Origin of the sequence: Pseudomonas sp. NBRC 111139, from assembly GCF_001753955.1 — a bacterium.
Taxonomy (GTDB): Bacteria; Pseudomonadota; Gammaproteobacteria; order Pseudomonadales; family Pseudomonadaceae; genus Aquipseudomonas; species Aquipseudomonas alloputida.
Genome location: NZ_BCBP01000017.1, coordinates 1 through 57,481, shown reverse-complemented (window position 1 = coordinate 57,481; position 57,481 = coordinate 1). Strand labels below are relative to the sequence as shown.

The following is a 57,481-nucleotide window of genomic DNA, read 5'->3' as shown; positions in this document are numbered from 1 at the left end:
ACGGGTGGAAAAGTTCAGGCTCAGACGCATCTTGTCTTGCGTGTCGTAGAGGTCGTAACCCTCCCCCAGTGCGGCGGGAAAGCCAAGCCGCCGAGGATAAGCCTCTTTCTTGAGTGGCACTGCGGGAACCACAACGAAGCGTGTCTGCATGATCATCCCCTTCGGCAGTGCTTAAGTATTAGTACTGCTACGTGAAAGCATCAAGATGACTCATGCAATATTTTGGTTCAGCCGCCTATTCTCGCGGTGATGAGTAAGCAGAATCCCAGCAGGCAAATGATCCCGATGCCATAGAACAACGTTCTCCAGGGCTGCAAACCGCGCAGGTAGGCCAGCGTGTGCAGGACCCTGGCAACCGTGAACACAACACTCAGCCACAGCACCGGTAGCGTGGCGGCTTCCAGCGCAACAGCCAGCCCGCCGAGGGCAAAGAACAGGGGAATGTTCTCCAGGTCGTTGGCCCATACCTTGGCAGCCCGTATCACCTGCGGGCGTTCTGCGGCCTGGGCGACGCGCCCGAACACGGCAGCGTCCTCCGGGTTGGTGAACGCGACGAAGCGCAAGCGGTGATAGCCCTGATAGCAGGAAACCAGGAACATCTTGAGGAACAGCACCACCACACACAGCGCATAGGCCTGCAAGGCACTGCTCATGGCTGGCGCCCCTCGGCAACGCCTCTGATCACCAGGTACAGCAACGGCCCCAGCGAAACGAACACGACGGTCAGCAGCAGGTAAGGCAGCACCGCGATCCCGGCGCTGCCGCGCATGCGGTTGTCTCTCACCATCCAGCAACCGGCCAGCCCGGCCATCAGGTACAGGTCGATGACCACCTGGGCCGTGTCCGGCTGCGCCAGCAGTGCCAGCCCGAATGCCAGCAGCGATTGCTCGGCAATCAGCATGGTCCAGCCGGTATACAGCGAAAACAGCACCAGTATTGCGAGCGCGCAGATACGCAAGCCCATATAGCTCTCCTTGATAGGGTTTGCCGGCACAGTAGTGATAGGGTTGCTTGCACTCAATGACCCGTGAGGTCATGGACATTGCACTCAAGGACGATCAGGGCAACGCATGAATCAGCATCTGTTCCATCGCAGCACCCCTGCCCCGCACATCTCAGCGGGCCAGCATCTTCGCGAACTGCGCCGTCAGGCCAACCTCAGCCAGCTGGAGCTGGCGCTGCTGACGGGGCTGTCGCAGCGTCATCTGAGCTGTGTGGAAACAGGACGCGCCAAGGCCAGCCCAGGCACGTTGCATGCCCTCCTCTCGGCCCTGGATGCGCCGCTGGAGCGGTGCAACGAAGTGTTCGTTGCTGCAGGATACGCGCCCCGCTACGCCGCCACGCCACTCGATGCGCCTGAACTGGCCTTGGTGAATACTGCCATCGAGCATATTCTGCAGGTGAACAACCCCGCTCCGGCGATCGTCATCGACAGCCACTGGGACGTCATCGCCGCCAACGCCAGTACCGGGCTGCTGCTGGCGATGGCCGGTGTCAGCGCACAGCCGGCAACCGGCCTCAACCTGCTGCAGACATTGCTGTGCCCCGGTGGCCTGGGTGATCACTTGGTCAACGCGCCGGAAATCCGCGCTGCAGCCTGGCAACGTGCCTCCAGGGAGGCCGCAGGCAATCCGGCACTGGCAGCGCGCTTGCGCGACTTGCCGGCACCGGCAAGCCCGTGCCAGATGACGACAGCCACCCCTCTGCTGCTGACCCGCGTGAACACCCCGTATGGTGAGCTGCGGTTCCTGTCCACGTTCACCACCTTTGGCATGCCGCAGGATGTCACCGTGCAGTCACTGCGCATCGAACACCTGATCCCCGCCGACCCACAGACCCGGCAAAGAATGCAGGCAGCGTTCGAGCAATGGTCGGCCGTTACAGCGTGAACGTCAGGGCCTGGCCAAGGAACCTGGCGCTGACCTGGTGGCCTGTTTCATGCAGGTCGAACGGCTGGCACATGGCCCCGGTGGTCACGATATCCCCGGCCTTCAAGGTCTGGCCACGCTCGGCAGCGTGCGCGTACAGGTGAGCCAGCGACACCAGCGGGTCGGTGGCCGCATCGCCAGACAAGCCACCGGCGCGCCATTGACCATCCACATGCACCTCGGTGGTTTCGGCCAGGTCGGCGAGCAACGGCACATTGATACCGGCGCCCAGGCTATTGCCGACCACCAATGCTTCAAACCCCACGTTGTCAGCCACAAAACTTGGCCAGCCGACAGCCTTGCGGTCGACAAAGCGCGAACGCACCACTTCAAAGGTGACGCACGTGGCGCGAATATCCTCACTCACCGGTACGCGCCCGGCTTGCGGAGGAATATCCCGCTCCAGCACGAAGGCAATTTCGCATTCGATGGTCACCGGCGTAAGCGCTGGCAGCGGGATATGTGCGCCATCGGCATGGCAACGCCCCGCTTCCAGTTGGCCAATCAAGGGCCGCGACAACTTGCCTGCACGCATGCCAGCTGGGCTGCCAACGCCCAGCTTCCACCCGGCGCGCTGGCCTGCGGCAGCGGCAAACAACTGGTCCTGGCTGTCATAGCCTTGTTTCAATGTCTCGGGCTTGAGGCTGGCGGGCAGTTCCGTCAGCAGGTCACCGCTGCGCCAGTGTTGCAGTAGCAAGGCTGCAGTGCGTTGGTGTACGAAAAGCGAACGGTTCATCAAGACCTCATTGAGATAGGCGATGGCAGGCAACAGATGCTATGACCTGAAATTGATAATGATAAATATATTGTCATGATGCCAATCATCACAAATTGTTATTGAACTGCCTGATGAAACCCGCCTGCAGGTACATGCTCAGCGATCAGTGGAAACCGGCTGCTTCAACAACAACACATAAGCCATCGCAGCAACCGCGGCCACGGCGGCACTGATCAGGAATGCCGAAGCGAAGGACCCGGTCTGCTGAATGCTGAACCCGGTCACGATGGGCGCCACAGAGCCTGCCAGGTAGCCGCCGAAGTTCTGGATCGAGCCAAACGAGGCCACGCGCTGGCTATCGACCACGGTGTTGGCGATCATCCATGCGGTAGAGCTGGCCATGTTCACGCTGAACAGTGCGCAACACAGCAGCGCCACACTGAGCAGAAAGCCGCTACCGAACGACAGGGGAACGGTGAATGCGGCCGCCGCGAGCAACGCAGTCACGACAACCCGCTTGCGGCTACCCAGCACACTGGCACCGTTCTTCACCAGGCGGTCGCAGATGCGGCCCGCAACAATGGTGCCCAACGCGCCGAACACATAGGCCAATGAAACCACCCAGGCGGTCTGGTACAGGCTCAAGCCATGCTCGCGCTCGAAGTAGCCTGGCAGCCAGGTCAGGTGCAGCCACAGCATGTAGATCACCCCCATGAAGCCCAATACTGCGCCCCAGGTGCTCTTGTGGCGGAACAGTTCGGCCCACGCCGCCAGTTGTGCCTGCACACTGGGCCTGGCGCTTGGCACCGCCTGTTTATGCGCCTGGGCCGCCAGCAGTTGCTCACGCGCCTCGGCAGGCAGTTCAGCCAGGTACCGCGCCTTGCTTTTGTAGAAGGCGAACCAGCAGGCGGCAACCAGAATGCCGAACACTCCGGTGACGATGAACATGCCGCGCCAGCCCCAGGTGACCATCAGCAGCGTCAGCAACGGCGGCGCCAGACACGGCCCGATGCAGGTCGATGACAGCACGATGCCGGTCGGCGTCCCCCGCTTCTCGGCCTCGAACCACTCCGCCAGCGCCTTGGCCGCCGACGGGAACATCGGCGCCTCGCCAATCCCCAGCACCACCCTGAGCCCGATGAATGCAGAAAAACTGTTGATCAGGCCAGAAGCCGTCTGTGCCACCGACCAGCCCAGCAGGGCCGCCCCCAGCGAAATCTTGCTGCCCAGGCGGTCGATGATCATGCCCAAGGGCAGTTGCGAAAAGGCATACGCCAGGGAAAACGCCGACAGCAGAATGCCCATCTGTGACGGCGTGATGCCCATGTCGCGCTGGATGGACGTATTGGCAATCGACAACGCACTGCGGTCGACGTAGTTGATGATGCCGATCACCAGCAACAGGCTGACGGTGATGACCTGGTACTTTCTGAACGGGTTCGAGCTGGCGACCGCTTCAGGTTCGCGGGCAAGCCCGGGTTGCGCATATTTGGTATTCATGGGCGTTCACTTTTGTTGTTATTGGTTGAACAGCAGGTAACGGCTTACATGGACGCTTCAAGCAGCCACTGGTAGTCCTCGGCAGATGCCTCACGTGGGTTGGTGCGGTGGCTGTGATCGGCCAACGCGCCCTGGACGATGCGTGGGAACAGGTCCGGGTTGACATCCAGTTCGCCAAGGCCGGTCGGCAGGCCCAGCGTACGGGTCATGTCGCGAATGGCATCTTCGATCTGGCTGTCATCGGCCAGCCCCATCGCCTGGGCGATGCGTTGCATCTTGTGTTCACTCACCACCGTTTCGGCCGTGCGGTTGAAGCGGATGACGGCAGGCAGGAAGATCGCATTGAGGGTGCCGTGGTGCAGGCGCGGGTTGATCCCGCCCAGCGCGTGGCTAAGGCTGTGCACGCAGCCCAGGCCTTTCTGGAAGGCCAGCGCACCTTGCAGCGATGCGCTCATCATGTTGATGCGCCCGTCCAGGTTGCCCGGCTCGCGGGTGGCTCGTTCGATGAAGCGCCAGGCCCGCCACAGGCCGTCCAGGGCAATGCCGTCGGCAGGCGGGTTGAAGGCAGGTGCCATGAAAGTTTCCAGGCAGTGGGCAATCGCGTCCATGCCGGTGGCAGCCGTGAGGTGTGCCGGCAACCCGAGGGTCAGTGCCGGGTCACAGATGGCGGCCTTGGGCACCACATGGGGCGAGATCACCCCCACCTTGCGCCCGTCATCGAGTATCAGGATGGCACCGCGACCGACTTCGCTCCCCGTGCCGGCGGTGGTCGGCACGGCAATCACCGGCGCAGTTGCCGGGGTGATCCGGGCCAGGCCGCCCTCGATCACCGCAAAGCCCTTCAACGGGCCGTCGTGCCGGGCACACACAGCCACCCCCTTGGCCAGGTCAATTGCCGAGCCACCGCCAATGGCGATGATGCCATCACAGCCATATGCCTTGAACATGGCCACGGCCTCACGCACGGCATGCTCGTTGGGATTGGGTGGCGTACCGTCGTAGATCGGCAGTTGTGCGGTGTCGCTGGCGAAGGTGTTCAACGCCGTATCGACGATACCGGCGGCACGCACGCCACGGTCGGTCACGATCAAAGGCCTGGTTATACCAATGCGCTCACATTCGGCGGGCAGGCAGGCAATGGCACCGATATCGAATTGGATCTGGGTGATGTAGTTGATCAGGGACATAAGGCTTGGCAGGCTCCTGGCTTTATTGTTCTGGGCGTTTCAGCCGCACTGGATGCGACACTGTGCAGCGCCAGTATAGGAATGCGCGGCTGGCCATGGTATTGAGAACAATCCATATCGGTATAACCAGGACGAATACCAGATGACCCCATCGCTCAATTCGATCATGTCCCGCCTGCACGCCCGCCACCTGCGCTTGTTGATCGAGTTGGACGAGCACCGCTCGCTGCTCGGTGCAGCAAGCAGCGTCGGGCTTACCCAGCCTGGTGCCAGCAAGGCCTTGCAGGAAATCGAAACCACCTTCGGCACTGTGCTGTTCAACCGCACCAACCGAGGCCTGGAGCCCACGGCCGCCGGACACTGCGCCATCCGCTACGCACGCCTGTTACAGACCGATATCGCCAACCTGCGGCACGATCTGGATGCAATCCTGCGTGGGGTCGGCGGCCGGCTGGCTGTGGGGGCGATCATGGGCGCGGTGCCGTTGCTGATGAAGGCGGTGTCACAGCTGGCCAGCATCCAGCCACAGATGTCGTTCGAAATCATCGAAGACACCAGCCAGTCGCTGCTGACGCAGATCGAGAGCGGCCGCCTGGACATCGCCCTGTGCCGCACCAGTGTCAGCAATACGCCGCAGCTGTTCGCCAGCACCTTTGTCCAGGATGAGACACTGGCGGTCATCGCCAACATCGACCACCCGCTCAAGCATGCGCCAAGCCTGAGCCTTGCCGACCTGGCCGAGAGCCGCTGGATCGTCTACCGGGCCAACATGCCCATGCGCGTGCAACTGGAGCGCGAATTTCACGATGCCGGGCTGCGCTTCCCGCTGCACCTGGTTGAAACCACTTCGATCCTGGCGACCTTGTCGCTGTTGCAAAACCGTCCTGACTTCGTTGCGCTGGTGTCGATCGACGTGGCCCAGCAATGTGCAATGAATCAACAGGTCAGCATACTGCCCTTGAGCATGGGCTCGGTCAGCGACCCCTACGAGTTGGTGACCCGTAAAGGCAGCCAGGCAACACCGGCCATGGACACGCTCACCGAACTGCTGCTGTTGCAGGGCCGACAGCGCTGCGACAGTTAATGCGGTTTCATGGCAGGCCACTGGGAAATCCGGGCTGAAAGGCTGAGGGTCAAGACAGTAATGAGGCAGCCCGCCAGCCCTGAGTAATCAGCCTTGCAGCTACACCGGCAGTTCGGTGGTGAGCTTGATTTTTTCCATCGGGACTTCGGTCTTCACGTTCTGGACCACGCTCAGGCTGGTCAGGTGCGCCACCTGGAAGCGTCGATAGGCCTCCAGGTCTGCTGCCACCACCCGTAGCATCAAATCACAATCGCCCGCCATCACATGGCACTCCACCACTTCGGGCAACTGGCGCACAGCCTCGACAAATTCGTCCGTGGTTTCCTGGTCCTGACGCTTGAGCCATACCCTCACAAACAGGGTCAGGCCTAGCGAGACCTTGGCCGGGTCCAGCAGCGCCACATAACGCTCGATCACCCCAGCCTCCTCCAACAGGCGTACCCGGCGCAGGCACGGCGAGGCAGACAAGCCTACCTGTTTGGCCAGCTCCTGGTTCTGCAACCTGCCGTCGCGCTGCAGCGCCCGGAGGATACGTCGGTCGATGGCATCTAGCTTGATTGGCATTGATAAACCTTTTTTTCGATATTATCGGTAGCAACTGCCAAATGCTCTGCGCATCAGCGCAACTACGCAAGCCAATTTCAGTCGTTCATTGGAATAATTTTCCTCCATTGGAGGTGACCATGAATGCCCTTGAACCTGTACTGAACGACCCACCCGCCACCACGCCGCACAGCGAACTGCGCCGTGGCGCCGTTGCCGCCCTACCGGTATTGCTTGGGTTCATCCCCTTTGCCCTGGTACTCGGTGCGCAAGCGTCCCAGCACCAATTGACAGCAGGCGCAGTGGCACTGATGACTGGCCTCAACTTCGGTGGCGGGTCGGAGTTGGCCGCAATCGAGCTGTGGACCTCACCGCCGGCAATCCTTGTGATTGTTGCCATGACCCTGCTGATCAACAGCCGCCACCTGCTGATGGGCGCGACGCTGGCGCCTTGCTTGAGCCACCTGCCGTTGCCCAAGGCATTAGGAGCGCTGTTCTTCATGTGTGACGAGAGTTGGGCCATGGGCCTGGCCGATGCACGCCAGCGTGGTGGCTTCAGCCTGTGCTATTTCATGGGCGTGTCGCTATCCCTTTGGATCACCTGGGTCACCTTCACCAGCCTTGGCACACAGATCGGGCCATTGCTCGGGGACCTGCGCAGCTATGGCTTCGACATGGCCTTCGCCGCGGTCTTTCTGGTACTGCTCAAAGGCCTGTGGAAAGGTGTACACGCTGCCCTGCCATGGTTGTTCAGCCTGTTCACCGCAGCGCTGTTCTACCTGCTGATCCCCGGTGGCTGGTACGTGCTCGCGGGCACTGTAGCCGGCCTGGTGACCGCCTATTTGTGGGCCAAGCCATGATTGACGTTGCTACGCTGGTCACCATCGTGGGCATGGCCGTGGTCACCTACCTGACCCGTGCGCTGGGTTTTTTACTGCTGCGCAACCGCACCCTGGGCCCGCAACTGACCCAGGTGCTGAACGCCGCGCCCGGCTGCGTGCTGATTGCCGTGATCGCGCCCAAGTTCGTTTCCGGGCACCCGGCCGACCTGATTGCTCTGGGGCTTACCGTGTACGCCGCTGCGCGGTTTTCCCTGTTGCCGGTAGTGGTATTTGCCATTGTCGTGACGGGGTTGCTGCGCGTGCTGTTGCCGGCATGACCTGCCGCTACACCTGCACGCCATTGACCCAAATCAAGCCCTCGCGCCGGGTTCGCGCGACGATGGCTGCACGCAAGGAATGACTCAAGTACCGACAGGTGCACAGTGCGCAAGGTTTACCGCTTGATCGCTGTGCGCGCCTTGACCAAGGAGCCCCACATGAACCCGCTGAAACACATACTGGTTGCCACCGACCTTTCCCCACATGCTCGCAACGCCGCTGAGCGCGCGGCCTACCTGAGCGATGCGCAACAGGCCTCGCTGGACCTGCTCTACGTTGCCAACCCGGCACCCTTCGAGCGCCTCAAACAGTTGGTGACGCCTGATGACGATCTGTTGAAACGCGTACTGGATAGCGCAGGCGAGAAAACCCACGCACTGGCAGCGCTGCTGTTCCAGCGTTACGGTATCTCCGCTGGCGTGCAGGTCGCCAGCGGCTCGGTGATCACGGAGATCAACCGGGTGGTGCAGGACAAGCACAGCGACCTGCTGGTGTGTGGGGCCAGGGGCCAGAGCGTGGCGCGGCGCCTGCTGCTGGGTTCGACCGTGCAGAAACTGCTCAACCGCATGCCCTGCCCTTTGCTGGTGGTCAAGCCGGCCCCTCGTGATGCCTACCGTACCGTGCTGGTGCCAGTCGACTTTTCGTCCGTTTCACTGCGCACCCTCGAATTGGCCAAGGCCATTGCCCCGCAAGCAGAGATCATTCTGCTGCATGTGTACGAAGCCCCGTTCGAAGCCAGCGTGCGCTTCGCCCACCTCGACCACGACACCCTCACCCACTACCGCAATGTCATCCGCAAGGATGCACAAGTACAGCTCGCGGCGCTGAGTGAGGCTGCCGGCCTGGCCGATGCACGGCAGATCCTCGTGCACGGCGACCCTGGCTGGCGCATTGCCGAGCAGGAACAGGAGCTGGAGTGCGACCTGATCGTGGTCGGCAAGCAGGGGGCAAGCGCGCTGGAGGAACTGCTGGTGGGCAGCGTCACCAAGCATGTATTGAACGAATCGCAGTGTGATGTGCTGGTAACACCCTAGGCTGCATGAATGTTCTGCACTGCCGCCTGTTGCGCCTATCTGGGTCAAACCACCATGGCTGGCCTTGCCTGCTGACGTGCGGGCTTGGGAAGAGCTCCTCCCGCCCACAGCATTCGCGAGTGGGGCGTCATTGCTGAGAGCAGCGGCTCTACGCAAGACGTTTCATCGATTGCACTGATGATTACTATCGAGCGGCCTGCCTGTCGGCCAGGCAAGGCCGCCTCTACAATCCCCTACAAATCCCCCCGCTCCTGCGCCTGCTACAGGCGAGATCCCTCATGGAACCTAACCCATGCCAAGCAACAGCCAGGCCCCTCGCGGCCTTCCCGAACATAGCCAACAAAGCGTGACCCAGCAATGGCTGGCAATCCTCTCGGTAGCCGTGGGTGCTTTCGCCCTGGTCACCAGTGAGTTCCTCCCGGTGGGGGTGCTGAACGATGTGGCCAGCGACCTTGGCATCAGTGCAGGCCTTGCCGGCCTGATGGTGACCCTGCCAGGGATCATGGCTGCGTTAGCCGCCCCGTTGATTTCCGTAGGCGTCGGCGCGCTGGACCGGCGCTACCTGCTGATCGGCCTGACGCTGATCATGATCATCGCCAACGCCATCGTGGCCTACGCCGGCGACTTCAACCTGCTGTTGGTCGGCCGTGTGCTACTGGGTATCAGTATCGGCGGCTTCTGGGCGACAGCCATCGCCCTCAGCGGCCGCCTGGCACCTGACGGGATGGGCGTAGCCAAAGCCAACTCCATCATCATGGCGGGCGTAACCCTGGCGACGGTCGTGGGCGTGCCTGTCGGCACCTGGCTGAGTGGCCTGATGGGCTGGCGCATGACGTTCCTGGTCACTGCACTGGTAGGCGTACCGGTGCTGCTGGCACAGGTGTTCCTGCTGCCGCGGCTGATGCCGGAAAAGGCCATCCGCATCCGCGACCTGCCGGCGTTGTTCATCAACCCGCAAGCACGGGTCGGTTTGATCGCCGTGTTGCTGATCGGCCTGGCGCACTTTGCGGCGTATACCTACGTCGCACCGTTCTTCAAACAGAATGCCGGCTTTGACGGGCCTACGATCGGTTCATTGTTGCTGCTGTATGGCGTGGCCGGCTTCATGGGCAACATCTTCGCCGGCTTTGCGGCCAACCGCAGCGTGCGGCATACCCTGATGCTGGTCGCGCTCATGATCGCAGTCAGCACCGCCCTGTTCCCGCACTTCGCCACCGGCATGACGGGCGCCGCCATGCTGATCGCGCTGTGGGGCTTTGCCTTCGGTGCGTTCCCGGCCTGTGCCAATATCTGGATGTTTGTCGTGGCGCCCAAGGATGTCGAACGTGGCATGCCGCTGTTCGTGGCCCTGTTCCAGGTGATCATTGCCGTGGGCTCGTTCTTAGGCGGGCAAGTCGTAGACCATATGGGCACTGCGGTACTGCTGAGCCTGGCCACGGCGCTGGTGGGCTGTGGCTTTGTGACCGTGCTGGTGCTGGGGCGCAACGTCAGTAACGATCTGGCGGCGCAGCCAGGCTAAGCAGCCGCCCAGGGCGGCTGCGCAAAGCTTGAGGCCGTGAAACCGAGGCGCCTGCTTCGCGGACAAGCCCGCAGGTACCGTACGGCCCCAGGCGCTTGCATTAGCTGCAATCGCCCCGCTCGGGCTGGCGTGGTTGCCTGGCGCACATCACCTGAACCTCGGCGCCACGGGCCCTGGCCAGCAGCTCCTCGGTGTCATCGCCACCGGGCAAGGCAAGCAACAGGTCAGGGCGGCTGTCATTGAGCATGAACAGGTTGCGCAAGCGTTCGGCCTGCTTGCCGTGCAGCTGCCAGTTTGGCGGGTAACGCACCAGATCGGCGCCATGCTCGCGCGCCCAGCTTTCGATTTCCCCTCCAAGAAACTGGCTGCCACCGTGGATCAACACCCGGATCGGCCGCTGGCGCTGGACGTCGTCCAGGGCCTGGCGGCAGCGTCGGGTGTCGGCGTAGTTGCGTCCTGCACAAATCAGTACTCGCATGGTCTGCTCTCCTTGCATCGCTCAGAACCACTGGCCGAAACGGCGGATATAGAGGGTCTTCATGGCCTGGGCGACCACGCAGTAGCTCAGCAGGGTGGCGGCCAGCCAAGGGAAGTACTCCCACGGCAGCGGCACCAGGCCAACCATCGCGCCCACCGGGGAGAACGGGATGTAGATACCCAATGCCATGACCAGCCCCGTTGCCAATACCACCGGCAATGCAGCGGTGCTCTGGAAGAACGGTACCTTGCGAGTGCGCAGCATGTGCACTACCAGCGTCTGTGACAGCAAGCCCTCGATGAACCAGCCAGACTGGAACAACGCCTGCATTTCGACGCTGTTGGCGGCGAACACGTACCACATCAGGGCGAACGTGGTGATGTCGAAGATCGACGACGTAGGACCTATCCACAACATGAAGCGGCCGATGTTGCGGGCATCCCATTTGCGTGGCTTGCTGAGGAACGCCTTGTCCATGCGGTCCCAGGGCAGCGACAGCTGGGAAAAGTCATACATCAGGTTTTGCAGCAACAAGTGGATCGCCAGCATCGGCAGGAACGGAATGAACGCACTGGCCACCAGGACCGAGAACACGTTGCCGAAATTGGAACTGGCGGTCATGCACAGGTACTTCATGATGTTGCCGAAGGTTTCGCGGCCTTTGAGCACGCCCTCCTCGAGCACCATCAGGCTCTTTTCCAGCAAAATGATGTCGGCCGATTCCTTGGCGATGTCGGTGCCGCTGTCCACCGAGATACCGACGTCAGCATCGCGCAGGGCGGCGGCATCGTTGATGCCGTCGCCAAGGAAGCCCACGGTGTGACCATTGGCCTGCAGGGCCTTGAGCACCCGTGATTTCTGCAACGGGGTGAGCTTGGCGAAGACGGTGCGCTCCTCCACCTGAAGCTTCAGGGTGGTGTCGTCCATGCCCTCGATGTCCTGGCCGAGCAACGGCTGGCCTGGCGCCAGGCCCACTTCACGGCAGACCTTGGACGTGACCACCGGGTTGTCGCCGGTCAGTACCTTTACCTGCACGCCCATGTCGCGCAAGGCGGCGATGGCCGGGCCGGCCGTTTCCTTGGGCGGGTCGAGGAAGGTCAGCAAGCCCTGGATGACCAGATCGCGCTCATCTTCGGTGTGATACTGCGCCTTGCCTTCGGCCGCCGGGATCTCCCGGGTGGCAACCACCAGCACGCGGAAGCCGTCCTGGTTGAAGGCATCGACACTGGCCAGAAGCTGCTGGCGGCGGCACGGATCGAGGGCAACCACCTTGTCGCCTTCCTGCACATGGGTGGCGATGGCGAGCATTTCCTCGACCGCCCCTTTGCTTACCAGCAGGTGATCGCCCAAGGCATTCTTCACCACCACTGACAGGCGGCGGCGGATGAAGTCGAACGGCAGTTCGTCGACCTTTGCGTAGGCGTAAGGCGCCTGGAACTGGCGGTCCTGGCCGGCGAAATGCAGCACGGCCTGGTCCATCAGGTTGCGGATGCCGCTTTGGTGATGGCTGTTGAGCCAGGCCAGCTCAAGGATGTGCTTGTCGGTTTGGCCGTCGAAGCGCACATGGCGCTCGAGGATGATCCGATCCTGGGTGAGCGTGCCGGTCTTGTCGGTGCACAGCACGTCCATGGAGCCCAGGTTCTGGATGGCGTTCAGGCGTTTGACCACCACCTTGCGCCGGGCCATGGCCACGGCGCCCTTGGCCAGGTTGGCGCTGACGATCATCGGCAGCATTTCCGGGGTCAGCCCCACTGCCACGGCAAGCGCGAAGAGGAAGGCATCACCCCAGTCGCCTTTCACCACACCGTTGATCATGAACACCACCGGCACCATCACCAGCATGAAGCGGATCAGCAGGCTGCTGACGCTGTTCACGCCGCGGTCAAAAGCGGTCTGGCTGCGCGAGCCGGCAATGGCCTTGGCCAGCGAGCCAAAATAGGTGCGTCGGCCGGTGGCGACCACCACGGCGCGGGCGCGGCCACTGACCACATTGGTACCCATGAAGCAGATGTTCGGCAACTCGAGCAGGTTGTCCTGATGTACGCCATGCTCGGCGGCGGACTTCTGCGCGACATTACCCAAGGTGTCGTACTTTTCGACCGGCAACGCCTCGCCGGTGAGCACGGCCTGGCTGATAAACAGGTCACGCGCTTCGAGCAGGCGGATATCGGCGGGAATCATGTCACCTGCAGAAAGCTGCACGATGTCGCCGGCCACCAGTTCGTCCATGGGCACTTCGCGCAGGCGCGGGGCTTGCCCGATCTGCTCGCGGCGCAACACCGTGGCAGTACTGCGCACCATTGCCTTGAGCGCGTCGGCAGCCTTGTTCGAGCGGTACTCCTGCCAGAAGCGCAGCAGGCTGCTGAGGCTGACCATGGTCATGATGATGATGACCTTGGTCAGGTCGGCGTCGTCTGCTTCGCCTGCACTGACCGGCAGCCAGTAGTCGGTGACGAAGCTGATCCCGGCCAGGGTCAGCAGTACATAGATGAACGGGTTGTTCAGGGCCTTGAGCAGCTGCACCAGGGCGTGGGGTTGCGGGTCGTGGGCAACCTGGTTGGCCCCATCGCGCGCCAGGCGCTTGGCGGCTTCGTGCTCGGTCAGGCCCTGTTCGCTGGCATCGAGGTTGGCGAGTGTGACCGCCAGGCCATTGCGCGCTTCACGGGCGGCGCGGGTGGACAGGCGGGTTTCGCGTTCGGCCTTGGCCGATGAGGTGTTACGGTGTTTGACAGTCATGTTGCTGTGCTCCTGCCGCTGCGGCGGCACGACACACAGACGTTTCACTCAGGCGGTGAACGAAGGCATGTCGGGTCGCTGAATAATGCTGGTTCTTTCCGACAGTTGTCTGTCCGCTGCCGAGAGTCGGAAGTTGTGTCGGCAGCGAACTTTCTACTCGCGCAATCCATGGTTTGATTCCTTTTCATAAACACAGGGCAATAGTTATCCCGCGAACTTTTAAGGTAAAAAGTTCGAGCACAAAGATACCGTTCAATATCTTTTATTCAGTGAGAAGTGCGGGGGCTCAAGCGTGCATGAACACGCACCAGCACCCCGCAACTACTTGGGGGGTGCTGGTGGTGGTCAAGGTAGCCGTGCAGACGCTGCGGCCAGGCGCCGGCCTGTTGCGGCGCAAGGCACGCAGGCTGGCGATGTGAAACGAATGACGTGAGGTTCATGAGCTTGCCTCCAACCGGCCAACACCGGCGGCGGCAAGTCACGGCGGAGCATCAGGCTCTGGCGCGGCTTGCCCGACCAGGGTGTCGGGACCGGTGTTCCGGTTCAAGTGCCTGACCCGGCCATTCGGCAGAGGTCAGGCAGCGACGAGATACTGTGTCCATTGAATTCTTCAGTGAAGGGAAAAAAGGCCCCGCGCTCGGGGCGGTCGAACTTTATTCAAGCGTAGTATCGAAGTCAACCCGCAAGGGGAACTTTAAATAAGTTTAACCTTATCTTAATGTTCCACGCAGGCGCAGCGCCTCAAACCTTGAACCGCCCCACCAACGCCGTCATCTCCCCCACCAGCCCCGACAACGCCTTGCTCGCCTCGCTGGTCTGCTGCGCACCCGCCGCGGAATGATTCGACAGTTCGCGGATGTTAAGCAAGTTGCGGTCTACTTCCCGCGCCACCTGAGCCTGCTCTTCGGCCGCACTGGCAATGACCAGATTGCGCTCGTTGATTTCGCCGATCGCACTGTAGATGCCCTCCAGCACTTGCCCCGAGGCCAGGGTCACGTCCAGTGTCGACTGGGCGCGGTTGGTGCTGGCCTGCATGGATGCCACCGCAGCTTCGGTCCCCGCCTGCACGCTGCCGATCATCTGCTCGATTTCCTGGGTCGATTGTTGCGTGCGATAGGCCAGTGTGCGCACCTCATCCGCCACCACCGCAAAGCCGCGCCCGGCCTCACCGGCACGGGCCGCCTCGATGGCAGCATTGAGCGCCAGCAGGTTGGTCTGCTCGGACACCGAGCGGATCACTTCCAGCACCTTGCCGATGTCCCGCACCTGCCCCACCAACTGCTGCAGGTGCGCACTGCTGGTCTGGATCTCGCGGGTCATGGCTTCGGTGCCGTCGATGTTTTCGCTGACTTGCCGGCGGCTTTGCGCGGCCAGCTGGTTGGATTCACTGGTGGTTTGCGAGGTGGTGATCGCGTTGCGCGCCACCTCCTCCACTGCCGTGGTCATTTCGGTCACGGCAGTCGCGGCCTGCTCCAGCTCCTGCCCCTGCTGACGCAGGTTGTTGGCGCTTTCCTCGGTGACCGCGTTCAACGCCGAGGCGGCGGCGTCCAGCTGCCGGGCACAGTTGTTGATCTGCCCAAGGGTGTCGCGCTGGCTCTGCTGCATGCGCTGGAGCTCATGGAACAGTTGGCCGATTTCGTTGTTACCCTGCCCTTGCACCGGCACACTCAGGTCACCACTGGCAATGCGCTGGAAATGCCCACCGGCTTCACGCAGGGGGTGCAACACACGCTGGGCAATGAACGCCCAGCACAGCACCGCCAGCACCACGGTCATGCCCAGCAGGCACAGGCTCAGCAATTGCGCCCGGGCCAGACGCCGGTCGGACTCGAGCATGATTTGCTGGCCACGTTCGCTCAGTGTGGTCACCAGCTGCTGGCGCAGGGTTTGCAAACGCCCCATGGCATTACCGGCATCGCTGTTGACCTTGAAGTACTGCTCCAGCGAACGCTGGCGGGTCGCTTCACGCTGCCCCGCCACCGCCTTGGCGTATTCGGCAAAGGTAGCCTGCAGCTCGGTTGCCAGCACGCGAAGGGCGGGTTCACGGGCGTTTTCGACAAATTCGTCGACCAGCGTCTGGCTCTTGTTGTTCAGCTCCACCGACAGCGCCATGCGCTTGCCTGCACTCTCGTCATGGCCACCCAACTGCTCGATAAAGCCCGAAGACACGTTGGCGCTGGAGCGAATCGCCATCAGCAACGCATTGTTCAACCGGTCCGACTGGTGCGCAGTCTGGTCCAGTTCAGTGATCTGCTGGTCGCTACCCACGGCAGCCCACCAGGCACTGGCCGTCGAAAACAGCAGGGTCAGGCTGAACAGCGACAACACCCAGAACATTCCGGTGCGAATTTTCAGGTTGGCAAGCATGCGGGCAGTACTCCTTGTTGGCACCACTTCTGATCGAAGATTCGAGGGTGGGTGTGCTGCTATCGGAGGTGCTGGCGCAGGCTTGAGGCGCCGTGATGCGGTTATGTGCGGTAACCGAACGGAATGCGTTGAGACCCAGAGGCTTCGCGACCCTTGGGGGCGGAACCCTCTTGCACAAGTCCTGAGGCCAGCGCGATCACTGTGGGAGCGGGCTTGCCCGCGAACACGGGCGAAGCCCGTGCCATCCCCTGTCGCGACAGAAGGCCGTGCCTACAGCCACCGCGCCTTGCCAATCGCTTTCGCGGCGTCTGCCAGGCGTTGGGTCGCCTGCCGGATCTCATCCGCATCCAGCGAAGCAAACCCCAGGCGCAAGGCATTCTCGGCATGGCCAAACGGTGAAAACTGTCGCCCACTGCGCACCACCAAGTCCCGTTCCAGCGCTTTGTCGACCAACTGATCCACGTTGATCTCATCGGCAAACCTCACCCACAGCGCCAGGCCACCTTCTGGCGCCTGCACGCTGATCTGTTCGCCGAACGCATCGCGCAAACACCCCAACAAAGTCTCGCGCCGGCGCCGGTACTCGCGGTTGACCCGGCGCAGGTGCTTCTTCAGTTCGCCATCATTGATCAGGTCCGCCAACATCTGCTGCATGACTGCATCGCCCTGCCCCAGGGTCAACATCGCCCTGCGTTCCAGCACGGTTGTCACTTCCACCGGTGCCACGATATAGCTGCAACGGAACGTGCTGCCCAAAGGCTTGGACAGTGAGCCAATGTAAATCACGTGCCGCTGCTGGCGGTCGCTGGCCAACGGCAGATAAGGCCGCCCGGCAAAGTGGTATTCGTAGTCGTAATCTTCTTCGACCACGCAAAAGGCATGCTGGCGCGCCAGCTCCAGCAGCTGTTGCCTGCGCCCGGCTGGCAGGCTGACCGTGGTCGGGAACTGGTGATGGGGTGTTATGTACATCATCCGCACCTTGTGCTGCCGGCACAGGGCATCTAGCTGATCGACCCGGCAGCCCTCATGGTCCAGCTCCACGGTCACCAGGCGGGCACCCAGCTGACGGAAGATCTCCCAGGCAGGGGGGTAACTCAGGCGCTCGACCAGCACAACGTCACCCGGCTTGAGCAACACACTGGCCACCAGGGACAGCGACATCTGCACCCCCTGGGTCAGGCAGATATGCTCGGCGCCCACGTTCAGGCTACGATTGTGCCGCAGCATGTCGGCCAGGGCGCTGCGCAGGTAGCGGCTGCTGCACTCGCTGCCGTGGCGCACGCTATTGCTGCTGAAGCTGCTGCGCAAGGCATTGCGGTAATAGCGGTGCAGTACAGCCTGCGGTAGCAGGCGGTGGTCACAGGCGCCGTTGTCGAAGAACAAGGCCCCTGGCCGGCCTTGTTGGGCTACAGCCTGTTGGTTCGCCTTGAAGTAGGCAACGGCAGGTTCCTCTGGCAGCGCCAGGGCAAAAGGCCGCACGGCACCGCAAACGGCCGCTGTGCCAGGCGCCAGCTGTTGGCTGACAAAGGTGCCCCGGCGTTGCACGCTTTGCAGCCAGCCTTTGGTTTCGGCTTCCTCATAAGCAAGGATCACGGTCTTGCGATTGACGTTCAGCAGTTGCGCCATCTCCCGCGTGCCCGGCAACGGCGTGCCAGGGCGCAGGCGACCCTCGCTGATTGCGGCCACCAACCCTTCGACGATCTGCCGGTACGAAGCTTGTGCCCCATCGAGTTTGAGCAGTGGCTGCCATTTACGAAGCTGGACCATATGAAATATCCAAAACTGGAGGTTCTGCTGGTCCTGGACTATAGCAACAATCGAACCTCCATTTGCCCCGAGGTGCTCATGCAAAGCCGCCACGTCATTGAAATTTCGCCCTCGGGCAAAACCTTCGAAGCCAGCCAGGAGCTGCTGCTCGACGCCATGCTCGCCAGCGGCCTGCCGGTACCCTTCTCCTGCCGCCGCGGCGCCTGCGGCTCGTGCAAGGTCAAGGTGGTGTCGGGGCAGCATCAGGACAAGCAGCGGGATGCGGACACGCCGCCGCCTTCCTACCCCTTGGCCGCCGACGAGATGTTGCTGTGCCAGAGCCACGCCTGCAGCGACATGCGCCTGGAAATACCCGGCTGGTCACTGGACGCACCCGCACTGGAAACCCAGGCACAGGTGGTTGGCAAGCGCGCGCTGAGCGCAGATATCGTCGAGCTGGTGTTGCAACCTGCTCAGCCGCTGGAGGTGCGGGCGGGCCAGTACATGCGGTTTCAGTTGGACAACGGCGACAGCCGCTGTTTCTCCATTGCCAACCTGCCTGCCCAGGCACAAGGGCAACTGGTGTTTCACATCCGCAAGGTCAGCGGCGGCCTGTTCACTGAAGGTTTGCTGCCCACCCTGCAAGCAGGTGCAACGGTAAAGCTCGAGGGCCCGCTGGGCGCCTGTACCTGGCAGCACGATGATCAACGCCCGCTGATCCTTTTCGCCACTGGCACAGGTTACGCCGGCATCAAGCCGCTATTGCTGACGGCCTTGGCCGGCAATGCCGACGTCACGCTGTATTGGGGCGGCTCTTCGCCGGCGGATTTCTATGACCGCGAATTCCTCGACGTGTCCAGCCGTGTGCACCCGCACTTTCGCTGGCAACCGGTGCTCTCGGCCCAGGCACGTATACAGCAGGTGGCGCTCAGCCAGACGCATCGCTGGGGCGAAACCCAGGTCTATGCCTGTGGCAATGCCACGATGATCAGCCAGGCCCGCGAGCAATGCCTTGCAGCAGGGGTACAGCCCCATCGTTTTGTGGCCGAGGCCTTTGTCGCCAGCGGTGCACTGACAACGCAGGCTTCCTCAACCAACCCGCTGCACCCTGAGCTGGAAAAGGTCGGCCCACGTTATTCGCTGGACGGCATGCTCGCAGCCCGCGAACAGTCGGTACGGGCCGTGGCCGCCATTGCCAGCCAACTGCAGGTCGGCATGACCACCGCCCAGGCACTGGAGATGGCCGCGCATACCCTGCAGGCGATGGGCGCCTCACACACCTGGCACCCCACCTACATCCGTTTTGGTGACGATACCGTGCGTACGCCACGGCAAGGCATTGACCTTCAACGTGTGCTACGTACCACGGACATCGTCGTGGTCGACGTTGGGCCGGTATGGGATGGCTATGAAGGTGACTATGGCGATACCTTCGTGTTTGGCCAGCACGCTTTGCACCACGCCTGCGTGAAGGCACTGCATGAAGTGTTCGACGAGACCCGTCAGGCCTGGGGCCGCGGGTTGACCGGACGTGAACTGTATGACTTCGCCGAGCGCAGTGCCCAGGCCAAAGGTTGGCAGCTGGAGCGCAACCTGGCCGGGCATCGCATCGCCGACTTCCCGCATGTGTTGTATAGCCAGGACAAGCTGGCCGAGGTGGAGATTGTCCCAAGCGAGGTGGTGTGGGTGCTGGAGATACAGCTGTGCCACCCTACCGAACCTGTTGGGGCATTCTTCGAAGACATCCTGATTGGCGAACGCAAGCCGGGCGCTGCCAGGGCAGCTTGATACCGCATCAGCCCTTGAACCCGTAACAGGTTAAAGTGGGCAGCAGAAGGACACCCGACAAGGACGATTACCATGCAAGTACGCACGCTCACCCCTGACGACCTCCCCCAGGCCTGCGCCTTGTGCATGGATGCCTTCATGCAGGCAGTCGCGCCCACGCTGTCGGCGCAAGGTATCGAGACCTTTACCCAGGTGTCAGCACCCCAGGCGTTTGCCGAGCGTATGCAAGGTGGCAACCTTATGCTGGCGTGTTTTGTCGAAGGTGCTATCGCGGGGCTGATCGAGCTCAAGGAAGGCCGCCACGTTGCGATGCTGTTCATTGCACCAGGCCTGCAACGCCAGGGTATAGGCAAGCGCCTGATGAACGCAGCACTGGAGCATGCCAGCGCTGAGGTGGTGACGGTAAAGGCATCACTGTCTTCTGTACCCGCCTATCAACGCTACGGCTTCACCCTGGCAGGCGACGTGGGTGAGTTTGCCGGGCTGGTGTATCAGCCGATGGAAAAGCGCCTGCCGACCCAGCCAGCGTAGGAGCAACCTGGAGTCGCGACAGGGCCGCAAAGCGGCCCTGGCAATACTCTGTCTCAGCGCGTAGCTGGCAGAAATCCGCTCGCGAGGCACCCGCCGACCCCGAACCGACCAAGGGTGTGGCGGCTTGTCAACCCGCCATCAACCGTTGCCGCTTCAGGCGCCGAGCGAACACAGCACGCTTTGCAGCTTGTCTCGGGTGGTATTCGTGCACGCCTGCATGGGCTCGCGCAGCTCGTCTGCAATCAGGCTTTGCAGCTGCAATGCCGCCTTGACCACGGCCGGGTTGGGCTCGGCAAAGGCCACTTTGATCCAGGGCAGCAACTGGTAGAACGTACCACGCGCGGCGGCCCAATCACCGCTGTCAACCTGCTGCACCATGCGTACGTAAAGGTCGGCGCGCACATGTGCGGAGGCTGAAATGGCCCCTGCCCCACCCAGGCACAGGTTATTGAAGATCTGCAGGTCTTCACCGGCCAGCACCTGGGCGTGGCCGTCCTCGATCAGGGCCATGGTCGTCTCGCTGTCACCACCACAGTCTTTCACCGCTGCAATGCGTGGATGGCGCACGATACGGCGCAGGGTTTCACGTTCGATGCGTACGCCAGTGCGGTAGGGAATGTCGTAGACGATCACTGGCACGCTGGCGGCATCGGCCACGGTGGCGAAGAAGGCTTCGATGCCAGCCTGCGAAGGGCGGATGTAGCAAGGTGCGGGAACCAGCAGTCCGCCAATGTCACGTTGCTGGATTTCAGCCTGGAAGGCCAGCAACTCACGCAGGTTGTAACCTGACAGGCCCATCACCACCCTGCCAGGCTCCACCCAGGCCAGCACGGCATCCAGCACTGCCAGTTGCTCGGCCTTGGACAACGCCGCTGCCTCACCCGTGGTACCGCACACCACAAAACCGGCCACACCGTCTTCGAGCAGCTTCTTCACCAGCTTTTCCAGGCCTGGGAAGTCGATTTCATTGGCGCGCATTGGCGTGACGAGGGCGATCCAGATACCACGGAAATTCGACATGCAAAAACTCCTGATGTTGACCGAAAGTCAGCGTCAGCAGGGCGAAGAGTGGAAGTGGTGGCAGGGATACCTGGCGCCTTCTGTCTCGTCAGCCCACCTGACGAGACAGCGCGCCTCGGTCAGATGAGCGGCTGTTTCTTGGATTTCTTGGCAACGGCAACGCACGCGTCTGCCTGAGCGATGAAGCCCGAAGCGGAAATGGCGTGGTTGGATGTGGACATGCTGGCAAGCCCGTTGCGTAGGTATGGCTGGATAATGGCGGGAAAAGTCGCCACAGGCAAGCCCGCAGTCGCACGCTTCAAATCAGGCCTTGCTTCACCGCTATAGCAATGCAGTGGGTTTCAGGCGCCAGCCACACGAACCTGCTTCGGCGGCGTCTACCTACAGGCGAATGCTGTGATGTGCTGTATGGTTACCGGTTAAGCAAAAACCGTTTTCCGGAGACAAGCATGCTGCGTATCTTTGAACGTCGGCTCGACCCCTTCCCACCCGACGAGGTACCACCGCCGCCCGTTGGCCTGTTGCGCTTCATGTGGGCTTGTACCCGCGGCGCCCGTGGCTACATTCTGGCGCTGGCACTGCTCAGTGCCGGGGTGTCGATATACGAAGCCTGGCTGTTCGCGTTCCTCGGCCAGGTGGTCGACCTGCTCGCGTCCTGGCAGGCAGGCGGTACTGTTGGCCCCGAGGAAAGCCGTGTGCTGTGGGGTATCGGCATCGTCCTGCTGGTCAGCATCGGGCTGGTGGCGCTGCGCACCATGGTTCAGCACCAGGTGCTGGCGATCAACCTGCCGCTGCGGCTGCGTTGGGACTTTCACCGCCTGATGTTGCGCCAAAGCTTGTCGTTCTTTTCTGACGAGTTTTCTGGCCGGGTCACAACCAAGGTGATGCAGACGGCACTGGCAGTGCGCGATGTGCTGTTCACCCTTATCGAAATCCTGCCGGGGATTGGCGTGTATTTCATCGCGATCATTGCCCTGGCCGGCGGCTTTGCCCTGAAACTGATGCTGCCCTTCATTGCCTGGGTCGTGCTGTTCGGCTTGGCCATGCTGTATTTCGTACCCCGGCTGGGCAAGGTCGGGCAGGAGCAGGCCAATGCCCGGTCGTCGATGACCGGGCGGGTTTCTGACGCTTACACCAACATCACCACGGTGAAACTGTTTTCGCACTCCAACCGCGAAGCGCACTTTGCGCGCGCAGCCATGGAAGACTTCAAGCAGACCGGTTTTCGCCAGATGCGCCTGGTGAGCCAGTTCGAAATCGTCAACCAGGCGCTGGTGGCGGGCTTGATCTTTGGTGCCGGTGGCTATGCACTGTGGCTGTGGCACCAGGGCCAGGTCGGCACCGGGGCCGTGGCGGCAATCACCGCCATGGCCTTGCGCGTCAACGGCATGTCGCACTGGATCATGTGGGAAATTACCTCGCTGTTCGAAAACATCGGCACCGTGCAGGACGGTATGGCCACCCTCACCCGCGGCCCCAAGGTACAGGATGCGCCGGGTGCTGCAGAGCTGGTCACCACGGGTGGCGCGGTGAGTTTCGACAAGGTCAGCTTCAACTACAACGGCGAGCGCCAGGTGCTCAATGAGCTGACGCTGCACATTCGTCCAGGCGAAAAAGTCGGCCTGGTCGGCCGCTCCGGCGCCGGTAAATCCACCTTGATCAACCTGCTGCTGCGCTTCTACGACGTGGATAAGGGGGAAATACGCATCGACGGGCAGAACGTCGCCAAGGTCACGCAAGACAGCCTGCGCAGCGCCATCGGCATGGTCACTCAGGACACCTCGCTGTTGCACCGTTCGATTCGCGACAACATTGCCTATGGCCGCCCCGATGCTACCGAAGCACAGATCCGTGCTGCTGCGGCCAATGCCCAGGCCGACGGTTTCATCAGCCAGCTCAGTGACCGCCAGGGCAACAGCGGTTATGACACCCTGGTGGGTGAACGCGGTATCAAGCTGTCTGGCGGCCAACGCCAGCGCATTGCAATTGCCCGGGTGATGCTGAAGAACGCACCGATCCTGCTGCTTGACGAAGCCACCAGCGCGCTAGACTCGGAGGTGGAAGTGGCCATTCAGGAGAGCCTGGATGAGATGATGCAGGGCAAGACCGTTATCGCCATCGCCCACCGGTTGTCGACGATCGCCGCCATGGACCGGCTGATCGTGATGGATGAAGGGCACATCATCGAGCAAGGCACCCATGCCGAACTGTTGGCAAAACAGGGTACCTATGCACGGTTGTGGCAGCACCAGAGTGGCGGGTTCCTGGGTGAGGATCGGGGCGTGGCCGAGGCTGTGGAGTAATCAGAGGCCGGGGGCAGCCAGCGCATACCCAGGCTTCGAAAGCCTGCCCAGTCAATGCATTGCGCCCCTGACGATGTTCATAGTCGCTGCTCATCCGATAGCGCCGCCTGCACCCCATTGGCTGGCTGTTGCAATAAGCCTCGGGGCAAGCGGAAGCCTTTGAACGGTTGCTGGGTAATAGGATTGAAGGCTTTTTCAGCGTTAAGCCGATAGCGCATCACGCCATCTCCGGTCCGGAAGCTCAGGTCCACGCTGGTCGCCGTCCGGCCATTGAGCGCGCCGCGGCTGAGCAAGCGGAACATCGACCACGGGCCACGGTACTCCAGGCTGCTGCTGTTGCCATTTTGCCTTAGCAAGGTGAGATTGCTACGGACCTGCTGCCCCAGGGTATTGGGCCAGACAATACCCGTGATATGGCTTGGGCCATGGGTGTAGGCAATCAACTGGCCATCCAGGTCCAGCAGGCTGGTACGCTGGTTCGCACTGAGCCCCAAGGGCTCGATGCTGAACTGCACACTCAGCTGGCCACGCTGATCGAAGAAGGTTTCGCGGATGCGCTCCGCCAGCTCGAGCTGCTCGATCACGTCGGCACGAATCAGGGATTGCCCGTGCTGAGCGGACTGCAAAGCCTCAAGGTTGTCCTTCAGGAAAACCTTGAGATACCGATCATTAAACTGCTGCAGGCGCCCTTTCGGCCCGAAGAACGCCTCGAAGTCATCCAAAGAAGCATCGGGTGCCTTCACCACAAAGGGGTAGCGGCCTGCCAGGCGTTGCTGGAAAAAACTGTACACGTCAGCATCCCAACGTCGCTCCAGTTCGCGCAGTGCTTCGACGTTCAGCACCTGGGCAGTCTGGTCGGCGAGCTTTCTGATCTGGTGGCTGATAGGCTCCGGTAAACCTGTGGCAACACGTTGCAGGGTGCCGATCGGGTCCTGCCCTGTCATCGCAAAGCGCTGATGCACGGCTTGCAACGCGGCCTTGCCGCGGTCCGGGCTGTCCTGTACGGCCTTGGCGTAGTCCAGCACGGCCGCAACAGCGCCGAGGGTTTCATCGTAGTAGCTCGGCTTTTCTCCTGTCGCCTGCAGCATGGCGCCCAGGCCTGCAAACGCCCGCTGGATAGCCAACGCTTGTTGCTCGGGTTTTCCGGTTGCTACCCGCAGCGTACTCAGCTCACCCGGTGATTCAACAACTGCTGGAGACGCAAGCGAGGTGTTATCCCTGACCGTATCCAGCAGCCGTTGCAACGGTGCTGCGGGGCCGGTCAACTGCTCCAGGATCGCGACACCATGGTCCAGATCACGGAAGTCAGCCACCGTAAACGCGTTCAGGGCGCGCCGCCAGCTGTCAATGTAATCGGCGCTGTAGAGGTTATACAGCCGCTCGGTCAATGCATCGCGGTCGACGTCCGAATAGTCGAGTTGACTGCGCTCCCCCAATGCCCATTGATCAACCATCGCCATTTCAGCGAAGCGTTGGCTGTGCGGCTCGAAGTAATCCCTGAAGCCCTTGGCGGTGAGCATGCCGGCCAGCCTTACATCCTCCCCCCCTTGCCTTGACCCGGAAGACGGCTGGTACACCACATCGAACGCAGGCCCTACCTGGTGGCGCAGGTCCAGCCCGGCGTGCACCTGCTCGTACGATTGTTGTTTCAGCCCAGCGTAGACCCGCTGTGGCAACGGCAATTTGCGCAACGCCTGCTGCACTTCGCTGACCCGCTGGCGGTACTGCGGCAAATCGGTATCGGCATAGGCCAAGGCGTACTTCAGATGCTGCATGAGGTCACGCTGCAACTGACCCTGGCCAGGAAAGGCCCGTTGCCACTGACGGGCCATCCAGTCCTCGACCCATTCTGGCCGGCGGCTATTGCGGTCCTCGATCATCCGGTAAACCCTGAGCGCGGCCATTTGTTGCTCACTGCCAGGGGGTGCAGCGTTCATGGCATCGATCACACCACTGGCCAAGGCCGGCAAGAAACGTTTCGACAACAAGCTGAGGTACGCCTCATCAACCAAGGGACCAATGTTGCGCCCTTGATACAAGCCAAAATCGGCAACCACCGGCCAGGCCGCACGATAGTCGCCAAACACCGCCACCGCATCGCGAATCTGGTCCAGTGGCGCCAGCAGGTTGCGCCCGGTCGGATCAAGACGCATATCGACTTCGTGACCGCCGTACTCCTGGCTTTTGGCGAGCACACTGGCAGCCTTGGCGCCATTGATCTCGGCGTAACGCTGCCAGCTGGCAATGGCGATACTGAACGCCAGGATGCCCACACCAGAGCCCACCCACAACAAGTGGCGCTTGCTGCGCGCTACCCGAACATTGTCGCCCGCCAGCCCGGCTTCCTGGTAAATAACCCGCCTGAATGCTTGCTGGATGAAATAGACCAACGCCTTCCCCTGTGCTTTACCTTCACGCAGGGGTAGCTTCGTCGTGTAGGGCTGAGCCGCTTCACGGACAAAGGCATTGCGCATGTCGCCTTGCTGTACCACTGACGACCAGTACACACCACGCACCAAGGGTGGCGTGGTGAACCGGTCACTCGCCAGGGTTTCGCGCAAGAATGCCTGCAGTATGGGGCGCAACCCAATCAGCTGTGCATGCAGTGAGAACAGGCGTCCGCACGGTGCTGTCTTGCCCAGTACATCCAGCCGATCGATGACCTGCTCATGCAATTGGGTGAGAAGCCGCTCGTAGTGCTCGTCATACTCATCCAGCCAGGCGTCGAACGCGTCAACCGCATCCAGCTTGAAGGTGAACCCCAACAGGCTTTCACGCTTGGCGGCCGGAAGCTGGCTGTAGAACTGGTCGAAGCCGTCCAGCAGATCGAATTTGGTCAGTACCACGTACAGCGGCAGGCGCGCGCCCAATTGACTGCTCACTTCGTACAGGCGTGTGCGCAACCCATGGGCCAGCGCGACGCGCTGCTCGGGCTTGCCATGCAGCAGCGCCGGCAGGTCGACCACCAGCAACACACCATTGAGCGCCCGCTGGCTTCGCTTACGCTGCAGCCAGCCCAACAGGTGCTCCCATAACCGGGCCTGGATGCCGGGCGGCGCGGAGGCATTGGTGGGGTCGTTGGCCGCCGAGCCCACCGGTGGTTTTTGACTGATGAAAACGCCGGGCGGGTCGATGATCACGGCATCGTCGCTGACCCACCAGCCTACCGGATAGGCCAGTGCTTCAGCCTGTCGGCCCCGTGCCTGGGCCTGGTCGATACGCGTCAGGGTAAAGCGTTGATCGGTGCGGTCGATGAAGCTGCTTTTACCGGCCTGTTCGTCGCCCAACACCAGGTACCAAGGCAGCCGGTACAACGCGCGTCGCCCACCGGCATTGTCGAGATACCGCTCAAGCCCCTGGCTCAAGGCCCGCTCTTGCGCCTGCACGAACGGTAGCGCGACATCCTGTTCGGCGGCCAGTGCCTGCCGGCGCTCCGCTTGCAGGCGGCGAAAGCGCGTGCGCAGCACCCCAAGCCAGCACAGAAGCGGCACCAGCACGAGCACCAGGCTTGCCACGCTGCGATGAGCCACACTTGCCAGCGGCTGCTGCTCCCGCCACGTCCATTGCGGGCCAAGCCACCAGATAGCGACCAGCATCAGCAAGGCGCCAAGCCCTAGCAGCAGCGGCAGCGCCAGGCCAATGCGCGTTACCCACGGCCAGCCCCAACGTTTGAGTTGCGTCCATATTTGATTCATCGAGGCTCCTGATCCTTGTCTTGAACTGCCAGCACTGGGGATGCCGCATACTGCTGAAGCCGCTGAAACACCTCGGGCTCCCACGCACTGGCGGTGGTTTGCTGCATGGTTCGGGCAACGTTGGCGCACAGGTCCTGGGCCAGCCAGGACACACCCCGCGCGGCCAGCAGATCAGCTGCAATCACGGTGGTGTGGCAGCGCTCACGGGGAGCACGAAAGCCCGCTTGCAGCCCTTGCAGCCGAAGGAGCAGCGGTTCTACGCCACCGGTTTCCAGCTGGCTGACCAACTCCTCGCGCAAGCCGCTGAACTCCTGGGGGGTTGCACCTTGGCCAGACGGCCCTTGCGTGCCCTTGAGCCAGGCCAGGCACTGGTCGTCGACAAATACCAGCCCGTCGCTGAAGCACAACTGCTGCAGCGACGGCATGCGCTGTACAAACCGGGCGGTGGCACAACGGATGGCTTCGGCCACCTCGCACATCGCCAGCTGTGTGGCGACGGTCGCAGCCAGAAAGCTGCCACGAATCCAGAAGGGGCAAGCCGTCAGGCTCTTTTCAATACGCTGCAGCAAGGCGGGATCAACCGCCTTACTGGCAATGGCCTCTTCATAGACCCGCGTGATGTCCAGCGGCACCGCCATCAATTCCGTACGGTTGCCCTGCCTGACCTGGGGAGCAATCTGAATGTGCGCCCACAAACCGAAACGCCGTAACTGATAGCCGGTAGCGTCGTAAGGGTCCTGCTGGTTGATGAGCTCGGCCATGGACAGCACGGCCCGCCGTGTCTCACGCTCATTGCCCATCGACATGCGTGACACGGGTGTGGCGATGACATCGGCCAACGGCGCAGGCTTCTCGGTTGCAGCCGGCGCTTTGGGCACAGCAGCCTCGCCAACACCGTTGGCAAGTTCCGAGTACTTGCCTAGCAGGCGCTCAAGTTCGCCCAGTGCTGCCGTGTCCAGCTGCACCGTTTCCTGTTGTTGCAGGCGTTTCAAGGCAGCCTGCGCTGCCGCTGCGTGGGTCGGGGTGTAGGTAAAACGATCAAGACGCGGTAGCGCCTCGGCCAAGCGATCGATCACCAGGGCAACCAGCTTGCGTTTGCCCAGGAAGCCTTTCGGTCCTGGCTTGGGATGAGCGGCTTCCCAATAGCACTCGAGCATGCCGGCCAGCAACGCCAAGGTGCATCCCCACTGCTCCCAGCAGCCGCTACGCAACCATGCGGCACTCAGGTGCGCAACGATCCGCAAGTGCTTGCATTGCTGGCTCAGGTACTGACGGGACGCGTCTTCGATGTAGACCCAGTCGATCGAGGCTTCCTGCAGCCCACCCAGCTTGACCATCTCCTGATCAATGGCCTGATAGGTTTCGTCCTCGACATCGAACAGGCCAGCCGGAACTGCCGGATCAATCGGCGCGAGCAACCGAGTGACCTCTTCCCTGGATACCTGCGCTACCACCGACATGTGCTTCGCGCCCGGCTGATCAAGGGGTCCAGGCCTTGCGCATCGAAGGTCAGCCCGTCGACCTCGCCGTGATCACTCACAACCTCGATACGCTGGGCACCGATCAGCTTCCTGATCTGCTCGATGGCGGGCAGGCCCCGCCCGGCATCGAGCACTTGGCCGTTCTCCATCACTTGCCAGGGCGTCTCACGGGTAGACCAGCCCTCCCCGCTCAGGCGCACCTTGACCCAGCTTGCTTCGATCGGACGCCTGGCAATCAGCTGCAGCCGGGAGATGGCCTGTATGCAACTGATTGCCATGTAGGCACGTTCATCACCCGATGCGATGGCGGGCGCCGAAATCACAAGCGCTGGTGCGCCTGCCCCGTCCTGAGGCTGGCTCCCGATGCGAAACGTCAGGTCATCCGGTGCCCGTTCAGCTTCATTTGCCATCACACGCAACACCGTGGGGGCCTGCTGCTCCGGTGCAGACCACTGCCGTTTTGGCGTGTACGCCGGGGTGCCAGCAGCCTGATCGAAACAGGCCAGTCGCTCGACGTTGGACACGATCCGGGGACATTCCCGCGTGGAGCCTGCCAGCACCGGCTGCAGACAAAACAGCAACGAGAGACCAGCGCCATATGCACAGCGGTTAATCATCCTGAATTTACTCTCTGAATAGTACAAATGGCCTATATGACGCAAAGAACTTTCCTACAAATAGATAGCAATGCCCATGCACCCGCGCGACCAATTAAAACAAATCCAGCAGAAGCCTATTACACAGTACCGAATGCACACAAACAAATATTTCTTTACATCTTAAAGCTCGACCAAAGAGCACGCTTCCGTGCATCGTTTTCATAGGGAACGGACAAACAACCCAACCCATTAATCATATGTGGGAATCTTCCTACAAGACCGAGACAACAATAAACACAACTAGCACCTGAACATCCTACAGCCCAACAGGGAGTTGCGTACCGATGTCTAAAAATACGGGATCCGTTGCGCCGAAAGAACGCGTCAATATCAAGTATGTCCCCGCTACCAGCGATGAGCAGGCTGAGGTGGAGCTGCCGCACAAGATGCTGGTGCTGGGCGACTTCGGCCTGGATGACAACCGTGCGCTTGAGGACCGTCAGGTCATGCGCATCGATAAACATACATTCAACAGCGTGTTGAACGACGCCAACGTGAGCCTGGACGTAACGGTACCGTCCAGGCTTGGCACCGCCCCGGATACCGAGCTGGCCGTCCACCTGCAGTTCAGGTCCATCAACGATTTCGGGCCGGACCGGATCGCGCGCCAGGTGCCCGAGCTGAACAAGCTGCTGGCGCTGCGCGAAGCACTGGTCGCCCTGAAAGGCCCGCTGGGTAACGTCCCGGCCTTCCGCAAGCAATTGCAGCACCTGCTTAACAACGAGCAGGCGCGTAAGCAGCTCGCCCAAGAACTGGACCTGGTGCTCGAGGCGCCAGAACAAGATTGAGACAACGGAGCGTCCCCATGCCCAAGCCAAGCAGCACCGCCATCACCACAGACGCAACGGCCGACACATTGAGCAATGCCACCCTGCTCGACCAGATCATGGCAGAAACCAAACTGGTACCTGCCCAGGAGGGCTACCAGATTGCCAGGCAGGGCGTATCTGCCTTCATCACCGAAATACTCAAAAGCAATGACCCAGATCAACTGATCAACAAGCACCGAGCCGACCAGATGATTGCCGAGATCGACCGAATGCTCGGCAATCAGATGGATGCCATTCTGCATCAGCCTGAGTTCCAGCAGCTTGAATCATCATGGCGCAGCCTTAAACTTCTGGTCGACCGCACGGACTTCAGGGAGAACATCAAGCTTGAAGTCTTGCATGTCACGAAAGAGGACCTGCTCGACGACTTCGAAAATGCTGCTGACATTACCTGCAGCGGTATCTACAAGCATGTTTACACCGCGGGTTATGGCCAATTCGGGGGAGAGCCGGTTGCGGCCATGGTAGGCAACTACAACTTCGGCCCCTCTTCCCCTGACATCAAGTTGCTAAGTTACATGGCCTCCGTTGGCGCCATGTCCCATGCCCCTTTTCTTGCTGCACCTGCCCCCGAATTCTTCAATTTGAACAGCTTCGAGGAGCTGCCTAACCTCAAGGAAATAAAAGACCTCTTCGCCGGCCCTCGGCATGCCAAGTGGCGTGCTTTTCGTGAAAGCGAAGACGCCCGCCACGTCGCCCTGACCGGGCCGCGCTTCATGCTTCGCTCCGCTTACCACCCGCAGGAACAACCGATCGAGAGCTTCAACTACAACGAAGGCATCGCCGGGCAGCACGACAACTACCTGTGGGGCAATTCTGCTTTTCTGTTAGCCAGTTGCATCAACGACAGCTTCGCCCGCTACCGCTGGTGCCCGAATATCATCGGCCCCCAATCCGGCGGTGCTGTCGAAGACTTGCCGGTCCACCTGTACGAATCCCTGGGCCAGTTGCAGGCCAAGATTCCTACCGAGGTGCTGATATCCGACCGCAAGGAATTCGAACTGGCCGAAGAGGGCTTCATCGCCCTGACCATGCGCAAAGACAGCGACAACGCCGCGTTCTTCTCCGCCAACTCGGTACAAAAGCCCAAGCACTTCCCGAAAACCCCTGAGGGGCTTCAGGCACAGACCAACTACAAGCTGGGTACCCAGTTGCCCTACCTGTTCATCGTCAACCGGCTCGCCCACTACATCAAGGTGCTGCAGCGCGAGCAGATCGGCAGTTGGAAAGAGCGCCGTGACCTTGAGTCCGAGCTGAACAAATGGATCAAGCAGTACGTCGCCGACCAGGAGAACCCGTCTGCCGACGTTCGCAGCCGCCGGCCGCTGCGTGCCGCCCGTATTGAGGTCTCGGATGTTGCGGGTGACCCGGGCTGGTACCAGGTTTCGCTCGCCGTACGTCCGCACTTCAAGTACATGGGCGCGAACTTCGAGATTTCCCTGGTCGGGCGGCTCGATACGCAATGAGTGGTCTTTTTGATCGCCTGATGGTGGACCAGTGCATCTGCCGAGAGGCCTCCCGACGCGAGAGCGCTTCCCACAAGTTCGCCGCCATCAAGCGCCACCTCGAAACACTGCTGAATGCCCGCCAGGGGTGCTCCCAGAGCAGCCCTGAGCTGGGCCTGCACGACTTCAACGGGCATGACGTGAGCAACGGCGACTTGCTTGTGCAGGTGAGCGCGGATATCCGCCGCACCCTCCAGCGCTTCGAGCCGCGCATACAGGTACGCACGCTCAACGCAGTGCCCGATACCCATGCCCCGCTGGAGCTGCATTTCAGGCTGGATTGCCTGGTACAGGTCAACAACCACGCAGAGCAGCTGCAACTCGAGCTGCTGGTCGATGGGCACAACCGCTACACGCGCGTGAGGTGATCCATGTCACTGAGAGACCGTTTCAGCGAAGAACTGCGTTACCTGCACGAACTGGGGAACGACTTTGCCAAGGACAACCCACAACTCGCGCGGTTGCTTGGCAAAGGTGCCAGCGACCCCGATGTCGAACGCCTGATGGAAGCCTTTGCGTTCCTGACCGCCAAGCTACGGCTGAAGCTGGAAGACGACTTGCCAGAGCTGACCCATCCCATGCTGCAGTTGCTCTGGCCGAACTACCTGCGGCCGCTGCCCAGCGCGACGATCATCAAGTTCAGCCCGGTGAGGCAATCCCTCAGCCAGTCACAGCGCATCCCAAAGGGGTCGCGGCTGTTCTCGAAACCGGTAGACGGCGTGGCCTGCGAGTTCCGCACCTGTACAGCGGTCAACATTCATCCGTTCGAGATCGACACGGTGGCAGCCACCCAGACATCCGACAGTTCTGTGATCTGCATCGGCCTTCAATCACTGGCCGAGCGGCCGTTGAACAGCCTGGGCTGTACCAGCCTCGACTTTTACCTCAGCGGCGATACTCGTACCGCCCGCACGCTTTACCTGTGGGTTTCCCAATACCTCAAGCATGTCAGCGTGACCATCAATGACGTGGTTCGTCGGCTGCCGGCAAACAGCATCGCATTCCCAGGGTTCAGCCCCAACGACGCCTTGCTGCCTTACCCACAGAACGTCTTTGATGGCTACCGGATCCTGCAGGAATACTTCGCATTCCCCCAACGCTTCCACTTTTTCAGCGTTACTGGGCTTGAAAAGATCTGGCCAGCTCATGACAGCCAGCAGGTAAACCTCGAATTTCACTTCACGCGCCAGCTACCCGACTCGCTGCGTGTCGGCAAAGCAGATTTCAACCTGTTCTGCGCACCTGCGGTCAACCTGTTCCAGCACAGCGCCGAGCCCATCGACCTGTCCGGCAAGGACGCCATGGTTCCACTGAAGCCCAAGGGCACAGCGCCGTACGGCTACGAAATCTTCAGTGTCGACCAGGTGATCAGCACCCGAACGACGACTGACGGGAACACCGGTGAGCACCTTCGGACCTTCCGTCCCTTCGAGTCATTCGCCCATGAAATCGAGCACGTCCAGGGGCGCACGGCGCTGTATTACCGCTGCCAGCTGGAAGAGTGCCTGCACGGCAATGGCGTCATGCATCGAATCGCCTTCGTCCGCGCCGACGCCAACAGCTACATAGGCGAGCTGGAAACCGCGTCCATCGACCTCACTTGCACTAATCGGGACCTCCCGCTGGCGCTGGGCATCGATGACATCAACGTTCTGACCGAACTTACGCCGCCTCTGGCCACCTACACCAATCTCTGTACACCCACCCGCCCCTGTCGCCCGGTGCTGGACGGCCAGTTGCAGTGGGCATTGATCTCCAACATGTCGCTCAACTACCTGTCCTTGCTCTCGGTAGAGCCGCTGAAAGCGGTGATCCGCGCCTACGACTTCATGGCCCTGCACGACATCCAGCAGGCCCGCACCACCCGTAAACGCCTGGAAGGTATGCGCGACATTCATACGCAGCCCATGGATTGGCTGATCAAGGGGCAACCCATTCGCGGCCTGCACACCCGGCTGAAACTGGACCAGACCGCCTTCCTCTGCGAAGGCGACTTGTACCTGTTCAGCTGTGTGCTCGCTCATTTCTTCGCCCTGTACGCCAGCATCAATTCCTTCCACCAGCTGGAAGTGATCAACACCACCAATAACGAGCACTACACATGGCCAATACAGACCGGCAAGCAACCGCTGATCTAGCCGACAAGCTGCTTTGCGAAGCGCACCAGTACAACTTCTTCCAGTTGCTGGAGCGGTTGCACGGGCTGCATGGCGATGACCTGGAACCCCGTTGGCCGGACAAGGCCACCCGGCGGCGCGTGCGCCTGGCCTGCGACCCACGGCTGACCTTCCCTGTTTCGGACGTGTACAAAGCCCAGCGGATGCCCGCTGAGGAAGCGCGCTACCGCATCATTGCCACATTCCTGGGGTTGCACGGCACCGATTCGCCATTGCCCACCTATTACCTGGAACAGGTGGCGTATGAACATGCGCATGGCATCGGTGTACGGCCGGCCTTCTTCGACTTCTTCAACCACTACCTGCTCAGCCTGTTGCACCGTATCTGGCGCAAGTACCGCTATTACATCCGCTTCCAGCCAGGTGCCAGTGACGGGTTCTCGCAGTACGTGTTTGCCCTGCTTGGGCTTAACGACAAGCAGTTGCGAGGGGACACGGCGCTGCCCTGGAGCCGCCTGCTCAGTTTTGCCGGCGTGATCGCCAGCCGCAGCCGTGCGCCGGGCACTGTGGCCGGCATCATTGCGCACTGCTTCGACCTCAAGCAGGTGCACATCCGCGAGTTCGAGACGCGATCAGTCGTCACGCCGTCCAGGCAGCTTGCAAGGCTGGGGCGGACCAACGGCCAGCTGGGCAGCACGTTCATGATCGGCAGCCGCACGCGCACTCGCAGCAGCAAGTTCACCATCGTGATCAGCGAACTCGACCAGACACAGCTGCGGGACTTGCTGCCCAGCGGCATCAACTTCGGCCGTTTGCGTGCACTGATCGACTTTCTGCTGCGTGACGGGCTGGCCTATGACCTCGAACTGCGCCTTAAGCAGAGCGCGTTGTCCCCCTTCTGCTTGCACCGCAGCCAGGGCGCATACCTGGGCTGGACCAGCTTCGTCGACGACCGGCATGGCCAGATCAGCCCGGTTGTACGCATCCGGGGGCGCTCATGAACACAGTCACCTTGAGCATCACCAACCTCGACCAACTGCAGCACGGCGTTACTGCTCGGCACCTGTTCGATTGCAAGGGCGGCACCATCGGCAGCGGGCGAGCAAACTGGCAGATCAATGACCGCGATCAGACCGTTGCGCCCATCCACTGCGAAATCCGCTGGATCGAAGGCAGCTTCTGCGTGATCGACCACTGCCACCGCACCTACCTCAATGGCAGTGCCAACAGCCTGGGGCCGCTTCCACCCAGACGCCTGGTTGAGGGTGACCAGCTTCTCATTGGTACCTATCGGCTACAGGTTCAGTACACCCAGGATCAGGCCTGCACGCGCTCGCTGGAGGACCTGTTCAACCCGGACCCGAGGGTGCTCGACCGCCTGATAGCGGAAGCGCCTGCACCCGCTTGGCCGGCACAGCCTTCTGCCCCCCAACCAGCCGTCGAGATCTCCTCGGTCTTCAAAGCAGCCATGGGGAATGACCCTCTGGCAGCGCTGGACGCAGCAGACGGTGAAGGGGCACTCCGAGAAAGCCCGCTGCAGCGCCTGATTGCCGGAGCATACCCATGAAGCCTCATCCACTTCTGCTCGCCAGCCTGCTGCTTGCGCTGGTCGTGCCCACCGGCTGTACCTCTTTGAGCAGAATGAGCCAGGTGGCCATGGACCACTCGTTGCCCATCGGGCCGCCCAAGGATCACCCGACCGAGGTCGCATTCAGCATCAATGCCAGCCCTACCCTCAACGGCAATCCGAACAGCCTTGACGTCGCAGCCGAACAGGATAGCGCCCTGGAGCCCAGCCCCTACGCTGTAACCCTGAGTGCTGGCGACCCCTATGCGTTGACCGAAAAAATCGGGGTTCTGTTCGAATACCTGCAAGCGCAATTCCCGGCCATGTCCCCCGTCGAGCTGGACGAAGGAGACGAAAGCGACCCGGCGCGCTCGCCCCTGGAAGAAAGCGGCCCCGGCAGCTACGACGACCCTCAAGTGGCGTTGACCTTGCCGCGCACCACAAGCGTTGCCTCAGCGCTGGTCGCTACGCCCATTGCCATCACGATCCTGCAACTGCGCGACGACTCACTGCTGCGCAACACCGTGTACCAGCTACTGGAGCAGGACCCAGCCAAAGCGCTGCGCAGTACCTACATCCGCAGTGACGATTACCTGCTGCGCCCTGGCCAGTTCAAGTACATCCCGTTCGAGCCTATCCACGCCGAAACCCGCTTCGTCGCGGTGATTGCCGATTACCGAGGGCATGAAAACGCCAGTTGGCGGCAAGTTCTGCGCATTCCGCCGCGTGGCCGCCAGATCATGCTGTCGGTGCTGGTCAACGACACGCACATCGTGCTCAAGGAAGAAGACTGATGGCGCCTCAACACCCTTTGCCCTTCCTGCTTACTCACGCTGACACGGAGCGCCCATGAGTTCACGCAATCCCGTTCTCTGGCCCGAAGGCCTGTTCGTCAAACCACAGCATTTCCAGCAGGCGACCAGGGCCAGCGAAGCAGCCCTGCACCAGCGCCTCGCCAGCCTCAACGCAGCCTTCTACGGCTTCAGCGAACTTCAGTTGAGCGACGAATACCTGAGCCTGGGCAAAGTCGCCATCACCCGGGCGCGAGGTGTGATGCCGGACGGCACGGTGTTCGACATTCCCGCCGACCTGCCGCCACCGCCGCCGCTGGAAATCGGCGACGATGCGTGCAAAGACAGTGAGGTGTATCTGTGCCTGCCGCTGCGTACCGATGGCGGCCGCGAAGTGAGCTGGCCCGACAATGCAGCCAATTTCCGCTATACCGCCCAGGCACAGGAAATCAAGGATACCCACACCGCTGACGGTGACCTGGTGCAGGTAGACCTTGCGGTGCCCAACCTGCAGCTCAAACGCAAGACCGAAGACAGCAGCGCCTACACCCGCCTGGCCCTGGCACGTATTCTGGAACGGCGCCCCGACGGCAGCCTGCAACTGGACGAAGCGTTCTACCCCACCAGCGTTTCGGTGCGGGCGGTGCCAGCGCTGCAGCGGTTTCTTGAAGAAATCACCCATACCTTGCGCGAGCGGGCGCGCGGCCTCGCCACGCGGATTGGTGCCTCGGGCCAGTCCGGGATCGCCGACATTCGCGACTTCAACCTGCTGCAGGCCATGAACCGTTGGTGGCCATGCTTCCAGCATCTGGCCAGGCAAGCGCAAACGCACCCCGAGCAGCTGTACCTGTGCATGAGCCAGGCCTGCGGCGAATTCGTCACCTTCACCGACCAGAACAGGCTGCCGCAGGAGTACCCCGCCTATCACCACACCGCGCTGCGCACCTCTTTCAAACCACTGGAAGACACCTTGCGTCGGTCTCTGAGCACCGTCTTGCGGCCACGCGCTGTTTCACTACCGCTGGAGAGCGAACAATTCGGCGTGATGACGACCACGCTGGAAGACCGCCGGCTGATCGACGAAGCCGACTTCATCCTCGCCGTGCGCGCCAGCATGCCACCACAGGCGTTGCGCCAGATGTTCATCCAGAAAGCCAAGATCACCTCGCTTGAGTCACTGAATGACCTGGTGCCGCTGCAATTGCCGGGCATCCCTTTGTTGCCATTACCCGTGGCGCCCCGCGACCTGCCCTTCCATGCGGGCTTCAGCTACTTCGAGCTGGACCGACGTGACCCGGCCTGGGCGTGCATGAGCAAGGCGAATGGCTTCGGCATCCACATTGCGGGCGACTTCCCAGGGCTTGAACTGCAGTTCTGGGCGATCAGGAGTGAGTGACATGGGAAAAGACAACAATACGCCCACCGATGAAAACAACGCTGCAGTCAACGCGCTTGATTCAACCCTTGAAAAGCCAGTACCCGCCCCCCGGGCTGCGGCAACCAATGCGCAAGTATCCACGGACAAACCTGAGCCCTTTTCCGAAGGCTACCCCGCTGACCCGGAATTTCAGCTGCGGGGCGGCTTCGCCAACCTGATGCTGGATGCCGCATCGCCGTTGTTCGGCTTGGTTATACGCCTGCGTACGCTGGACGAGCTGCCAAACATCCAGGACGTGCACCAGCAAGTGCGCGGCCAGATCGACAACATCCAGGAAGAAATGCGCCAGCACGGTTACGAGCCGGCTCAGTTGCTGGCGTACTCCTACGGTCTGTGCCTGTTCATAGACGAGGCCGTTATGGAGCGCCCCTGGGGCAAGAGCAGCTGCTGGAGCCAGGAGCCGCTGCTCAGCATCTTCCACGACGAGACCTGGGGTGGAGAAAAAATCTTCACGGTGATTACCCGCCTGATGCAGGAGCCCAAGCGTTACCAGGACGTACTGGAGTTCATGTACTACGCCCTGTGCCTTGGGCTGAAGGGCAAGTACGCGCTCGCGCCGAAAGGCGAAGAAACACTCAACGCACTGATTCACCAACTGCACGGGATCATCCGCGAACTGCGCGGCCCCACCCCCGAAGAAGTCTGCGACCCCTACACCAATGTGGCCCCACGCAACTTCCGCATGAGCCGGCAATGGCCCTGGTGGAGCCCCTTGGTGATTTCCGCCATCGCCATGGCGGTGGCTTACAGCATCTATAGCTATCGCCTGCACCTGATCACAACCGAGGTACTGGAGTCGCTCAACGGCATTTTGCAGCAATAGCCAACCGTGACACAGCACCACTGAATGCAACGAATACGCGAGGCTTTCGCCTCGCTGACAAGCCCATCGTTTCCGATGGCCACGCCACCGTGGTGCGCGTGCTTTACCCACATGGACGCAGGAGTAACTGCCATGCCAACACCCGCTTACATCAAGATCGTAGGCCAGACCCAAGGCAACATCACCGCGGGCGCCTTCACCGCTGACTCCGTCGGCAACGTGTTCCAACAAGGCCATGAAGATCAAATTCTGGTTCAGGAAATCAAGCATGAGGTGACTACGCCCACTGACCCCCAGAGCGGTCAACCGAGTGGCCAGCGCGTGCATAAGCCTTTCATATTCACCAGTTCACTGAACAAAGCTACCCCCCTGATGTATCAGGCACTTGCCACCGGCGAAATGCTGCCAACGGTCGAGGTCAGCTGGTATCGCACCTCGTCGGAAGGCAAACAAGAGCATTTTTTCACCACCACGCTCGAAGACGCCACCATCGTCAGCATCAATACCGTGCTTCCCCACGCACTCGACAAAGACAATGAAAACTACACCCAGCTGGTTGAAGTATCGCTGGCGTATCGAAAGATCACGTGGGCTCACGATGTAGCCAATACCGAAGGCTCTGACGACTGGCGCGCACCCGCCGCCTGACCTGTGCAAATGCCCCGGGCAGGCCATGCCCGCCCGGGCTTTGTGTTGATTCAGACGGCGGACAAGGATCTTTTATGCCTAGCCAATCTGATTTGCGCTACAGCTTTGAGGCACTCGTTGGCAACGCTGAGTTCGAAGTGGTGTCGTTCGAACTACGAGAAGGGATCAGCACACCCTTCGAACTGGAGCTGAAATTGATCAGCTTCGAGAACGATATCGACTTCGGCCACCTGCTCGACAAACCGGTGCTCTTCACCATCTGGGAAGGCGGACGCCCAGTACGCTACGTGCACGGTCTGGTCAGTCGTTTCAGCCAAGCGGAAAGTGGCTTCTACCGCACCTACTATGACGCGCTGATCGAGCCACAGCTGGCCCGTGCCAGCCTGCGTTCGAACTGGCGCATCTTCCAGCAGAAGACCGTGCCGCAAATTCTTGAACTGATGCTCAAGCGCCAGGGCATCGACCAGTACGCACTACGCGCCAGCCTGGACCACCAGGTGCGCGAATTCTGCGTTCAGGCCGGCGAAACCGACCTCGACTTCATCGCCCGCCTGGCGGCCGAAGAAGGCTTTGTCTACCGCTTCGAGCACAATGAAAAACGCCATAAGCTGATCATCACCGACAGACTGCAGTCACTCGGTCTGATAAGTCACGGTGTCATCAAACACGAGGACGACGCCGAAGGCTTCTACCGTGAGCGTGAACCGTCAGCCACAGCCACCGTGCTGTACCATTCCAGCCACGGCGGCGACCAGCCTCAACCGTGCCTACGGCGCTTGCGCTACAGCGAACAGGTGCGTACTGCACGGCAGGTTCAACGCGACTACACCTTCACCCACCCGGCCTATCGTCAGGAACACAGGGCCTCGGGCCCGTATCTTGAGCACCAGTCCACGGACTATGAGTGCTTCGACTACCCCGGCCGTTACAAACGCGATGCCGTTGGCAAGCCGTTCACCGAAAACCGCATCACCGGCTTGCGCCATGACGTGCGTATTGCCCAAGTGCAAGGCGACGATGTGCGCTTGCAACCAGGCCTGAGCTTCACCCTGACAGGCCACCCGCGCGAAGACCTGAATGTGCATTGGCGGGTCAGCACGGTTCGCCACGAAGGCAGCCAGTTCACCAGCCTGCAGGAAGAAGCTGCCGGGGCCGACCAGGGCACACGTTACGAGCAAAAGGCGGTACTGGTGCCTGGCAGAACCGAGTGGCGCCCAGCCCCGTTACCCAAACCACGCGTTGACGGCCCGCACATGGCCACCGTGGTGGGGCCGCCCGGTGAAGAGATCTACTGCGACGAATGGGGCCGGGTCAAGGTCAGCTTCCCCTGGGACAGAGAAAGCCAGGACAACGCGTTCAGTTCCTGCTGGGTACGCGTCTCCCAAGGCTGGGCCGGCGGCAGCTGGGGCTCGATGGCCATCCCACGGATTGGCCAGGACGTGATCATCCACTACGTCAACGGCGACCCCGACCAGCCGATGATCACCGGCCGTACTTACTGCGGTAACCAGCTGCCACCGTACGACCTTCCCCGTCACAAGACCCGCATGACCATCAAGAGCCAGACCCACAAGGGCGATGGCTTCAACGAGCTGCGCTTCGAGGACGAACTGGGCCAGGAGGAAGTGTTCATTCATGCCCAGAGGGACCAGAACAATGTGGTCAAGCACGATGAGACTACGCAGGTCGGCAATGACCGCAAAGAGCAGGTCGATCACGACGAATCGATCCTGATCGGCCACGACCGTACGGAAACGGTTGGCAATGACGAGCACATCACCATCGGGCAGGACGCCGCGCTCGACATCGGCAGAAACCACACGATCAGGATCGCCAAGGACCGTGTCGAAAACATCGGCAATCACCGTCACGACCAGATCGCCGCCAATCACCACACCCGTATCGGTGGCAACTTCGAACAACGGGTCGAAGGGCATGCCGAGCTGGAAGCCCGTGGGGATATCCGCAGACGTACTCGCCGTTATGAACTTCGAGCCTCGGAAGCCGTGGTCATCCAAGGCCCTGGTGGCTCCATTCGAATCGACGAAACGGGCATCACCCTGGACAGCCCGACGATTCGCATCACCGGCCAGATGCTCAAGTCGGCAAATGGGACGACAAGCCCCTTTTCCATCAGCAGTGCACCGAACACCGGCAAGCCTCTGGAGCGCTTGTGTGGGCGCCGCCCTGATGGTACCTGCCCCCTGCCCGATTGCCGCTGTATCCGAGGGCCAGGCCAATGACTACAACGCCATCACCTGCTCCGCGCAGCGAAGACTTTGCTCACAACTGCCGCTTTCTGCTGCTCATGACCAGGGCAATCGAGCACTGGGCCTATCGGCCCATCCCGCAGGAAGGTGAACTGGTTCCTGCTTATGCCCCATCGGTACTCGAGCTTATCAACGCTGTCAGCCGGAATACTCAAAAGGCATGGTTATGGAAGAACAGCGCCCTGGATGACCGTCATGAGTTTGGGCCTTTGCTGGTGGACGTTGCAGACGCTCACGAGCTGCTTGCCCATGCAATCACGACCTGGATGCCTATCGGTGGAGCCATCGCGCTGGATGCCGAGGTTGGCCTGGCAGCGCTGGCAGACCACTTCACCAGCCTGGTGCAGGTCGTGCTCCCTGATCAGAGCGTTGCCACTCACCATGTCACACCGGACCATCTTGCAGCCTGGCTGAATGCGCTGGACGACGACCATCGCAAGGCCTGGCTTGGCCCGGTGTCTCGGTTGGCATGGCGAGTCAACTGGGGGCCGGCTCATGAGTGGAAAACACACGAAAACAAGCCGATTGCTGCTCGCTCAAGATCAGAGCTGCCTTTGACCCTCCACCCGCTTGAACTTGATCGGCTGCAAGCAGGCATGCACGAGCACTTTGTCCTCTCATTGGCGCATGAGGTCTTGGCCATGCCGCCCCATGCCAACCATACCTTGGCGGACATACGCCTATGGATAGAAACACTCCTGCCGCAACTGACAGCCCTCAATTTCCGGAGCGAGGAAGTTGCGGGCCAATTCATTCGGCTGATAGCCGGGCACATGTGGCTGATGAGCAATGACAAGGCAGGAAAAATCTACACCAACCTCGAAGAGTCGCCCCAGGCCCGCCTTCGCGAGCTCCAGGCACTGGTCGAAAGCAAGGAGCCTGCCCATGACTAATGCCTCCGTCAGCAGCGCCACCTCCGGCCCGGCCTGCAGCGCACGCGTGCCCATCCTGCCGGTGCGCTACGCCATCGTACCCCGCACCGGCGACGCCCCCGCCTGCCGCTATGCCGATGCAGGCTTCAACCTGGAACAAGGCTTCGCCCCGCTGCAGCACTCGGCCTACACCCTCCGCGCTGTGCGCCCAGGCTATGTCTACGTGTTCATGAAAGGCCCTCTGGGCGAAAAACTGGTCATTCATGAGCACGTCGGCGCGGGCCTCTACAAGGAGATGCGCTACCAAGGGCTGGAGGACTACCACCGCCGTGAGCGCTACCTGTCTGGCCAGAGCATCGGCTGGGTATGGGCCGACACCTGCCAGGACACGGCCAAGGAAGTGTGGATCGGCTACAGCCCGCACCTGTGGACCAACGCCATCACCGCCCGTATCACCGGTTCGGCAGCCCTGCGCAAACGGCACATGCGCCAGCTGGACATGGCCGAGCTGGTGAGCGGCAACCCGGCGCCGTCCACCCAGCCCCATGTGTTGCCAGTGAGTGCCCTGCAAACCTGGGTCGAAGACTTCAAGCCAACCGAGCGGCGCATGCCGCTGACCTGGAGCAGCGACCCGGTCACCGAAACCTTGCCCATCGGCAACCTCAATGCCATCGCCCGCCACTACCCCTGGACCCAGCCGAAAGTGCCAGTGGTGGTGGCGCTCGCCGACGCCGAAGGCATGGCCCTGGACCTGAGCCTGTCGGTCTCGGCCTACCAGCATCAATTGCGTGACCTGATGCCGGCCGAGCAACTGGAGCACACAAGACCCGCCCAACCTCCCGAGCAGGAGCGCGTGCCAGCGTGTTACCGGCTGGATGCCGAACAGCTCAGCCCGCAGAGCCGCGACTTTCACCATCGCAACCTGGTCGCCATGCTGCTGAACAAGACGCTGGAAAGCCTGTACCCGGCGGATGCCCCTTCACCGGAACTGGCCGCGTTCAGGCTGGGCACGTCACGCCGGGGGCCTGCCCTGTCGCCGGCCGAGTCCCATTTCCAGGCCCTCACCCATGAAGATTACTCCCCCAATGGCGCGCGCCTGGCACAGCGCCTTGATGTCGACAAATACCGGCGCTTCCTCGCCGAACGCGACGCGCTGGAACGGCGGATTGCCGCCCTGCGCAACCTGGCCTTGCAAGCCAGCAACGATCATGACGCCTGGCTGGCGACGGCCGAATCCCAACACATTGATAACCCCTACAGCCTGGCTGCGGCACTGGCCTGTTACGACCGCGACGAACGCACCTCCGCCCGCGGTCTGGAAATCTCACTGGCGTTGCTGATTCACCCGATGGGCCAGCCGACACCCGGCACCGAAGATCATGACCGACGCTTCAAACGCCTGGAGCAATGGCTGGACCAGCACGACAGCCCGCTTTACACCGCCTTGGCGCCGTTCAACCCGTTCAAGGATAAAGCCGATTCGATCGGCTCTTTGTTCGGCGCCAGCGACAACGTGATCGAAGGGCTGGCTGGTCGCTTCCCGGCCATGGCTGACATCACCGACCTCACCGCCCAATCGGTCAATGCCGTGGTGCTCAAGCGCCTGCGTGGCCAAACCCGTTGGGATGCCAGCCATGGCCTGCGGCGGCAAGTGTTGCTGGCAGCGCGCGAGGCCAATGCCGAGAAAGCGCTGGGGTTGTTGGCGGCGCGCTATCGAATCACCGAGCAGGCCATTACGGAAAATCCCTTTAGCCAGGAGGTGCAGCGGTATTTGAAGAGCGGCATGGCGCAGGTTGAAGAGATGAAAGCGTTGCGCATATCAGGAAGCCGCACGGTGTCCATCGAGCTGACCACCACTGCACGGGTGAAACCCAACTTTCTGGGGTTGCTCACCTCCGGCGGTGGTGGCGGTTTAAACGCGGGGATGCTGTGGTTCAACATCTTATCGCTCAAGACGGCTTACAACAGCCTGCAAAAGAGCGACGCACCGGAATACACCATGGGGTTCGCTTCATCTGTTTTCGGGGTGATCGGTGCAGCGGCGGCGACATTGGTCAGCGTGCGGGCGACGCAAAAGGCCATGATGTTGAAGTGGATCTCAACGGCGCCAGGCATGGCCTTTGGTAACGGCATCATCAACTTTCTGACGAGTAATCTTTTCGCGCGGGCATCAGGCTACCCGGCGATAATAATTGGGTTTTCCTCAGATATTTTTAAGGCAGTACGTCAATGGCAGAACGGCAATCTTATTTCAGGCTTATATACAGCGGCCGCCAGCGCGACTACTGCTTTAGGTTCGATTCTTGTTCTAGAAGGAAGCCTTGCCATCGCGGGCACGACAGTCCTCATTCCTTTTGCAGGCTGGACAGCAGCTGGAATCGCCTTGATCGGAGCAACTTTGATCGGTGGAGGACTATTCCTCTACTCAAAAGCACACTCCCGCCTTCACAGCCCTTTAGAATTATGGGCCAGCAGAAGCATATTCGGGACAAGGGAAAGTGATGGAGAAATACGGGAGAATATAGAGTTAGACTTTGATAAAAAATTGCCACCCTTTCGCCACATCCACGAAGAAATCAAGTCATGGCAGATTGAATTTCTCTCACCGAAAGCATTGTTGGCACCGTATTCTGAGCAGCTCGGCTTAGGCGCCCTAACGACACATTTGGATATAAATAACAAATGGCCAACACCTGACTGGGCAACAATTATCCATACACAGGTCATTAAACAAAACGCAACACTCGAGCTAACTATACTTTTACCAGAATTCGTATTAGGTCAAAGCGAATGGTCAGGGAGCTTAGTGAGCCAGAATCTCGACAGGCAGACAACCCCACTCCAAATAACCCCTGACTGCCATATCACCCCAGCAGGCTTATTACTTCATTACAAAACTGATGCTAGACAAATCAGGTCTACCACGCTAACGATTAATTACTATGCCAACCAAGGACTGGATGACGACACCCCTTCTACTACCACTATTCATCTGGAACGCTAAACCTATGGCGACTATCTGGTTTTTTAATCAAGCCCACAATTCAGGATTCAAGCCAAAAATTTCCGGACAACTTATTCAAACAACCAGTTCACACTTATGCCTGCGAAACCCTTGGGTGTCCGACTCTGTATTCATGGGAAAAATCTACACAGCCATGTTTCTATTTACCTGGATATTCTCATGCTGCAATCTCATTAACGAAAATATAGATTACTCAATCAACGGCGGCGACATTTTCATTGCCATCTTGATCTCACTCCCCTTTATTTTTACCCCATTCTTAGCCTACAGAATGCTTCTCATAAAAAACTTATCGAACATATATTTAAATCGACACACAAAGAAAATCTACTATAAGCGATTCAAAAAACTCATAATATTTGACTGGAGCCAAGTCGCAGGCGGTCTTTTCAGTCGCACAGAATTCAGTGGTTCCTCCTTCACCACCAGCTATGCCCTCGCCTTCGCCCCCCGCCGGGAAGACGGCAGCCTTCACCAAAAAGACTGCCTGTGGGTCGACAGCAACGAACCCACCGAACCCGGCGTCAAGCATGTGGCCGAAGTGTGGGAATACCTCCGCCACTTCATGGACCACGGCCCGGACAAACTCCCCCCGCCCGGTGAACCCAACTGGTGGCACAAGCCACTGCACGCCATCTGCCTGACCCCGGCAGAAGCCTGGCGCCACTATGCCCCCTGGCGAACCGGCGAGCCCGGTGAAATGCAGGGCAAAAAGAACTGGCAATTGCCGTTCTGGGCCGTGCTGTTTCCCTACAACCTCTCCGTCGCCCTCTGCTGGTATGGCATCTGCCGCCTGTTCAACGTCCGAGCAGCGCCACCGCCTCCCGAAGCATTTGAGGAGGCCCCAGCGCATTCAACCAAAAAAGGGAAGCGTACATGAGCGACACCTCCGTCAGCAGCGCTACCTCCAGGCCCTGTCTGCAGTTCACGCGTCCCCATCCTGACGGTGCACTACACCAACGTGCCAGGCACCCGCGACTTCCCGGCCATGGCTGAGACCCTGTCATTTTTTCGTCTGGAGCACTGATCATGGCAACCATCTGGATATTCAATTCAACGTCATACTCCGGACACGCCCCTGCAATTGGAGGGCAGTTGGCAAACGTATCCAAGAATACCTTGTGCCTGAGAAACCCATGGATAACAGATTCCGTGTTTATGGGGAAACTATACTGCGCAATGACGATCACACTGCTGATAGGCACTTACCCTTATCTACCCCCTAACATCTCGAAACTTTACAACGAAGACATTTTATTGATGCTTTTATTATTAATAACCCCCTTCGTTTTCACTCCTTTCCTAGCTTATCGAATTTTCTTTATAAAGGGCTTATCAACCATCTGCCTCAACCGATCAACCCAAAAAATCTACTACCAACGTTTGAGCAAGGTATTTGTGTTTGAATGGAGTAACACCGGAGGTGGCATCTTCAAACGCACCGAATACGGCGGTTCATCCTTCAGCACCAGCTATGCCCTCGCCTTCGCCCCCCGCCGCGAAGACGGCAGCCCGCATCAAAAAGACTGCCTCTGGGTCGACAGCAACGAACCCACCGAACCCGGCGTCAAACATGTCGCCGAAGTGTGGGAATACCTGCGCCACTTCATGGATCACGGCCCGGACAAACTCCCCCCGCCCGGTGAACCCAACTGGTGGCACAAGCCACTCCACGCCATCTGCCTGACCCCGGCAGAAGCCTGGCGCCACTATGCCCCCTGGCGAACCGGCGAGCCCGGTGAAATGCAGGGCAAAAAGAACTGGCAATTGCCGTTCTGGGCCGTGCTGTTTCCCTACAACCTGACCGTCGCCCTCTGTTGGTACTGTGTCTGCAAGCTTTTCAATGTCCGTGCAGCGCCACCACCGGCGGATGCTTTCGAAGGGGGGGCTGCTAAGCCTGAATAGTCACGACCTGAAGTGGATAGGTAGAGAACGCTAAGCGCCTGGATGGCAAGGCGGCAAGACAGAATGAGGATGGCGCCCAGATCAAAGGGCCGTAGGACGGCGCCTGACTTATCGCAGGCAACCCAGCGTCCACAGGTTCGGCACAAATCTCAAGAGCGGTGCAATACCTGTGGCGTTGGCTTGCCGGCGATGATTGGGCGCAGCGCCTGTCAGGCGAACTTGGCCCGGGCCGCGTGCAGTTTCTTGTAGCTGTCGATCAGGCGCAGGTGGCGATCAAGGCCTTCGAGCTTCATGCTGGTCGGGGTCAGGCCATGGAAGCGCACACTGCCGTCCACCGAACCCAATACCGCATCCATGCGCGCATTGCCGAACATACGGCGGAAGTTGGCTTCGTAGTCATCCATCTCCAGTTCGTCATCCAACTGCACTTCCAGCACCACGTTCAGCGCCTGGTAGAACAGGCCGCGGTCTACGGTGTTGTCGTTGAACTGCAAGAATGCCTCAACCAGTTCCTTGGCGTCCTCAAAACGCTGTACCGCCAGGCAAATCAGCAGCTTCAGCTCCAGAATGGTCAGTTGGCCCCACACTGTGTTTTCATCGAACTCCACGCCGATCAGCGTGGTGATGGTGGTGTAGTCATCCACATCGCAATTGTCCAGGCGCTTGAGCAGCAGCTTGAGCGAGCGGCTGTCGAGGCTGTGCAGGTTGAGGATATCGGCACGGAACGACAAGGCGCGGTTGGTGTTGTCCCAGATCAGGTCCTCGACCGGGTAGATTTCCGAATAGCCCGGCACCAGGATGCGGCACGCGGTGGCGCCAAGGTTGTCGTACACCGCCATGTACACTTCCTTGCCCAGGTCTTCGAGGATGCCGAACAGGGTCGCGGCCTCCTGCTGGTTGGAGTCCTCGCCGTGCCCGGAGAAGTCCCACTCGACGAATTCGAAGTCGGCCTTGGCGCTGAAGAAGCGCCACGACACCACGCCGCTGGAGTCGATGAAATGCTCGACGAAGTTGTTCGGCTCGGTCAGCGCGTGGCTTTCGAAGGTGGGTTGCGGCAGGTCGTTCAGGCCTTCGAAGCTGCGGCCCTGCAGCAGCTCGGTGAGGCTGCGCTCCAGCGCCACTTCCAGGCTCGGGTGGGCACCGAACGAGGCAAACACGCCACCCGTGCGCGGGTTCATCAAGGTCACGCACATGACCGGGAACTCGCCCCCCAGCGACGCATCCTTGACCAGCACCGGGAAGCCCTGCTCTTCCAGGCCCTGGATGCCGGCGACGATCGCCGGGTATTTGGCCAGCACCTCTTGCGGCACGTCCGGCAGGCACAACTCGCCCTCGAGGATTTCGCGCTTCACTGCCCGCTCGAAGATTTCCGACAGGCACTGCACCTGCGCCTCGGCCAAGGTGTTGCCCGCGCTCATGCCATTGCTGAGGAACAGGTTTTCGATCAGGTTGGACGGGAAGTACACCACCTGCTGGTCGGACTGGCGCACGAACGGCAGCGAACAGATGCCCCGCGCCGTGTTACCCGAGTTGGTGTCATACAGGTGCGAACCACGCAGCTCCCCGTCAGGGTTGTAGATCGCCAGGCAGTGCTCATCGAGGATCTCGGCCGGCAACGCGTCGCGCGGGCCCGGCTTGAACCACTGCTCGTTCGGGTAGTGCACGAACGGGGCGTTGGCCAGGTCTTCGCCCCAGAACTGGTCGTTGTAGAAGAAGTTGCAGTTGAGACGCTCGATGAACTCGCCCAGCGCCGAGGCCAGCGCAGCCTCCTTGGTGGCGCCTTTACCGTTGGTAAAGCACATGGGTGACTGCGCATCGCGTACGTGCAGCGACCAGACGTTGGGCACAATGTTGCGCCACGAGGCGATCTCGATCTTCATCCCCAACCCGGCGAGGATGCCCGACATGTTGGCAATGGTCTGCTCCAGCGGCAGGTCCTTGCCGGGGATATAGGTGCTGGTGTCCGACACCGGCATCAGCAACCCCTGGGCATCGGCATCGAGGTTGTCGACCACTTCGATCACGAACTCAGGGCCGGTCTGCACCACCTTTTTTACCGTGCAGCGGTCGATGGAGCGCAGGATGCCTTGACGGTCCTTGTCGGAGATGTCTTCGGGCAATTCGACCTGGATCTTGAAGATCTGGTTGTAGCGGTTTTCCGGGTCGACGATGTTGTTCTGCGACAGGCGGATGTTTTCGGTGGGGATATCGCGGGTCTGGCAGTACAGCTTGACGAAGTAAGCCGCGCACAAGGCCGAAGACGCCAGGAAATAGTCGAACGGGCCGGGGGCCGAACCATCGCCTTTGTAGCGGATAGGTTGGTCGGCGATCACCGTGAAGTCATCGAATTTGGCTTCGAGACGGAGATTGTCGAGAAAATTGACCTTGATTTCCATGCGGGATTACCGTGATTTAAGCGTGCAAAACGAAATTGGCCGGCATTATCCGGGTTTTCGTTGCGCAAGTCCTGTTCAACGCCGACTGCAGGCTTGATTTTTCGAAACTGGCTTGCGTATTCCGCCGGATTACTTGCCTGATCCTCTGAAGCCACCCCGCCACCAGACCAGCGGTCATCCTGCTGTGCTAGCGTTTCTGCACCGGGGGACAACGTATTCCCCATGCAGATAAAACACAGCGACAACAACCGTGACGGGCAGGTGAAACCATGGAACTACGCATCAACCAGAAGACCTATCAGGTCGAGGCGGACGCCGACACGCCCCTGCTGTGGGTAATCCGCGATGACCTGGGGCTGACCGGCACCAAGTATGGCTGCGGCTTGGCCCAGTGCGGCGCCTGTTCGGTGCTGGTGGACGGCAATGTGGTGCGCGCCTGCGTTACCCCGGTGGCCGGTGTGGTGGGGCGTGAGGTCACCACCATCGAGGCGATCGAAGCCGACCCCGTCGGCAAACGGGTGGTCGCCGCCTGGGTCGAGCACCAGGTGGCTCAATGCGGCTATTGCCAGTCTGGCCAGGTCATGGCAGCCACGGCGCTGCTCAAGCACACGCCCAAACCCAGCGATGCGCAGATCGATGCAGCCATGGTCAACCTGTGCCGTTGCGGCACCTACAACGCCATCCATGCCGCCGTGCATGACCTGGCCCAGGGGGAGCAGGCCTGATGAACACGCCAGTCGATACACCCGTCGAACTGCTCAGGCTGCAGCGGGGCGAAACGGTCAACCTGTCACGTCGGCGCTTTCTTGCCGGCACCGCAGTCGGTGCCCTGGTGCTAGGTTTCGGCCTGCCCATGGGCTCGGCCCGCGTGCAGGCAGCAGCCGCCGCTGCGGCAACCGCGGAACGCGGCACCCAGGTGCCTGCATTTCTGGAGATTCGCCCGGACGGCACGGTGCGCCTGCTGAGCCCCTTTATGGAAGGCGGGCAAGGCCCTTTCACCGCCATGGCGCAGATTGTGGGTGAAGAGCTGGATGTCGACCCGGCCCATTTCGTGGTCGATAGCGCACCACCGGGCGAAGCCTACGTGGTGATGGAGAACGGCATGCGCATCACCGGTGGCAGCATGTCGGTGCGCATGAGTTACCCCACCATGCGCCGTCTGGGCGCGCTCGCCCGGGGCATGCTGCTGCAGGCGGGCGCCGAACACCTGGGTGTACCGGTCGATGAGCTTTCTACCACACCGGGTAACGTAGTACATACCACGACCGGACGTTCCGTACCCTACGGTGAGCTGGCCGGTCGCGCCATGGACCTGCCGGTGCCCGACCCGGCCAGCGTCAAGCTGCGCGACCCCAGCCAGTTTCGCTGGATTGGAAAGCCCGTACGCCGCCTGGATGCCTACGACAAGTCCACCGGCAAGGCCCAGTACTGCATCGACATCAAAGTCGACGGCATGCTCCACGCTGCCGTGCAGCATGCGCCGCGCCTGGGCATGACGGTTGGCAGCCTGCGCAACGAAGACCAGGTCAAGGCCATGAAAGGCGTACATTCTGTGCATCAGCTGCCAGGCGCCGTGGCTGTGGTCGCCGAGCGCTGGTGGCACGCCAAGCGTGCAGTGGAAGCGATTCAGGTGGACTGGAAAGAACCGGCCGCCGACAGCAAAGTGCGACCGATGCCGGCCGATTTTTCCAGCGACGCCTGGCGCGAACACCTCGCGACGGTGCAAGGGCCATCCCGTGATGAAGAGAACGAAGGGGATATTGCCGGCGCCTTGGCCAACGCCAAGACCCAGGTCGAGGCCAGCTACCACAACCAGTACCTGAACCATGCCCAGCTGGAGCCACCGTCCGCCCTCGCCCGCTTCAACCCGGACGGCAGCCTCGACGTCTGGCTGCCCAACCAGGCCCCGGACATGTTCCGTGACGACATTGCCAGACGCACCGGCCTGGAGCCTGCACAAATCAACCTGCACTCGCCGCTGCTGGGCGGCTTCTTTGGCCGCCACTTCCTGTACGACTCTGCCAACCCCTACCCGCAGGCCATTGCCCTGGCCAAAGCGGTTGGCCGGCCGGTGAAGCTTATCTGGAGCCGCGAGGAGGAGTTTTTGCGCGATGTACTGCGCCCCGTCGCAGTGGTGAAGTTCCGCGCCGGGCTGGACGCAGACGGTATGCCAGTGGCGCTCGAAGCGGTCAGCGCCACCGAGGGCTCAACCGAGGCCCTTGCTGGAAAACAAGGGGAGAAGATCGACCCGACCGCGCTTGAGGGGCTGTCAGGCAAGTCCTACGCCATCGCCAACAAGCGCATTGCCCAGATCTATGTCAAAGGCCCGGCCATGCTCGGTTACTGGCGCTCGGTAGGTAACTCGCTGAACGACTTCTTCTACGAATCATTCCTGGACGAACTGGCTGACAAAGGTGGCAAGGACCCGTTTGAACTGCGCCTGCACCTGCTGCGCGACAACCCGAGACTGACCAACCTGCTGAACGCAGTGGCCGACTTGTCCGGCGGCTGGAAGCGCGGACCGTTCACCGCCGAGGATGGCAGCAAGCGCGCACGCGGCGTGGCCATGGCCTCACCGTTCGGCTCGGAGGCTGCAGTCATTGCCGAGGTTTCCATCGACAACGGCCAGGTCAGGGTGCACGACATCTGGCAAGCCATCGACCCAGGCAGCATCGTCAACCCGGCGATCATCGAGCATCAGGTCAACGGCGCTGTCGCCCTGGGCCTGTCGCAGACGCTGGTGGAAGAAGCGGTGTACGTGGATGGCAAGCCGCGCGCGCGCAATTATGACCTGTACCCGATTCTGCCGCCTTCGCGCATGGCCCGGGTGCATGTGCGCATCATCGAAAGCGGGGCGAAGATGGGCGGCATCGGCGAACCACCGCTGCCCGCCGTTGCCCCGGCGGTGGCCAATGCGGTCGCGCAGCTCACTGGCCAGCGCGTGCGCAGTTTGCCATTGAGCCGCCACACCTTCAGCTGATCGCACAAGGGACGCCTCATGACCCATCGTTTCGCAAGAACCGCTGGCTGGCTGGCGCTGCCGTGCCTGGTCGCGGCGGGCCTGCTGGCCTGGTATGTCACCCGTGAACCCGCATCGCCGTTTGCCGATGCACAGGCCACTGCTGCCGACCCGGCGCTGGTCAGCCGAGGCGAATACGTAGCCCGGCTCAGTGACTGCGTGGCCTGCCATAGCCTGCCGGATGGCAAACCGTTCGCCGGCGGGCTGGAAATGGCCACCCCGCTGGGGGCAATCCACGCCACCAACATCACCCCCGACCGCGACAGCGGTATCGGTAACTATACCCTGGCTGACTTCGACCGCGCCGTGCGCCAGGGTGTCGCGCCGGGTGGCCGACGCCTGTACCCGGCTATGCCTTACCCGTCCTACGCCAAGCTCAGCGATGATGATGTCAAGGCGCTGTATGCATTCTTCATGCACGGCGTGCAACCGGCGCGGCAGGCCAACCTGGCCAGCGACATCCCCTGGCCGCTGAACCTGCGCTGGCCCATCGCCTTGTGGAACGGCCTGTTCGCCGCCACCACGCCTTACACCGCCAAGGCCGGGCAGGATGCACAGTGGAACCGTGGCGCCTATATCGTCCAGGGCCCCGGGCACTGCGGCAGTTGCCATACGCCACGCGGCCTGGCCTTCAATGAAAAGGCGCTGGATGACAGCGGCAAGCCGTTCCTGTCCGGCGCACTGCTCGACGGCTGGTATGCACCCAGCCTGCGTGCCGACCACAACACCGGGCTGGGGCGCTGGAGCGAGGCCGAGATCGCGCAGTTCCTGAAGACCGGGCGCAACCGGCATGCAGTGGTATATGGTTCGATGACCGAGGCGTTCAACAACTCCACGCAATTCATGCGTGACGACGACCTGGCCGCCATCGCCCACTACCTGAAGTCGCTGCCCGGCGACCCTCAACGTGACGGCGCACCCTGGCAATACCAGGCCGAATCGCTAGCCACACGGCTGGACAGCCCAGGAGCGCGCACCTACGTGACACGCTGTGCGTCATGCCACGGCCTGGACGGCAAGGGCCAGGCCGAATGGATGCCGCCCTTGGCCGGGGCAACCTCGGCACTGGCCAAGGAGAGCGCCTCGGCAATCAATATCACGCTCAATGGTTCGCAGCGGGTGGTGGCTGCAGGGGTGCCGGACGCCTATCGCATGCCGGCTTTGCGCGAACAGCTGAGTGATCAGGAGATTGCCGACGTGCTCAGCTTTGTGCGTACGGCCTGGGGCAACCAGGGTGGTGCGGTGGATGCGCAGGCGGTAGGCAAGCTGCGTGGGCATACCGACCCGGCCAGCAGCAGCCCTATCATCTTGCATATGCGTTGAATTGGAGTGGCACATGTACCGACGCGAGGCTGCCCCCAACAAAGACCGCGCAGCACATGAGCCACTCTGTCACTGCCACCGCTCCAGATTCTGGTTCAACCACTGTTCGGGCAAGGCCCCGCCAACGATCTTCGCCATCTCCCGCGCCAGCGCCTCACGCAGCGGTGGCCGGTTGCAGGGCGACTCACGTGAGATTGCCAGGTACAACCCTTCGCTGGACACCGGTGGCTGCAACACCTGCACAGTGGCTGCGATGCCCAATGTGCGTGCCAGCGCCATGCCAGGATACTGCTCGTACACCACATAATCGCTGCGCTTGTGCATCAGCTTCTCGAACGCCTGCCTGGCACTGGGCACCGCTTCGAGGGTGAGATTGGCCTGGGCGTATTCATCGAACTGCTGGCCGTGGCTGTTGTTGACCAGAGTGCCACCCTTGCGGCCTTTGAGGTCGGCCCATTGCTGGTAGGCAAAAGCATTGTCCTGGCGCACCCAGATGACGCTGGGGGTGCGCAAAAATGGCGGGGCGATGAAGTCCACATGCTGCCGGCGCGCCTCGGTCAGGAAATACCCGGCCATCAAGTCGATCCGCCCAGTGCGCACGGCTTCCTGGGCTCGCGACCACGGCCCGGCGTAAACCACCTCTATGTCCAGCCCCAACTGCTTGCCCACGTATTTGAGCAGGTCGGCATTGGCACCGATCAATCGTTGAGGGTTTAGCGGGTCGCGCCACAGGTAGGGGGGGTACTCCGGATTTCCTGTGGCGGTCAGCCGTAAGCATGCATCATCCGCCACCGCAGCCAGGGGCAGCAGTGACAGGCACACCAGGAGCAAGACGTGGCGAAAGCAACGCTCGATCATCTACAACCCTCGGCACATGAAACACCCAGCGACCCGGCGTGATAGCCAAAGGCTGCCACCCACTGTGGTCGCCTGCAGCTATCGTCTGCGCGCTGTGGACAGTCTGGACCATCAGCAACCCGCAGACGAGCCTTTCATCGTTCAGTTGAAAAATCTGCCGAAGGACAGACAGTAAGGGCCTGCACAGCAGGCGACAACGTGGGCTTTTCAGGCACCCTGCCGTCGCATCGCCAGGATCGCCGCGCCGAAACCGATAAAGGTGGTGCCCACCACCCGGTTCACCCAGCGCGACAGCGACGGCCGGGTCAGCACCCCTTTGGCCCGCGCAGCCAAGGCGGCATACGCGCTCAGCGAAGTGAGCGACAAGGCCACGAAAATCCCGGTCAAGGTCAGGAACTGCGGCAACAACGCAGCCCCCTGGTCGATGAACTGCGGGAACAGCGCAGTAAAGAACATGGTCGCCTTGGGGTTGGTGACTGCAGTGAGGAAGGCCGATTTGAACAGTTTCAGCGGCGCGGGTCGCACCTTGGCCGCACGCTCTGCGGCCCCCTGCTCCAGCATCGGGCTCTTCTTCAGCAGTTGTCGCACGCCCAGGTAGAACAGGTAGCCCGCCCCCAGGATCTTCACGGCATTGAACAGTACTTCAGAACTGGCCAGCAGTGCGCCTAGCCCCAGCATGGCCGCAGCCGACAAGCAGAACAGGCCCGTGCCATTGCCCAGCGACGACCAGATCGCGCTGCGCTGGCCATGGGCAAGGCTGTTGTTGATAGCCATCAAAGTGGCAGGGCCGGGGCTGGCGATCGCGATGGCGGCGACCAGGGTGAACGCGAACAGCGAGTGAGAATCCATTTCAGGCTCGGCAGACAATCAGGAAAGGCTGCGTGAATTGCACGCAGGTTCAGCTGGCATTCTGCCGCTTGGCCGCCTTCTTGGCGATAGCCTTCATTCGCGTCGCCGCCCGCTGCACAGTGGCCATTTTCTCGGGCCGCTTCATGCCCCGCCACTTGCGGATTTCGTCACGGGTACGGCCGCAGCTCACGCACAGTTCACTGTTGAGCTGGCATAACGAGACGCAGGGGTTGTCGATGTCTTTGGCCATGCAACTGCTCAGCCAGGCAGCTCTGCACGCGCACGTTCGCCTGCGCTGTGGAACACCTGGCGCACTTCCTCGGCCTTGACCTTGGTTACCGACCTGGCTGCCAGCAACTCTTCGACTACGCGCAAGCCCTGCTCGAGGGCTGTGGCCAGTTGCTCGGCGTCGGAGGCGTCAGCGATATCACCCAGATAGGGAGCAATGAGATACACGTAACGGTCCTGCAGCTTGAGCGCTTCCAGCGCGTCGAGGGCTTTCTGGAACCGATCGGCAGCGGCAGGGCTCATGCTCAATTTATCGAAATGAATCAGGCTCACACGGTCAGTGGCCATTATGACGAATCTCCGTTTCCTGGTGCGGCCAGGCCCACAAGCAGCAGCGCTTCTACGATGCTCGTATGTGCGGGCCCGGGTTATGCCCATCAGGGTACCAGAAGCCGAGGCAGAAAGGGCCACTGCCCCCAGAACTAAAAGTATTTGCCAAGTCGCGTAATGGACGCCCCAGGACGTTATGGGGACATGAGCCGCCATTTGCTGCGCAGGATAATCCCGCCAGCAATCCACCCCGCCGAGGCCGTCATCGCGCTCGGCAGCCCACACAACAACAAGCCTGCGCGCTCAGGCAGACACAATGGGGCCTCATCATACATGGCAAAGGAACACATCCCCGAAACACTCGATCTTGGCGTCACAGACCCCTCGAAAACCGCAGAAGCCCGCCAGGACCGGCATTTCGAGGGCAAGCTTGACTGGATTGTCTTTGGTTTCACCAGCCTTCTGGCCATCGCCTTCGTGCTCTGGGGCTTCCTCAACCAGGTCAGCCTGGCCAGCAGCGCCTCCAGCGCGCAATCCTGGGTCATTCTCAATTTCGGCTGGTTCTTCGTGCTCACCTCCTCCCTGTTCGTGGTGTTCGTGCTATGGCTGGCCGCCAGCCGTTACGGGCGAGTGCCGCTGGGCCGTGATGGCGAACAGCCAGAATTTCGCACGGTATCCTGGGTAGCAATGATGTTCAGCGCCGGTATGGGCATCGGCCTGATGTTCTTCGGCGTGGCCGAGCCGCTGTCGCACTACATATCGCCGCCGCCCGGCTCGGCCAGCGGGCAGACCAGCGAAGCGATGCAGGTGGCAATGGCCACCACCTTGTTCCACTGGACCCTGCACCCTTGGGCCATGTACGCCATCGTCGGCCTGGTAATCGCCTACGGCACCTTCCGCCGTGGCCGCTCGCAGCTGATTTCCGCCGCCTTCCGACCACTGATCGGCAAGCACGCAAACGGCCCTCTCGGCCGCCTGATCGACATGATGGCAATCTTCGCCACGCTGTTCGGCTCGGCCGCCTCGCTGGGCCTTGGGGCGCTGCAGATTGCCGGCGGCCTGGAATACAACGGCTGGATCGAAAGCCCCGGTAAACTGTTCTACATCTCGATCATCACCCTGCTGACCATTGCCTTCGTAACCTCGGCGGTGTCGGGCATCGGCAAGGGTATCCAGTGGCTGTCCAACACCAACATGGTGCTGGCACTGG

The 57,481-nt window shown here is 61.2% G+C and carries 49 protein-coding genes (1 of these 49 cut by a window edge); 29 read left to right on the top strand and 20 right to left on the bottom strand.

Going from position 1 to position 57,481, the window contains the following annotated elements; genetic code table 11:
• The 3 genes from BJQ17_RS02970 to BJQ17_RS02960 all read right to left on the bottom strand — a co-directional run.
• On the bottom strand, positions 1-156 hold the 5' portion of the coding sequence (locus BJQ17_RS02970; protein WP_054889537.1) for a hypothetical protein. 78 nt of this gene lie to the left of the window's left edge; the window shows 156 of its 234 coding nt (coding positions 1-156); its start codon is at positions 154-156; the stop codon falls past the left edge of the window.
• A 71-nt stretch (positions 157-227) separates the two neighbouring features.
• Positions 228-653 (bottom strand): MAPEG family protein, encoded by a 426-nt coding sequence (locus tag BJQ17_RS02965; protein WP_070095500.1) that lies wholly within the window; start codon positions 651-653, stop codon positions 228-230.
• Entirely contained in the window at positions 650-964 is a 315-nt protein-coding gene (locus BJQ17_RS02960) for a hypothetical protein (RefSeq protein WP_003254127.1), read from the bottom strand. The genes BJQ17_RS02965 and BJQ17_RS02960 overlap by 4 nt, the downstream gene beginning before the upstream one ends.
• Before the next feature lie 106 nt (positions 965-1,070).
• Between BJQ17_RS02960 and BJQ17_RS02955 the strand changes: the two genes are divergently transcribed.
• Positions 1,071-1,889: a helix-turn-helix domain-containing protein gene (locus BJQ17_RS02955; protein WP_003254128.1), complete on the top strand. Its 819-nt coding sequence runs from the start codon at positions 1,071-1,073 to the stop codon at positions 1,887-1,889.
• Here BJQ17_RS02955 and BJQ17_RS02950 read toward each other — a convergent pair.
• From BJQ17_RS02950 to BJQ17_RS02940, 3 genes are all read right to left on the bottom strand, one after another.
• On the bottom strand, positions 1,879-2,664 hold the full coding sequence (locus tag BJQ17_RS02950) for a 2-keto-4-pentenoate hydratase (protein WP_070095499.1): 786 nt from the start codon (positions 2,662-2,664) through the stop codon (positions 1,879-1,881). The genes BJQ17_RS02955 and BJQ17_RS02950 overlap by 11 nt on opposite strands.
• 138 nt (positions 2,665-2,802) lie before the next feature.
• Entirely contained in the window at positions 2,803-4,146 is a 1,344-nt protein-coding gene (locus tag BJQ17_RS02945) for an MFS transporter (RefSeq protein ID WP_070095498.1), read from the bottom strand.
• 44 nt (positions 4,147-4,190) lie between these two features.
• Entirely contained in the window at positions 4,191-5,333 is a 1,143-nt protein-coding gene (locus BJQ17_RS02940; protein ID WP_070095497.1) for an iron-containing alcohol dehydrogenase, read from the bottom strand.
• A gap of 142 nt (positions 5,334-5,475) precedes the next feature.
• Between BJQ17_RS02940 and BJQ17_RS02935 the strand changes: the two genes are divergently transcribed.
• The gene (locus tag BJQ17_RS02935; protein WP_003254134.1) at positions 5,476-6,417 is read left to right on the top strand and encodes a LysR family transcriptional regulator; all 942 of its coding nucleotides are present in this window, start codon (positions 5,476-5,478) and stop codon (positions 6,415-6,417) included.
• A 99-nt stretch (positions 6,418-6,516) separates the two neighbouring features.
• Here BJQ17_RS02935 and BJQ17_RS02930 read toward each other — a convergent pair whose 3' ends face one another.
• Positions 6,517-6,981 carry an Lrp/AsnC family transcriptional regulator gene (locus tag BJQ17_RS02930; protein WP_014753443.1) on the bottom strand — a complete coding sequence of 155 codons (465 nt, stop codon included), beginning with the start codon at positions 6,979-6,981 and terminating at the stop codon, positions 6,517-6,519.
• 119 nt (positions 6,982-7,100) lie between these two features.
• Here BJQ17_RS02930 and BJQ17_RS02925 point away from each other — a divergent pair, with 119 nt between their 5' ends.
• The 4 genes from BJQ17_RS02925 (at position 7,101) to BJQ17_RS02910 (ending at position 10,673) form a co-directional block, all read left to right on the top strand.
• Positions 7,101-7,820 carry an AzlC family ABC transporter permease gene (locus BJQ17_RS02925; RefSeq protein ID WP_003254136.1) on the top strand — a complete coding sequence of 240 codons (720 nt, stop codon included), beginning with the start codon at positions 7,101-7,103 and terminating at the stop codon, positions 7,818-7,820.
• Entirely contained in the window at positions 7,817-8,119 is a 303-nt protein-coding gene (locus tag BJQ17_RS02920) for an AzlD family protein (protein ID WP_029380584.1), read from the top strand. The genes BJQ17_RS02925 and BJQ17_RS02920 overlap by 4 nt, the downstream gene beginning before the upstream one ends.
• A 159-nt stretch (positions 8,120-8,278) precedes the next feature.
• Positions 8,279-9,154 (top strand): universal stress protein, encoded by an 876-nt coding sequence (locus tag BJQ17_RS02915; protein WP_070095541.1) that lies wholly within the window; start codon positions 8,279-8,281, stop codon positions 9,152-9,154.
• Between the two features lie 292 nt (positions 9,155-9,446).
• Positions 9,447-10,673: an MFS transporter gene (locus BJQ17_RS02910; RefSeq protein WP_064614787.1), complete on the top strand. Its 1,227-nt coding sequence runs from the start codon at positions 9,447-9,449 to the stop codon at positions 10,671-10,673.
• 100 nt (positions 10,674-10,773) lie between these two features.
• Here BJQ17_RS02910 and BJQ17_RS02905 read toward each other — a convergent pair whose 3' ends face one another.
• A complete protein-coding gene (locus tag BJQ17_RS02905) occupies positions 10,774-11,151 on the bottom strand; it encodes a DUF2493 domain-containing protein (protein ID WP_003254146.1) in 378 nt (125 codons plus the stop codon).
• 21 nt (positions 11,152-11,172) lie between these two features.
• A complete protein-coding gene (gene mgtA, locus BJQ17_RS02900; protein WP_070095496.1) occupies positions 11,173-13,887 on the bottom strand; it encodes a magnesium-translocating P-type ATPase in 2,715 nt (904 codons plus the stop codon).
• Positions 13,888-14,183: 296 nt separating this feature from the next.
• On the opposite strand from mgtA, the gene BJQ17_RS31965 reads away from it, so the two are divergent.
• The gene (locus BJQ17_RS31965; protein ID WP_256559354.1) at positions 14,184-14,306 is read left to right on the top strand and encodes a hypothetical protein; all 123 of its coding nucleotides are present in this window, start codon (positions 14,184-14,186) and stop codon (positions 14,304-14,306) included.
• A 322-nt stretch (positions 14,307-14,628) separates the two neighbouring features.
• On the opposite strand, the gene BJQ17_RS02895 is transcribed toward BJQ17_RS31965, so the two are convergent.
• Positions 14,629-16,254 (bottom strand): methyl-accepting chemotaxis protein, encoded by a 1,626-nt coding sequence (locus tag BJQ17_RS02895; protein ID WP_060538216.1) that lies wholly within the window; start codon positions 16,252-16,254, stop codon positions 14,629-14,631.
• A gap of 270 nt (positions 16,255-16,524) precedes the next feature.
• Entirely contained in the window at positions 16,525-18,021 is a 1,497-nt protein-coding gene (locus BJQ17_RS02890; RefSeq protein ID WP_070095495.1) for a PLP-dependent aminotransferase family protein, read from the bottom strand.
• Between BJQ17_RS02890 and BJQ17_RS02885 the strand changes: the two genes are divergently transcribed.
• Together BJQ17_RS02885 and BJQ17_RS02880 are read left to right on the top strand one after the other, a co-directional pair.
• Positions 18,022-19,788, top strand: coding sequence for an NAD(P)H dependent flavin oxidoreductase family protein (locus BJQ17_RS02885; protein WP_070095494.1), 1,767 nt, complete (start codon positions 18,022-18,024; stop codon positions 19,786-19,788).
• 72 nt (positions 19,789-19,860) lie between these two features.
• The gene (locus tag BJQ17_RS02880) at positions 19,861-20,319 is read left to right on the top strand and encodes a GNAT family N-acetyltransferase (protein ID WP_003254154.1); all 459 of its coding nucleotides are present in this window, start codon (positions 19,861-19,863) and stop codon (positions 20,317-20,319) included.
• A 153-nt stretch (positions 20,320-20,472) separates the two neighbouring features.
• Here the strand turns inward: BJQ17_RS02880 and dapA are convergent, their stop codons facing one another.
• On the bottom strand, positions 20,473-21,339 hold the full coding sequence (dapA, locus tag BJQ17_RS02875) for a 4-hydroxy-tetrahydrodipicolinate synthase (RefSeq protein ID WP_014859241.1): 867 nt from the start codon (positions 21,337-21,339) through the stop codon (positions 20,473-20,475).
• A 449-nt stretch (positions 21,340-21,788) separates the two neighbouring features.
• Here dapA and BJQ17_RS02870 point away from each other — a divergent pair, with 449 nt between their 5' ends.
• Positions 21,789-23,642 carry an ABC transporter ATP-binding protein gene (locus tag BJQ17_RS02870; protein ID WP_003254160.1) on the top strand — a complete coding sequence of 618 codons (1,854 nt, stop codon included), beginning with the start codon at positions 21,789-21,791 and terminating at the stop codon, positions 23,640-23,642.
• Between the two features lie 77 nt (positions 23,643-23,719).
• Here BJQ17_RS02870 and tssM read toward each other — a convergent pair whose 3' ends face one another.
• Genes tssM through vasI form a run of 3 tightly spaced genes read right to left on the bottom strand, consistent with a single transcriptional unit; the run spans position 23,720 to position 29,435 of the window.
• On the bottom strand, positions 23,720-27,337 hold the full coding sequence (gene tssM, locus BJQ17_RS02865) for a type VI secretion system membrane subunit TssM (protein ID WP_003254162.1): 3,618 nt from the start codon (positions 27,335-27,337) through the stop codon (positions 23,720-23,722).
• Positions 27,334-28,797 carry a type VI secretion system protein TssA gene (tssA, locus tag BJQ17_RS02860; protein WP_014859253.1) on the bottom strand — a complete coding sequence of 488 codons (1,464 nt, stop codon included), beginning with the start codon at positions 28,795-28,797 and terminating at the stop codon, positions 27,334-27,336. The genes tssM and tssA overlap by 4 nt, the downstream gene beginning before the upstream one ends.
• Positions 28,785-29,435: a type VI secretion system-associated protein VasI gene (gene vasI, locus BJQ17_RS02855; protein ID WP_175442706.1), complete on the bottom strand. Its 651-nt coding sequence runs from the start codon at positions 29,433-29,435 to the stop codon at positions 28,785-28,787. The genes tssA and vasI overlap by 13 nt, the downstream gene beginning before the upstream one ends.
• 326 nt (positions 29,436-29,761) lie before the next feature.
• On the opposite strand from vasI, the gene tssB reads away from it, so the two are divergent.
• The 15 genes from tssB to BJQ17_RS02775 all read left to right on the top strand — a co-directional run bounded on the left by tssB (position 29,762) and on the right by BJQ17_RS02775 (position 47,268).
• Positions 29,762-30,265, top strand: a complete 504-nt coding sequence (gene tssB / locus BJQ17_RS02850; RefSeq protein WP_033725935.1) for a type VI secretion system contractile sheath small subunit — start codon at positions 29,762-29,764, stop codon at positions 30,263-30,265.
• Positions 30,266-30,282: 17 nt separating this feature from the next.
• Positions 30,283-31,773: a type VI secretion system contractile sheath large subunit gene (tssC, locus tag BJQ17_RS02845; RefSeq protein WP_003254167.1), complete on the top strand. Its 1,491-nt coding sequence runs from the start codon at positions 30,283-30,285 to the stop codon at positions 31,771-31,773.
• Entirely contained in the window at positions 31,770-32,180 is a 411-nt protein-coding gene (gene tssE, locus BJQ17_RS02840; RefSeq protein ID WP_003254168.1) for a type VI secretion system baseplate subunit TssE, read from the top strand. Before tssC ends, tssE begins: the two co-directional genes overlap by 4 nt.
• A 3-nt stretch (positions 32,181-32,183) precedes the next feature.
• Positions 32,184-33,950, top strand: coding sequence for a type VI secretion system baseplate subunit TssF (tssF, locus tag BJQ17_RS02835; RefSeq protein WP_003254169.1), 1,767 nt, complete (start codon positions 32,184-32,186; stop codon positions 33,948-33,950).
• The gene (gene tssG / locus BJQ17_RS02830; protein WP_003254170.1) at positions 33,914-34,930 is read left to right on the top strand and encodes a type VI secretion system baseplate subunit TssG; all 1,017 of its coding nucleotides are present in this window, start codon (positions 33,914-33,916) and stop codon (positions 34,928-34,930) included. The genes tssF and tssG overlap by 37 nt, the downstream gene beginning before the upstream one ends.
• Positions 34,927-35,496 (top strand): FHA domain-containing protein, encoded by a 570-nt coding sequence (locus BJQ17_RS02825; RefSeq protein WP_003254171.1) that lies wholly within the window; start codon positions 34,927-34,929, stop codon positions 35,494-35,496. Before tssG ends, BJQ17_RS02825 begins: the two co-directional genes overlap by 4 nt.
• Positions 35,493-36,290 carry a type VI secretion system lipoprotein TssJ gene (tssJ, locus tag BJQ17_RS02820; RefSeq protein ID WP_004574570.1) on the top strand — a complete coding sequence of 266 codons (798 nt, stop codon included), beginning with the start codon at positions 35,493-35,495 and terminating at the stop codon, positions 36,288-36,290. Before BJQ17_RS02825 ends, tssJ begins: the two co-directional genes overlap by 4 nt.
• 55 nt (positions 36,291-36,345) lie before the next feature.
• A complete protein-coding gene (tssK, locus tag BJQ17_RS02815) occupies positions 36,346-37,683 on the top strand; it encodes a type VI secretion system baseplate subunit TssK (RefSeq protein ID WP_014859257.1) in 1,338 nt (445 codons plus the stop codon).
• A 1-nt stretch (position 37,684) separates the two neighbouring features.
• Positions 37,685-38,548 (top strand): type IVB secretion system protein IcmH/DotU, encoded by an 864-nt coding sequence (gene icmH / locus BJQ17_RS02810; protein ID WP_060538226.1) that lies wholly within the window; start codon positions 37,685-37,687, stop codon positions 38,546-38,548.
• 132 nt (positions 38,549-38,680) lie between these two features.
• Entirely contained in the window at positions 38,681-39,196 is a 516-nt protein-coding gene (locus BJQ17_RS02805) for an Hcp family type VI secretion system effector (RefSeq protein WP_010954872.1), read from the top strand.
• Positions 39,197-39,270: 74 nt separating this feature from the next.
• Complete coding sequence (locus BJQ17_RS02800; RefSeq protein WP_003254176.1) at positions 39,271-41,439, top strand: type VI secretion system Vgr family protein; 2,169 nt, start codon at positions 39,271-39,273, stop codon at positions 41,437-41,439.
• Entirely contained in the window at positions 41,436-42,359 is a 924-nt protein-coding gene (locus tag BJQ17_RS02795; protein ID WP_003254178.1) for a DUF4123 domain-containing protein, read from the top strand. Before BJQ17_RS02800 ends, BJQ17_RS02795 begins: the two co-directional genes overlap by 4 nt.
• Positions 42,352-45,342, top strand: a complete 2,991-nt coding sequence (locus tag BJQ17_RS02790) for a T6SS effector BTH_I2691 family protein (RefSeq protein ID WP_070095493.1) — start codon at positions 42,352-42,354, stop codon at positions 45,340-45,342. Before BJQ17_RS02795 ends, BJQ17_RS02790 begins: the two co-directional genes overlap by 8 nt.
• A gap of 4 nt (positions 45,343-45,346) precedes the next feature.
• Entirely contained in the window at positions 45,347-46,243 is an 897-nt protein-coding gene (locus BJQ17_RS31550; RefSeq protein WP_175442704.1) for a DUF6708 domain-containing protein, read from the top strand.
• Positions 46,244-46,392: 149 nt separating this feature from the next.
• On the top strand, positions 46,393-47,268 hold the full coding sequence (locus BJQ17_RS02775; RefSeq protein WP_070095490.1) for a DUF6708 domain-containing protein: 876 nt from the start codon (positions 46,393-46,395) through the stop codon (positions 47,266-47,268).
• Positions 47,269-47,477: 209 nt separating this feature from the next.
• Here the strand turns inward: BJQ17_RS02775 and BJQ17_RS02770 are convergent, their stop codons facing one another.
• Positions 47,478-49,664: an OsmC domain/YcaO domain-containing protein gene (locus BJQ17_RS02770; protein ID WP_012052024.1), complete on the bottom strand. Its 2,187-nt coding sequence runs from the start codon at positions 49,662-49,664 to the stop codon at positions 47,478-47,480.
• 269 nt (positions 49,665-49,933) lie between these two features.
• Between BJQ17_RS02770 and BJQ17_RS02765 the strand changes: the two genes are divergently transcribed.
• The 3 genes from BJQ17_RS02765 to BJQ17_RS02755 are packed head-to-tail and all read left to right on the top strand — an operon-like array spanning position 49,934 to position 54,006.
• Entirely contained in the window at positions 49,934-50,389 is a 456-nt protein-coding gene (locus BJQ17_RS02765) for a (2Fe-2S)-binding protein (protein WP_003256023.1), read from the top strand.
• On the top strand, positions 50,389-52,644 hold the full coding sequence (locus BJQ17_RS02760; protein ID WP_070095489.1) for a molybdopterin cofactor-binding domain-containing protein: 2,256 nt from the start codon (positions 50,389-50,391) through the stop codon (positions 52,642-52,644). Before BJQ17_RS02765 ends, BJQ17_RS02760 begins: the two co-directional genes overlap by 1 nt.
• An 18-nt stretch (positions 52,645-52,662) precedes the next feature.
• On the top strand, positions 52,663-54,006 hold the full coding sequence (locus BJQ17_RS02755; RefSeq protein ID WP_003256026.1) for a cytochrome c: 1,344 nt from the start codon (positions 52,663-52,665) through the stop codon (positions 54,004-54,006).
• Between the two features lie 69 nt (positions 54,007-54,075).
• On the opposite strand, the gene BJQ17_RS02750 is transcribed toward BJQ17_RS02755, so the two are convergent.
• From BJQ17_RS02750 to BJQ17_RS02735, 4 genes are all read right to left on the bottom strand, one after another.
• Complete coding sequence (locus BJQ17_RS02750; protein ID WP_054888972.1) at positions 54,076-54,864, bottom strand: ABC transporter substrate-binding protein; 789 nt, start codon at positions 54,862-54,864, stop codon at positions 54,076-54,078.
• 207 nt (positions 54,865-55,071) lie between these two features.
• Positions 55,072-55,713, bottom strand: a complete 642-nt coding sequence (locus tag BJQ17_RS02745; protein ID WP_003256031.1) for a LysE family translocator — start codon at positions 55,711-55,713, stop codon at positions 55,072-55,074.
• A gap of 49 nt (positions 55,714-55,762) precedes the next feature.
• Positions 55,763-55,963 carry a DUF1289 domain-containing protein gene (locus BJQ17_RS02740; protein WP_003256032.1) on the bottom strand — a complete coding sequence of 67 codons (201 nt, stop codon included), beginning with the start codon at positions 55,961-55,963 and terminating at the stop codon, positions 55,763-55,765.
• Between the two features lie 8 nt (positions 55,964-55,971).
• Positions 55,972-56,289 carry a hypothetical protein gene (locus tag BJQ17_RS02735; RefSeq protein ID WP_003256033.1) on the bottom strand — a complete coding sequence of 106 codons (318 nt, stop codon included), beginning with the start codon at positions 56,287-56,289 and terminating at the stop codon, positions 55,972-55,974.
• Between the two features lie 315 nt (positions 56,290-56,604).
• Between BJQ17_RS02735 and BJQ17_RS02730 the strand changes: the two genes are divergently transcribed.
• Positions 56,605-57,481, top strand: an 877-nt coding sequence (locus tag BJQ17_RS02730) for a BCCT family transporter (protein ID WP_175442703.1), incomplete at its 3' end; no start/stop codon positions are given.

What these genes read in the sequence shown, in the direction of transcription:
- BJQ17_RS02965 (WP_070095500.1), bottom strand. Translation starts at nt 653, where the DNA reads ATGAGCAGTGCCTTGCAGGCCTATGCGCTGTGTGTGGTGGTGCTGTTC.
- BJQ17_RS02960 (WP_003254127.1), bottom strand. Translation starts at nt 964, where the DNA reads ATGGGCTTGCGTATCTGCGCGCTCGCAATACTGGTGCTGTTTTCGCTG.
- BJQ17_RS02955 (WP_003254128.1), top strand. Translation starts at nt 1,071, where the DNA reads ATGAATCAGCATCTGTTCCATCGCAGCACCCCTGCCCCGCACATCTCA.
- BJQ17_RS02950 (WP_070095499.1), bottom strand. Translation starts at nt 2,664, where the DNA reads ATGAACCGTTCGCTTTTCGTACACCAACGCACTGCAGCCTTGCTACTG.
- BJQ17_RS02945 (WP_070095498.1), bottom strand. Translation starts at nt 4,146, where the DNA reads ATGAATACCAAATATGCGCAACCCGGGCTTGCCCGCGAACCTGAAGCG.
- BJQ17_RS02940 (WP_070095497.1), bottom strand. Translation starts at nt 5,333, where the DNA reads ATGTCCCTGATCAACTACATCACCCAGATCCAATTCGATATCGGTGCC.
- BJQ17_RS02935 (WP_003254134.1), top strand. Translation starts at nt 5,476, where the DNA reads ATGACCCCATCGCTCAATTCGATCATGTCCCGCCTGCACGCCCGCCAC.
- BJQ17_RS02930 (WP_014753443.1), bottom strand. Translation starts at nt 6,981, where the DNA reads ATGCCAATCAAGCTAGATGCCATCGACCGACGTATCCTCCGGGCGCTG.
- BJQ17_RS02925 (WP_003254136.1), top strand. Translation starts at nt 7,101, where the DNA reads ATGAATGCCCTTGAACCTGTACTGAACGACCCACCCGCCACCACGCCG.
- BJQ17_RS02920 (WP_029380584.1), top strand. Translation starts at nt 7,817, where the DNA reads ATGATTGACGTTGCTACGCTGGTCACCATCGTGGGCATGGCCGTGGTC.
- BJQ17_RS02915 (WP_070095541.1), top strand. Translation starts at nt 8,279, where the DNA reads ATGAACCCGCTGAAACACATACTGGTTGCCACCGACCTTTCCCCACAT.
- BJQ17_RS02910 (WP_064614787.1), top strand. Translation starts at nt 9,447, where the DNA reads ATGCCAAGCAACAGCCAGGCCCCTCGCGGCCTTCCCGAACATAGCCAA.
- BJQ17_RS02905 (WP_003254146.1), bottom strand. Translation starts at nt 11,151, where the DNA reads ATGCGAGTACTGATTTGTGCAGGACGCAACTACGCCGACACCCGACGC.
- mgtA (WP_070095496.1), bottom strand. Translation starts at nt 13,887, where the DNA reads ATGACTGTCAAACACCGTAACACCTCATCGGCCAAGGCCGAACGCGAA.
- BJQ17_RS31965 (WP_256559354.1), top strand. Translation starts at nt 14,184, where the DNA reads ATGAACACGCACCAGCACCCCGCAACTACTTGGGGGGTGCTGGTGGTG.
- BJQ17_RS02895 (WP_060538216.1), bottom strand. Translation starts at nt 16,254, where the DNA reads ATGCTTGCCAACCTGAAAATTCGCACCGGAATGTTCTGGGTGTTGTCG.
- BJQ17_RS02890 (WP_070095495.1), bottom strand. Translation starts at nt 18,021, where the DNA reads ATGGTCCAGCTTCGTAAATGGCAGCCACTGCTCAAACTCGATGGGGCA.
- BJQ17_RS02885 (WP_070095494.1), top strand. Translation starts at nt 18,022, where the DNA reads ATGAAATATCCAAAACTGGAGGTTCTGCTGGTCCTGGACTATAGCAAC.
- BJQ17_RS02880 (WP_003254154.1), top strand. Translation starts at nt 19,861, where the DNA reads ATGCAAGTACGCACGCTCACCCCTGACGACCTCCCCCAGGCCTGCGCC.
- dapA (WP_014859241.1), bottom strand. Translation starts at nt 21,339, where the DNA reads ATGTCGAATTTCCGTGGTATCTGGATCGCCCTCGTCACGCCAATGCGC.
- BJQ17_RS02870 (WP_003254160.1), top strand. Translation starts at nt 21,789, where the DNA reads ATGCTGCGTATCTTTGAACGTCGGCTCGACCCCTTCCCACCCGACGAG.
- tssM (WP_003254162.1), bottom strand. Translation starts at nt 27,337, where the DNA reads ATGAATCAAATATGGACGCAACTCAAACGTTGGGGCTGGCCGTGGGTA.
- tssA (WP_014859253.1), bottom strand. Translation starts at nt 28,797, where the DNA reads ATGTCGGTGGTAGCGCAGGTATCCAGGGAAGAGGTCACTCGGTTGCTC.
- vasI (WP_175442706.1), bottom strand. Translation starts at nt 29,435, where the DNA reads ATGATTAACCGCTGTGCATATGGCGCTGGTCTCTCGTTGCTGTTTTGT.
- tssB (WP_033725935.1), top strand. Translation starts at nt 29,762, where the DNA reads ATGTCTAAAAATACGGGATCCGTTGCGCCGAAAGAACGCGTCAATATC.
- tssC (WP_003254167.1), top strand. Translation starts at nt 30,283, where the DNA reads ATGCCCAAGCCAAGCAGCACCGCCATCACCACAGACGCAACGGCCGAC.
- tssE (WP_003254168.1), top strand. Translation starts at nt 31,770, where the DNA reads ATGAGTGGTCTTTTTGATCGCCTGATGGTGGACCAGTGCATCTGCCGA.
- tssF (WP_003254169.1), top strand. Translation starts at nt 32,184, where the DNA reads ATGTCACTGAGAGACCGTTTCAGCGAAGAACTGCGTTACCTGCACGAA.
- tssG (WP_003254170.1), top strand. Translation starts at nt 33,914, where the DNA reads ATGGCCAATACAGACCGGCAAGCAACCGCTGATCTAGCCGACAAGCTG.
- BJQ17_RS02825 (WP_003254171.1), top strand. Translation starts at nt 34,927, where the DNA reads ATGAACACAGTCACCTTGAGCATCACCAACCTCGACCAACTGCAGCAC.
- tssJ (WP_004574570.1), top strand. Translation starts at nt 35,493, where the DNA reads ATGAAGCCTCATCCACTTCTGCTCGCCAGCCTGCTGCTTGCGCTGGTC.
- tssK (WP_014859257.1), top strand. Translation starts at nt 36,346, where the DNA reads ATGAGTTCACGCAATCCCGTTCTCTGGCCCGAAGGCCTGTTCGTCAAA.
- icmH (WP_060538226.1), top strand. Translation starts at nt 37,685, where the DNA reads ATGGGAAAAGACAACAATACGCCCACCGATGAAAACAACGCTGCAGTC.
- BJQ17_RS02805 (WP_010954872.1), top strand. Translation starts at nt 38,681, where the DNA reads ATGCCAACACCCGCTTACATCAAGATCGTAGGCCAGACCCAAGGCAAC.
- BJQ17_RS02800 (WP_003254176.1), top strand. Translation starts at nt 39,271, where the DNA reads ATGCCTAGCCAATCTGATTTGCGCTACAGCTTTGAGGCACTCGTTGGC.
- BJQ17_RS02795 (WP_003254178.1), top strand. Translation starts at nt 41,436, where the DNA reads ATGACTACAACGCCATCACCTGCTCCGCGCAGCGAAGACTTTGCTCAC.
- BJQ17_RS02790 (WP_070095493.1), top strand. Translation starts at nt 42,352, where the DNA reads ATGACTAATGCCTCCGTCAGCAGCGCCACCTCCGGCCCGGCCTGCAGC.
- BJQ17_RS31550 (WP_175442704.1), top strand. Translation starts at nt 45,347, where the DNA reads ATGGCGACTATCTGGTTTTTTAATCAAGCCCACAATTCAGGATTCAAG.
- BJQ17_RS02775 (WP_070095490.1), top strand. Translation starts at nt 46,393, where the DNA reads ATGGCAACCATCTGGATATTCAATTCAACGTCATACTCCGGACACGCC.
- BJQ17_RS02770 (WP_012052024.1), bottom strand. Translation starts at nt 49,664, where the DNA reads ATGGAAATCAAGGTCAATTTTCTCGACAATCTCCGTCTCGAAGCCAAA.
- BJQ17_RS02765 (WP_003256023.1), top strand. Translation starts at nt 49,934, where the DNA reads ATGGAACTACGCATCAACCAGAAGACCTATCAGGTCGAGGCGGACGCC.
- BJQ17_RS02760 (WP_070095489.1), top strand. Translation starts at nt 50,389, where the DNA reads ATGAACACGCCAGTCGATACACCCGTCGAACTGCTCAGGCTGCAGCGG.
- BJQ17_RS02755 (WP_003256026.1), top strand. Translation starts at nt 52,663, where the DNA reads ATGACCCATCGTTTCGCAAGAACCGCTGGCTGGCTGGCGCTGCCGTGC.
- BJQ17_RS02750 (WP_054888972.1), bottom strand. Translation starts at nt 54,864, where the DNA reads ATGATCGAGCGTTGCTTTCGCCACGTCTTGCTCCTGGTGTGCCTGTCA.
- BJQ17_RS02745 (WP_003256031.1), bottom strand. Translation starts at nt 55,713, where the DNA reads ATGGATTCTCACTCGCTGTTCGCGTTCACCCTGGTCGCCGCCATCGCG.
- BJQ17_RS02740 (WP_003256032.1), bottom strand. Translation starts at nt 55,963, where the DNA reads ATGGCCAAAGACATCGACAACCCCTGCGTCTCGTTATGCCAGCTCAAC.
- BJQ17_RS02735 (WP_003256033.1), bottom strand. Translation starts at nt 56,289, where the DNA reads ATGGCCACTGACCGTGTGAGCCTGATTCATTTCGATAAATTGAGCATG.